Genomic DNA, 56,325 nt, shown 5'->3' with positions numbered 1-56,325 from the left:
TCGGCTTGCGGATAGTTGGTGGCAAGGCTGTGCACCTCGTCATGGCCGGACTGATAGGCGCGTTGCTGGCCCACAACCGGCAAGTCCCAGTCGCGGCCTGTCTCGAACATCTTTTTCTCTTTCCACTGGCCGTCTTCCCAATAGTAGACGACGCCGGTGAATTCGCGGAAATTGATCTCGGGATCGAAATTCGTGGCGAAATACTTGCCGTGCGATCCGGCGTTGATGTCCACGATGTCGATGGATTTGACCTCGTCCATCATGTCGATGGCAAAGCGGGCATAGGCGTTCACAACCCCCGGATCGAAGCCAGCACCAAGGATGGCGGTGACGCCCTTCTCGGCGCACAGATCGCGCTTTTTCCACTCGTAATTGGCATACCACGGCGGGGTTTCGCAAATCTTGTCGGGATCTTCGTGAATGGCCGTGTCGATATAGGCCGCGCCGGTTTCGATACAGGCATCCAGAACGGTCATGTTGATAAAGGCCGAGCCGACGTTGATGACGATTTGCGCACCGGTCTTTTTGATGAGCGCGGCCACGGCGGCACTGTCCATCGCGTCAACCTGATGGGCTTCAAGAACGCCCTCCTGTTTCATCGCGGCCTTTTCACGGACCGACTCAAGGATCGCTTCGCATTTGGAAAGCGTCCGGCTGGCGATGTGAATATCTCCCAGCACATCGTTGTTCTGGGCGCATTTATGCGCGACGACCTGAGCGACGCCGCCAGCGCCGATGATGAGTACGTTCTGTTTCAACAGTCGAGACCCCCTTATCGTTTTCGGGTGGTGGGTTTGAGCGGGCCTATCCCAGCGCCGCAGCGAAATCCTCGTAACCGAAGTCACGGACCAGTTTGACTGTGCCATCCAGGTCGCGCACGGCGATTCCCGGCATTTTGACTCCGTTAAACCAGTTCTTTTTAACCATTGTGTAACCGGCGGCATCGTCGATGGAGATACGGTCGCCGATTGCCAGCGGTTTGTCGAATTTTGCATCGCCGAAAATATCGCCCGCCAGACAGGTCTTGCCCGCGATCTGATATTCATGCGTGCCGTTTTGCGGCAGTTTGGCGGTTTCGCGATAGATCAGCAGGTCGAGCATATGCGCTTCGATAGAGCTATCGACGATTGCGATTTTCTTGCCGTTGTCGATGAGGTCGAGCACCGAGACTTCCAGCGTGGTGGAGCGCGTGATCGCGGCCTCGCCGGGCTCCAGATAGACCTGCACGCCCATCGCGTCGGAGAAGGCCTTGAGCCGGTCGGCCAGTTGGTCGAGCGGATAGCCCGCGCCGGTGAAATGGATGCCGCCGCCCAGAGAGACCCAGTCGAGCGTTTTCAGGAACGCCCCGAATTCGGTTTCGATGCGGCTCAGTTGCGCCGAGAACAAATCGAAATCGTCATTCTCGCAATTATAGTGGATCATCACGCCGTTGATGCGTCCTTGCGCCATCTCCAGCCGCGCCATGTCCCATTCGCCCAGACGCGAAAAAGGGCGGGCCGGATCGGCCAGATCGAAGCCGGAAGTCGAGAACTGCGGGTTGAGGCGCAACCCCGTGGCGATGCCTTGGGTCTTTGCGCCGAAGCGGTCAAGCTGGCCCAGCGAGTTGAAGATGATCTTGTCGGCGTATTTCACCGCATCATCGATCTCGTGATCGGCCCAGCCGACCGAATAGCCGTGGGTCTCGCCGCCGAATTTCTCCGCACCGAGGCGCAATTCATAGAGCGAGGAGGAGGTGGTGCCGTCCATATAGTCGCGCATGAAATCGAACACGGGCCATGTGGAGAAACATTTGAGCGCCAACAGGGCCTTCGCGCCGGACTGTTCGCGCAGGCGGGCGATTTTTTCCATATTCGGAAGCAGGCGTGCCTTGTCGATCAGGTAGTAAGGCGTCTGGATCATCTCATTCCCCCGAGGGTCAAAAGGAACGGCAATAGAGCGCTGCACTTAGGGCGTTTCAGGGGGTGGGGCAAGACAAAAGCACGGCGGGCCATGCTCTTTGTATATACATTGCCTTGTGTTTGTCCCCGCCTTTAGCCCTGTGTTTCGGGGTCAGGCGCGATGTGCGCCGTCTGCCAGAGATTTGACATAGGCGGCGATCTCTTCGACCGATTTTCCCGACGCGATCTCGCTCACAATGGCGGAGCCGACCACGGTGCCATCGGCCACGGCGGCGATTTCCTGAGCTTTTTCGGGGGTGCGCACACCAAAGCCCACGATCACGGGCAGGTCCGTCTTGGCCTTGATCCGTGCCACTTCGGGGGCGACATCGGCACCGGAGGCGGCAGCGGCCCCTGTCGTGCCTGTGACCGAGACGTAATAGACAAAGCCGGAGGTGTTTTGCAGCACGGTCGGCAGGCGTTTGTCATCGGTCGTGGGTGTGGCCAGACGGATGAAGTTCAACCCCGCCTTTTGCGCCGGAATACACAGTTCGTCATCTTCTTCGGGCGGCAGGTCCACGACGATCAACCCGTCGATGCCGGCCTTGATCGCGTCGGTCAGGAATTTGTCCACACCATGCGAATAGATCGGGTTGTAATAGCCCATCAGCACAATCGGGGTTGTGGTGTCGGTCTCGCGGAAGGCAGCGGCCAGCGCGAGGGTCTTGTCGAGCGTCATCCCCTGATCGAGCGCGCGTTGTCCTGCAAGCTGGATGGTCTGGCCGTCAGCCATCGGGTCGGTGAAGGGCAGGCCCAGTTCGATGATGTCCACGCCCGCGTCCGGCAATGCCTTGACGATTTCGAGCGATTTGGCCTCGTCGGGATCACCGGCCATGACATAGGCGACGAAGGCTTTTTTGCCAGCGGCGGTCAACTCGGCGAATTTGGCGTCGATACGGGTCATGGGGTGGCTCCCTTGCTGTTTGCGCAACGGGTTTGGCCGATCTTTCGTGCAAGTGCAATGGGGAAGGCTTGCGCGAGACCCCTTTGCGCCTTAGACACGCGGGGAATTTCAGACAAAGGAGGCCGCAATGGGCTTCAAAATGGGCATCGTCGGTCTGCCGAACGTGGGCAAGTCGACGCTTTTTAATGCGCTGACCAAAACCGCTGCTGCGCAGGCGGCAAACTTTCCTTTCTGCACCATCGAACCCAACGTGGGCGATGTGGCCGTGCCGGACCCGCGGCTGGACAAGCTGGCGGCGATCTCCGGATCGAAACAGACCATCCCGACGCGCATGTCTTTCGTGGACATTGCGGGTCTTGTGAAAGGGGCATCCAAGGGCGAAGGTCTGGGCAACCAGTTCCTTGCCAACATCCGCGAATGTGACGCCATCGCCCATGTGGTGCGGTGTTTCGAGGACGGGGATGTGACCCATGTCGAAGGTCGTGTCGATCCGGTGGACGATGCGCAGGTGATCGAGATGGAACTGATGTTCGCCGATCTGGAGAGCATTGCCAAACGCCGCGCCAACCTCGTGCGCAAGCTCAAGGGCAACGACAAGGAAGCCAAGCTTCAGGACGATCTTCTGGCGCGGGCGCAAGAGGCGCTGGAAAACGACCGGCCGGCGCGCAGCGTCGAGGTGTCCGAGGACGAGCGCAAGCAGTGGAACATGCTGCAACTCCTGACGCAAAAGCCGATCCTCTATGTCTGCAACGTCGAGGAAGAGAACGCCGCCAAGGGCAACGCCTATTCCGAGGCGGTCGCGAAAATGGCCGCAGAGCAGGGCGCGGGCACCGTGGTGATCTCCGCCAAGATCGAGGAAGAGATTTCCCAACTCGACAGCGACGAGGCCGAGATGTTCCTCGAAGAGCTTGGTCTGCACGAGGCCGGTCTCGACCGTCTGATCCGCGCCGGCTACGAGCTTTTGCAGCTTGAAACCTATTTCACCGTCGGCCCGAAAGAGGCCCGCGCATGGACCATCACCAAAGGCACCGCCGCCCCGCAGGCCGCAGGCGTCATCCACGGCGATTTCGAACGCGGGTTCATCCGTGCCGAAACCATCGCCTATGACGATTTCATCGCCTGCAACGGCGAAACCGGCGCGAAAGACGCGGGTAAGATGCGTGCGGAAGGCAAAAGCTACATCGTGCAAGACGGCGACGTGATGCACTTTTTGTTTAATACTTGAGCGTGGCTTGAGCGGAATTCTGAAAAAGGCGGTCTTCGGGCCGCCTTTTGTTTTACAAGCGATCGAACACCGACCCCATACGCGGGGCAAACAGGCGTTCATAGGTTTTGAGTAGAGCGGAATCGGTCATGCTCGCCACATAGTCGCACACTATGCGCAGATCCCCCGCAGACGCGGTGAAACGATCCTGATGCTCGCGCGGTAAAAGCCGTTCGGGATCGGAACACAGTGCCTCGAAGACCGAGACCACCATTTGCTGCCCTTTGAATTCAAGCTGCTGCACCGTGGGGCTTTTGATGACCACTTTGAACACCAGCTTCTTCAGCGCGCGCAGCATGGGACGACGGGAGTTCGGCAGACTGGCCCGATAACGCAGAAGCGGTTCGTCGAATTGTGGCATTTCTGTATATTCGACAGAGGTGATGAAATAATTCACAAAGCGCGAGATGAAGCGTTTGCGGGTGTTACGGTCGCCAAACAGACCGTCGAGCATTTGCCCGTAAACGTCATTGTCGAACTGCTTCGGATATTTTTCCTTGAGCATGGAGAGGAAGTCGCCGCAGTCCTCTTCCGGAGCGTTTTTTATGAAATCCTCGCGGGTCAGAAGCGAGAGCGCAATGGCATCCTCAAGGTCATGCACACCGTAGGCAATGTCATCGGCCAGATCCATGATGCTGCAATCAAAGGATTTATGCAGCGATTTGCGATGCTCTCCCTGTTCCAGATCCGAGGTCTCGCAAAAGCGGCTGCGGTCATCGGCTGACAGAGGAGCAAGCACCCAGTCCACCACGTCCTGCTCACTGTCGAGATAGCATTTCGGCGGGGTAGAGGCGGCGGTGTCAATCAGGTTAAGCGTTGCGGGGCTGTCGCTCAGTTTCGGTCTGAGCGCGGAGTTTTGCGCCCGCGCATAGGGCACGGGGTATTTTAATAGGCCCAAGAGACTGCGCCGCGTGAGATTGGCACCTGAAGATTTGGAAAAGCTCTCCAGTCGCGACAGGATGCGCAGGCTTTGCCCGTTGCCTTCGAAACCGCCAGCCCCGTGCATGCAATAGTTCAAGGCGACCTCGCCGCCATGACCAAAGGGCGGATGGCCGAGATCGTGGGAGCAACCGATGGCCTGTATCATCGAACGGTCCGGCAAATGGGCGGTGGCGGGATGGTCGGGGAAACTTTGTGCCAGTTGCCGGGCCAGTCCCCCTGCAATCTGTGCAACTTCCAGCGAGTGCGTGAGCCGTGTGCGGTAAAAGTCGCTGTCGCCGAGGTTCAGAATCTGGGTCTTGCCTTGCAACCGGCGGAAGGAGGCGGAATGGATCACACGGGCATAATCGACATCGCCTGCGCCGCGCGCGTCTTCCGAGTGCCCTTGCCATGGTTCCCTGCGTTCCAGCCACATATATCCGCGTCTCCCGTCTGTTCCGTGCGCAGTTTATGGGGCGGGGCGGGCGAAGGCCAGACACGGTTTCACATCAGCTTGCGCATCACCTTGAGGGCGCGTTTGCGCCAGCCTTTGAAGGGCGGTTCGGCGATGGACATTCCGTTGTGTTTCGCCTGCCGCACCACGGGTTTGAGGTGGGAGAAGGTCTCGAACCCGTAGCGCCCGTGGTAGACGCCTTGTCCCGAGGGGCCGACCCCGCCAAAGGGCAGCGTGGCAAAGCCGACGTGGATGGCGGTGTCGTTCACCGTCACCCCGCCGGAGCGCGTGTTCTCAAGCCAGAATTCCTGTTCCTCCCTGTCTTCGGCAAAGACATAGAGGGCCAGCGGGTGATCGCGCTTGGTGACGAAATCGAGCGCCTCTTGCGGGTCGTCATAGGGCAGGATGGGCAGGATCGGCCCGAAGATTTCCTCCTGCATCAGCGCAAGGTCGTGAGGCGGGTCGAGCACCACGGTGGGGGCGAATTTGCGGGCATCCCCCAAGGCCTCGTCAAGGCGGAAGAGGGTCACGCCACGGGCTTCGGCCTCTTTCACCATCGCCTCAAGGCGCGCGTGGTGGCGCTCGGAAATGATCGCGGCGTAGTCGGGGCTTTCGGGGCCTTGCGCAAAGTAATGCATGAAAGCCCCCATGATCGCATCGGCCATGAGCAACATCTTTTTGCGCGGGACCAGAACGTAATCGGGCGCGACACAGACCTGTCCCGCATTCATCGCCTTGCCCCATGCGATCCGGCGGCCTGCGCGGTCGAGATCGGCGCTGGGCATGATGATGGCGGGGGATTTGCCGCCCAGCTCCAGAGTCACAGGGGTGAGGTTGCGCGCGGCGGCCTCGGCCACTTTGCGCCCGACGGCGGTGGAGCCGGTGAAAAACAGATGATCGAAGGGCAGCGCGGAAAAGGCGCGGGCGACCTCCGGCCCGCCGGTGACAGTGGCGACCTCATCGGGGGAGAAGGCGCCTGAGAGCATGTCTTTGAGCAGCGCCGAGCAGCGCGGGGTCAGTTCCGAGGGTTTCAGCATCACACGGTTGCCCGCCGCCAGCGCCGCCACCATAGGCGAGAGCGCAAGTTGGACGGGGAAGTTCCACGGCGAGATGATGCCCACGACGCCGAGAGGCTGGGGCCGGATTTCGGCGCGGGCGGGTTTGTAGATCAGCGGCACGGGCGCACGCCGGACGCGCATCCAGCGTTTGAGATGGCGTTTGGCGTGACGGATTTCGCCCAGCACCAGATCAATGTCGTAAAGGCGGCTTTCCAGCGCGGGGCGATAGGTGAAATCTTCGGAAATGGCGGCGACCAGCGCGGGTTCGGCTTTGACAAGCGCCTCTTGCAGCCGCGTTAGCCGGTCCAGCCGCACCTCCAGCGGCACAACCGGCGCGGCGCGCTGCGCGGACTGTTGCTGCGCGAAGAGATCGCTCAGGTTGGCGTCTGTGATGTCCCCAGCGATGTTGCCTGTGATGGAGCCTGCGATGGTCCCCATGTTGTTGCCCGTATCGGTGCCCATGTGGTTCTCCTGATCCTTTTTCGGCATTGAGCCAGAAAAATCGGGCAAGAGAAAGGCATGTCTTGGGAGGCTCTGCGGTCAGAGCCGCGCGAGACTGGGCACTCAGTGGGCGAAGATGCGGCGCAAACTGGCCCGCAGCCCGTTTTGCGACGGTTCCCAAAGGCAGGCCAATACAAAGGCAAACGGTCTGATCTCGGTCATGGTGCGGGTCTCGCGGACTGGTTGTGGTCGGCTATGCTTTAGGAGGGCAATGTTTCAGACGCGTGACAGAGTTGCGAAACGCTTGTGACGGCGGAATGGGCGGGTTTGCAAGGCCATAGGGCTGCGGCGCGGGGAGGCGGCGTGTAAACACAACAAATTGAAACAGTTTTCAAATGTGCTCTGGATCGTCGCAAACCCTTCCATTAACACATTGACCAACGAAAGCTGTGCAAAGGTTCAAGGTATGAAAATCGCGGTTGCTGGGATCGGTTACGTCGGGATGTCGAATGCGGTTTTGCTGGCGCAGAACCACGAGGTCATGGCGGTGGACATTTCCGAGGAGCGCGTGGCCTTGGTCAATGCGCGGAAGTCTCCGATTGTGGATGCCGAGCTTGAGGAGTTTCTGGCGCATAAGGAGTTGAACCTCACGGCGACGACAGATGCGGCGGCAGCCTATCAGGGCGCGGATTTCGTGATCGTGGCGACGCCGACGAATTACGATGCCCAGACCAACTATTTCGACACGTCCAGCGTGGAGCAGGTGATCCTCAAGGTGCTTGAGGTCAATGACTCCGCGACCATCGTGGTGAAATCGACCATCCCTGTGGGCTTCGTCAACCGTATTCGCGACGAGTTCGACACGGATCAGGTGATCTTCAGCCCCGAGTTCCTCCGCGAGGGGCGTGCGCTTTACGACAACCTCCACCCCAGCCGGATCATCGTCGGAGAGCGTTCCGAGCGGGCGCGTGTCTTTGCCGATCTGCTGCTCGAAGGGGCGGTGGAGAAGGACGCGCCGGTGCTGTTCACCGATGCGGACGAGGCCGAGGCGGTCAAGCTCTTTGCCAACACCTATCTCGCCATGCGCGTGGCGTTTTTCAACGAATTGGACAGCTATGCGATGGCCGGCGGGATGGACACGCGCCAGATCATCGACGGCATCGGTTTGGACCCGCGGATTGGCGATCACTACAACAATCCGTCCTTCGGCTACGGCGGGTATTGCCTGCCGAAAGACACCAAGCAGTTGCTGGCGAACTATTCCGAAGTGCCGCAAAACCTCATTCGCGCCATCGTGGATGCCAACCGCACCCGCAAGGATTTTCTCTCCGACCAGATCATCGCGAAAGGCCCCAAAGTGGTCGGCGTCTATCGTCTGGTGATGAAGGCGGGCTCCGACAACTTCCGCCAGTCTTCGATCCAGGGCATCATGAAACGCGTGAAGGCCAAGGGCATCGAGGTGATCGTCTATGAACCGGTGATGACGGAGCCGGATTTCTTCGGCTCGCGGGTGGTCAATGATCTCGACGCGTTCAAGGCCGAGGTCGATGTGATCGTCGCCAACCGTGTGACAGATGATATCTCGGACGTGCCGGAGAAGATCTTCACCCGCGACCTGTTCCACGCTGATTGAGGAAAAGACCCATGCCCACAGCTCTTGTCACCGGTGCCGCCGGATTTATCGGCTCTTTCGTTTGCCGCAAACTGCTCGAAGAGGGCTGGCGCGTCATCGGGCTGGATTGCATGTCCGACTATTACGACGTGGCGCTCAAAGCGCGGCGCGAGGACACGCTTCTGGCCTATGAGAATTACCGCTCGGTGCATGACAAGGTCGAAACACCCGGTCTGTTGATGTCGCTGTTCGAAGAGGAAAAGCCCGACGCCGTGATCCACCTCGCAGCCCAAGCAGGGGTGCGCTACTCCATCGAGAACCCGCGCTCCTATCTTGAGAGCAATATCGTCGGCACGTTTGAATTGCTCGAAGCGGCGCGGGCCTATCCGCCCAAACACATGCTGCTGGCTTCGACCTCCTCGGCTTATGGCTCGAATACGGACATGCCCTATCAGGAGACGGTCAAGGCCGATCACCAGATGTCGTTTTACGCGGCGACCAAGAAATCGACCGAGAACATGGCGCACAGCTATGCCCATCTCTTTGATCTTCCGATCACCATGTTCCGCTTCTTCACGGTCTACGGGCCGTGGGGGCGGCCGGATATGGCGCTGTTCAAGTTCACCAAGGCGATCCTCGAAGACAAGCCCATCGACGTGTATAATTACGGCGATATGAAACGCGACTTCACCTATGTCGAAGACCTCGTTCATGCGATCCGACTGTTGATCGACGCGGTGCCTGTGCGGCCCGAAAACGGAGAGGTGGAGGAGGGCGACAGCCTGTCCCCCGTGGCCCCCTACCGCGTGGTGAACATCGGCAACAATGATGCTGTGCAACTGGTTGATTTTATCGAAGCGATTGAAAACGCCACCGGCAAAAAGGCCGAGCGCAACCTGATGCCGATGCAAGCCGGTGATGTGCCTGCAACATGGGCCGATGCGTCCTTGCTCAAACGTCTCACAGGTTATGCACCGCAAACGGCTGTGCCCGAAGGCGTGGCCAATTTCGTGCGCTGGTATCGGCAGTATTACAACGCTTGAGGTTTGGAGCTCTCGCAGGGTTTCTGCGGCCTCCGACATGCTCTTTTTAAGGGGGGCATGTCGGGGGCCGTTTTCTTGTGGGATGTCTCTTAAAGCGAAACGCTCACAACGCTTTAGATAAACAGCGGCACGAAGGCGATCATCAGATAGACGAAGAGCAGCACCGCGAGATAGGGCAGGACCGCACGGGTGATCTTCTCAATGGGGAGTCTTGCTGTGGTCGAGGCGACAAAGAGGTTGATCGCCACCGGCGGCGTGACCATCCCGATGGCCAGACCGACCACGATGATGATGCCGAAATGCACCGTGCCAATGCCAAGCTGTGCTGCCAGCGGCAGGAGCATCGGTGTCAGGATGATGAGTGCGGAGGCGGTCTCCAGAAAGACGCCCGCCACAAGGATCACCGCCATCACCAGAAGCAGCAGTACATAGGTGTTGGACGAGAGCGACAGTGCGGCGCTGGCGATCTGGTTCGGCACCTGCCAGCTCGACAAGGTCCAGCTCAGAACCGATGAGGCCGCGATCACGAACATGATGACAGAGGTGGTCACGCCTGCGCGGATGATGATCCGGTAAAGCTGTCTCAGCGTCAGGTCGCGATAGATGAACAGGGAGACGAGGATGGCGTAATCCACCGCAATCACCGCCGCTTCGGAGGGGGTGAAAATGCCGGAGAAAATGCCGCCGAGAATGATGAGCGGTGCCATCAGCCCCCAACTGGCCGACAGAAAGGTGCGGCCAATGGTTTTGAGGCTCAGGGCCGTGCCACGCGGGTAGGCGCGGCGGTGACCTTGCAACAGGGCGACAAAGATCAGGCCGACGCCCATCGCAATGCCGGGGATAAAGCCGTTGAGGAACAGGTCGCGCACCGATTCCTGTGCAATCACCGCATAGATGATCATGGGCACGGAGGGCGGGATCACCACGCCGATGGTGCCCGAGGCGGCAATCAGCGAGGCGGCGGAGGCGGGGTCATAGCCCTTGCGCTTGAGTTCGGGCACAAGGCTTGCGCCCACGGCGGCGGTGGTCGCGGCGCCCGAACCGGAGATCGCGGCAAAGAACATGCCCGCCAGCACCGAGACGATGGACAGCCCGCCTTTGATAAAGCCGAACATACTGTCGGCGAAGGCCACGAGACGTTTGGAAATCTCGCCCTGCGCCATGACATCACCGGCCAGAACGAACATCGGCACGGCGACAAGCGCAAAGGAATTGATGCCTGAGAACATCTGTTGCGGCACGACCATCAGCGGCACGCCGGACAGGTTGAGCGCGCTCATGGTGGCCGCCCCGATCACAATGGCGACGGGAATGCCCATGAGCAAAAAGAGCACGAAAAGACCGGCGAGAACGAGACTCATGAGGGATCTCCGTGCAATTCCTGCTCCAGATCGTTGTCGATCTCCACATGGGTTTCACGGAGCGGTTTACCCGCCAGAAGGCGGATCAGGTCGATCACGGAGAGGCCCGCCATCAACAGTGCGGACAGCGGCATGACGGCATAGACATAGGTCATGCTCAGGCGGAGCGAGGGGGATTTCTGGAAACTCTGCATGTTCATGTATTGCCAGCCGATCTTGGCCAGCGTCACAAGAAACGCGATGGCAACAAGGGTTGCCACGCCGGAGACGATCCGGCCCAACACGGGCGGCAGGCTGTCACGCAACACCGTGACTGCGATATGCCGCCCCTGTTGATAGGCCAGCGCAGCCCCCAGAAAGGTGATCCAGATCAACAGGAAGCGTGCAACTTCCTCTGTCCAGCTCACGGAGGTGAAGAGCACCCGCGACACGATCTGTAGCGTAATCACTGCCGTCAGACCCGCCATGCCCGCGAAAACCACGGGTTTGAGCAGTGCCCCCACCTTTCTGTCAAGCCACGCCAGCCAGCTCAGCATCTTATTTCAATGCCTCTTGGATACGCGGCAGATAGTCACCGAATTTCTCGCCATATTTTTCGTAGACCGGTTGAACGGCGTTGGAGAATGTGGAGAGGTCTGCATCTTCGATCACGTTCATGCCTGCGGCTTTTAGCTCTTCGAGCTGTTCGCCTTCTTGCGCGGCATTGAGGGCGCGTTCATATTCGGCGGCCTCTTGTGCAGCGTCGGCAATGATCTCTTGAGCCTCTTCGGAAAGCTGGTTCCATTTCGGCATGCCCATCACGAAGATCGCCGGTGCATAGCTGTGGCGCGTCATGGTCATGTTGGTCTGGGTTTCGTTCAGCTTGAAGGAATAGACCACGCCGACCGGATTTTCCTGACCGTCGATGGTGCCCTGCTGCATGCCGGTGAGGGCTTCGGTCCATGCCATCGGCACGGCGTCGGCACCCAGTTCGCGGAAGGTGTCGATATAGACGGGGTTTTCCATCACGCGGACGCGCAGACCGTCGAGATCGTCGGGCGTGGCCACGGGGCGTTTGGAGTTGGTGAGATTGCGGAAGCCGCGCTCTGCATAGGCGAGACCTTTGAGGTTGACCTCTTCGAGGCGACCCAGAAGCTCCTGACCGATTTCACCGTCGAGAACGCTATAGGCCGCTTCGGGGGAGGGGAAGAGGAACGGCATTTCGAAAACGGCCATATCTTCGAGGAAGTTCGAAACCGGACCGTTGGTGATCACGCCCATATCCACGGTGCCGATCTGCATACCTTCAAGTAGGGTGCGCTCGTCGCCCAATGTGGCGTTCGGGAAAATCTCGACTGTGATGGCACCGTCGGAGCGTTCCGCGACCAGTTCCTGAAACTTCACGGCGGCGGCGTGGAAACCGTCCTGTTCGTTCACAACATGGGCGAGGCGCAGATTGACCGGATCAATTTCCGCAGCCAGAGACAGCGCGCTTGCACTCAGGGTTGCAGCTGCCAGCGCAGTTGCTTTCAAAAAGGTGTTCATAAACGTCCTCCCAGACAGTTTAGACAAGGACGCCCAAAGATGCGCCCGTTTCAATAAACAATCCCAAGACCCCCCGTCTGGCCTTACATAGCTGCGGGAAAGCTCTCGGGATTGCAGATTTATTGCGCATATGGCTGAAAATATGATGAAGATGCAAGCCGTCAGCCGGAAACCTGCGCCCCGCATACCGCCTGTGTGCTTTTCGCACAGGGGTTTGTGGCGGGGCAGGGCGTTGGCTTGCGGACGTGTGGGGCGTGAGGGCGTGTTAGTGGGGTGTGAGCCGTCGGGTGGGGTGGTTTCTTCCGACAGCTGCACGCGTGTTTAACGATTAGTTAACCTTTACGGATCATATATCCGGCATGGCCTCACGCATCAAAGATAACCTCTTGAATAAAATACTGAGATTCTCCTACGCCGATCATCACCTGATCTGGCTGCCCCAGCAAAAGCTCGGGTATTTCCGTATCCCGAAGGCGGCCAATTCCTCCATCCGGTTCCAGTTGGCGAAAACCTTTCAGCTGACCGGCAAAAAGGGGCTGCGGCCAAATCAGGACAAGTTTTGGGCCCAGCAGGACGAAATGCAGGCGGTGAATCTTACCCATGAGGAGTTCTTCGAGCGCACGGATCGCGATGATGCGTGGCTCTTCACCTTTGTCCGCCATCCGGTCACGCGGCTCTATTCCTGTTGGAACAACAAGATCATCGAGAACACGACGCTCGCACGCGCGTTCAAGAAGATGGGTGTCGAGCTTGGCATGGATTTTCCGAGTTTCGTGCAAAAGGTCTATGACGCGCCGGATGAAAAGGCCGATATTCATGTGCGCTCACAGGCGTCGATCCTGACCCGTGAGGGGCGGCTCCTCCCGCATTTTGTCGGACGTGTGGAATGTATGGAGGCCGACTGGGACCATGTGCGCTTTGAAACCTCCATTCGCGGCGTGGGGCTTGGCCCGCTGCGCCATGTCAACGCGCGACAGAAGGATGGCTTTGATCCTACGGAGATCATTCCGGCCCCGACGCTCAAGCTCATCAGGGAGCGTTTCGAGCAGGATTTCAAACTGTTCTACCCGCGTGAGTTGACGAAAAATGTATGAAACAGGGCGTGGATCGGGGGCGCAGCAGACATGAAACCTCTTCCACAGAAAAACACCGCAGGCGTCCCTTACGCCTTCGACCCCATGAAACCCGATACAGCAGTTTTGAGGCAGTTTTAGAATGGTATTTACTCTTGCAGACGTGACGATTGTTCTGCCGGCATTCAATGCCGAAACAACCCTTGGAGATACACTTAAATCTCTTGAGCCCTCTATGGCCGAAGGGATGTCACTCATTCTGGTCGATGATGCGTCGACGGACCAGACGCCACAGATCATGACGCAATTCGCGGACCGTTGGAAAACGGTGCGCTTTATGCCGATGGAGAAAAATGTCGGGGCAGGGGTAGCACGCAACATTGCGATGGATGCCGTAAACACCCCTTTGATGACATTTATTGATGGTGATGACTGGGTCGGGGAGAGTTATTACAAAAACCTCGTCAGACGGTTTTCAGATTTCCCTGATCTGGATTTTGTCCGCTCACATTTTATCGAGTGTTATGGGACGCAGCGAGGGGTGAGACGAGCGGCTTTTCCGTTTTGTGATGTGCCGTTTGATCCCAAACTGGGTATTTTACCTGATGAGAGGACGACACTTGTCAAGCCCATGTGTGGCCGGGCATGTATTCGACAGAATTTCTAAACCGTCATGCGATGCGGTTTTTGCCTCTGCAGACGGCTGAGGAGCGAAAACTTGTCTGGGAACGGCAGATGTTGGCAAAGAAGTGCCTCGTCGCTGAAGAGAACCAGATATTTTACCGCAGAGGTATTAGTAGCAGCCTGACGCATATCGGAGATGAGCGGCAACTTGATATTCTCGCGGCTCTTAAAGAGCTTCTTGCGTTCGTTATGAGTAGCGATCATCCGGAGTTTCTTCAGAAAGCCGTTCGTCAATCACTGGCTATGATTTGCTTCCATCTGGATCGTTTCGACAGGCTTTTGCCCCATGTGCAATCTCTAATGCGTAAGGGGGGACGGGAAGTTTTGTTGCTCATACCTCCGGCAGACCGCGATGAGGGGTTTCATCGTATTGACGCGAGAAGACGGACAATGCTGGAGGATTTGCTCAAATGATTTTATGCCAGATTTCGACTCTTTTTGATCTTCATGTGTTGCTCGGTTCTCTGCGGGCGAATGGGCATTTGGATGTCATGCCCAAGACATTGCTGGTCAGCGCGCATTCCGTTTCTCCGGAAGTGCCTGGCGGACTGTATGAAACGGTTCAAAAGTTTCCGGACCTCGACAAGTATTTTTCAAATGTCGTGAGCCTGAACAAAATCATTGCGCCGGTCCATCCACAGAAATGGGAGGTGGATGGGAACGAGCCGAAACGGCTTTCAGCGGGCAGTCTTCTTTTGGCGGCTCTGGGGTTGGAAACTGTTGAGCAACTATATGTCGAATCCATACAAACGCCGCCGGCCAACACGCTTGTTCAACTGCTTCCCGCAGCGAGGATAAATGTTTTCTCTGACGGGCTTATGTCATTCAGTCCGACACGGAATGCATTGCCTATGCAAGTATTGAGCCGTGTGGACCGTCTTTTCTACCCCGACCTCCTGCCCGGTGTGACGCCGCCATTGCTCAGAGAAGCCGGAGTCGAATTGCATCCTCTGGGGATGGAGGGGCTTCGGGGAACCTTCGAGGCTATGGATGCGGACGGGGCGCAGGACGGGAGTGCTGACCTTCAGGGGTTGCCCTTGTTCCTCGGTCAATACCTCTCCGCGCTCGACCTTATGAGTGCCGAAGAGGAAATCGCCCTTTATGCTGACGGTTTGGTGGCCTGTGCCGAGCGTGCGGGGGCCAAACGTGTGGCCTTCAAACCGCATCCAAGTTTCTCGGAGGGGATGCTGCACCAGTTAGTTCAGGCTCCAGCGCTTTCCGGGCTCGACGTGACCGTGATCACTTCGTCGCACTCCCTCGAAACGCTCTTGCTGCAAAGCCGGCCTGCCTTTGTGGCGTCGGTCTTTTCAACGGGGATGGCGATGGCTCATGCCATGTTCGGGATCGAGGCCTATCACTTCCGAACCGAAGCGTTTTTTGACCGGTTGCAGCCTTGGGAGAATAGCAACCGTGTGCCTGTGATGCTGTCCGCCTTGATGTATCCCGACCTGGAGGGGCGCGAGACGCATTATCCTCTGCGCGCCGAAGAGGTGCAGGTGAAAGTGGACCTTATGGCGGCTTCGATGCAACCCAAGACGCTGGTGCCGGACAACAGTGCCCTGCTCAAGCTGCTGGGCCATCCGATGACCCGTGAGGACAGGTTCGAGCGCACGGCGCGGCGAAAGCTCTTTGGTTATACGCCGAAGAATTCTCTGTCGATGGAGCAGGCGGCGCTAGCCGGTAAATCCTGGGAGGAGACCAGAGGTGCGCCGGAGCGTCTTCGGGCGATTGATCGGGCGCGTCTGGCGCTCAAGGCCAAAGACTATGACATGGCTTTCGAGATCAGTCTGGAAGCCTATCAAAAGACCCCCACGTCGTCTTTGCATGTCGAGATTCTGGAAAAGGCTGCGGCGCATCTGTCCGAACTGAACAAGATCATTGCCAAGCGCGCGCGGCAGGATCTTGAGGCGCTCAAACAGGCGGCTGAGGATACTCCACAAGAGACCGTCCTTGCCTCCGCTGACAGGAGGCGAGAGGTCAAAAACGCGTTTCTCAGACGTCTGCGGCGCACCTAGAGACAAGGGGATCGGCAGAGGGGGCGCCTATTTGTAAAGCGCCTCCTGACCGAATTTGCGCAGGAGCAACACCCCGAAAAACAACGGAATTGTGCCGCAGAGGAACACATAGGTTAACGAAATGTAGTGAGGAGAATAGATCGAATAGAACATCCCCGCGCGGGCATAGCCTGTGATGTGCAGGACCGGATTGAACCAGAGGATGTTCTGGGCAAATTCCGGCAGGTCTTCGTAGATGAAAAACACGCCGGAGATCAGCATGAGCGGCCGCGTGGCAATTCCCCAAAGGGTTGACCACAAAGGATAGCGGAATGTCAGGAAACAGTTCAACGTCCCGACGCCCACCCCCAGCCAGATCGTGGCGGCGAAGGCGGTGAACAGGGTTTGGTAGTCTATGATTTCCCGCACATTGTCATAGCTGTGAATGCCGACAAGAACGACCGCCGCGACCATGCTTTGTGTGAGAACGGCCAGCAGGAAACGCGAGGTGACAACATCAATGAAGGTGACACGGGGATAGCTCATCAACGCACGGTTGAAGGAAATCGCATTGCCCACATTGCCGCTGATCCGTTGGAACATCCGCAAGGGCAGGATTGCAGAGGCGTAAAACCAGAGAAACGAGGTGCCGAGAGACGGACTACGCAACATCAGGGAGAAACCGATGGCAAACAGCACAATCATCGCCAGAGGTTCGAGAATGGCCCAGATATACCCTCCGGGGGTGCGGCCATAGGTGGTCGACATTTCACGCAATATTAACGCTGATATTGTACGAAATGTCCTGAAACGCAGATTGGGAGAGGACGGTTCCGGTGCCGGCTGGATTGCTTCAAATGTTTGAATTTCTTGCGACATACCCGCATCCTGATCGTTATTTTCTGTCTCGGTCCAAACACGGCGGCATTCGGAACAAGACTAGGCTTAGAGTATAAAAGTGAACAAGAATTTACCCCAAGACAAGAGCCCTGTTTCGCAGCAGGATGTCGAGGTCGCCGCACAGCAACCGGCGAAGCCCGCGATGAAAAAGCGGAAGAAACAGGAGGCGGCGCGCAAAAGGGCGGCGGTTCCGCAAAAGCCCCCCGTGCCCCGCGCGCGCCTGAAATCCCGTCACCGTGCGCTGCTCATGAGCTTCCTTGTGGTTGTGGTTCTGCCAATTTTGGCTATGGCGTGGTATTTGTGGACGCAGGCGCAGGATCAATATGTCTCGCGCGTCGGGTTTACCGTGCGGCGTGAGGAAAGTGCTTCAGCGGTCGATATCTTCGGCGGGCTGGCTAATCTGTCCAGTTCGAGCTCGTCGGACAGCGATATTCTGTATGAATTCATCCAGTCTCAGGAGATGGTGCAGGCGGTCAACGCATCGCTCGACCTGAACGCGCTCTATTCGCGGTTTTACGAAAAAGACGCCGTTTTTTCCCTCCGGCCTGATGCGAATATCGAGGCGTTGCTGCAATATTGGCAGCGGATGGTGAAAGTGTCCTACACATCGGGCACGGGGCTGATCAAAATCGAGGTCCGCGCCTTTACGCCGGAGGATGCGCAGGCCATTGCGGAGGAGGTCTATCGCCAAAGCACACAGATGATAAACGCCCTCTCTGCGATTGCCCGTGAAGATGCGCTCAAATATGCGCGTCTCGAACTCGAAGAGGCGATGGAGCAACTCAAACAGGCGCAGCAGGCCATCACGGCCTTTCGGTCGAAGAACCAGATTCTCAACCCGAACGCCGATATCCAGATCCAGATGGGTCTTTTGACGTCGTTGCAGGAAAAGCTGGGCGACGAGATGATCGCCCATGACATGTTGCTGAACAACACAAGCGAGGATGACCTGCGGGTGGTGGAGGCCAAGCGGCGCATTGCGGCGATTTCCGAACGCATACGGCAGGAACGTGCCAAGTTCGGGGTCGGCGGGGCGATGGCGGCTGGGGCATCGCCGGATGACGAGGACTATGCGACATTGCTGGAGAATTTCGAAAGCCTGACGGTGGATCGGGAATTTGCCGAAAAGAAATATACCTCCGCCCTGTCGAATTTCGACTCTGCTCAGGCCGAAGCCCAGCGGCAAAGCCGGTATCTGGCGGCTTTCGTGCGCCCGACCCTTGCCGAAGCCGCAGAATATCCGCGCCGGTTCATCCTTTTGGGGATTGCCTCGCTGTTTCTGGTGATGGGGTGGAGCACCGCCACGCTGATTTTCTATTCCCTGCGCGACCGTCGTTGAACCGCTATGATCGAGTTACGCAACCTCTCGAAGAGCTTTCGCTCCGGACGCGGGAGAAAACATATCGCCCGCAACCTCAGCATCGTGTTTCCGACCGGCTGTTCGGTGGCGCTTCTGGGGCGCAACGGCTCCGGAAAGTCGACCTTGCTGCAAATGATTGCGGGAAATATGCGTCCCGATTCAGGTCAGATCATTTCGAAAGGACAGGTATCCTTTCCCGTCGGGTTTTCCGGCAGTTTTCACAGAGATCTGACCGGTGCGCAGAACACCCGATTTATCGCGCGAATCTACGGGGTCGATACGGATGAGCTTTTGCGCTTCGTCGAGGATTTCGCGGGGCTTGGCGGGCATTTCAACATGCCTGTGCGCTTGTATTCCTCCGGTATGCGCTCGCGCCTTGCTTTCGGGATTTCGATGGGGATCAAGTTTGACACTTATCTGGTGGATGAAATTACTGCGGTGGGCGATCAGGCGTTTCGTGAAAAGAGTTCTGCCATGTTCAAGGACAGGATGCGCAACAGCAATGCGATTGTCGTCACACATTCCATGAAGGATGTTCGTCGCCTGTGTAACGCCGGAGCGGTTCTGGAAAACGGCCGCTTGCGATATTTCGACGATGTGGAGGAGGCGATAGATTTCCACCTTGGCAATATGAGGACATGACGGCAGGGCGAGGGGCGGGAGGTGCGTCCGATGCCTTGAGAGTTTGAACGGATCACAATTTGAGCGCGGATATCATGCACGAGTTATCAGAAACGCCACAGACGCCGGTTGACCTTCCGAAGGCGCAACAACCGGTCCTGCTGGTATTCAGCGACGATTCCACCTTGTTTTTCGCGCGGTTGATGCGTGACCTGCTGAAATCTGCCGCGCCGGATTGTCCGGTCGCGTTCTGTCTGTATTCCGACGAAAACACCCTGTCCGAGCGCCAGATCTCAACCTTGCTGCCGGAGGGACCGGATCTGGTTCTGGACAGGAAAGGTCTTTATGCCGTGTTCGCAAACCGCAACATTCGGGCTGTCGTGACTTCCCGCGTCTATGCGCCTTTGCGCAATGCGCTCAAGGATATGGACACGGCCGGACAAGGTCGGCTGAGAGCGGGGCGGCCTTGTTTGATCAGCTTTCTGGGTGGGCTTGATTTCTTTCCCGAGCGCGGGCTGCGGCATCGTTTGGTCTCCGATGCGGTGTTCGTGTTCCCGCGCCCTGACATCGCGCTTTTCAAGGAGATCCGGCGTCAAAGTGGTGAGGCGGGGTTCTGGCAGTATGTGGGGTTCGGTCATCCGGCGGCGCTCGCGCCGAAGGCCCCGCTCGCTGATCTGCACAGCCGCAAGGACATCTACTTTTTCGCGCAGGCGATTTCCCCCAAGTCGCGGGCGGGGCGCAGGCATATTCTGGATGCGCTGATCGCCATTGCCGAGCGCAATCCGGAGCGGGACGTGTATATCAAGCTGCGCCACCTTCCCGGTGAGAACGCACAGCATCTCCATGTGGAAAAATATGATTATCCGTCGCTGTTAAAGAAATATTCAGATGTTCCGCCCAATCTGAAACTGACCGCCTGTGTAATGCAGGAGGCGCTGGAGAAGGCTGCGATTGCCATCACTTGCACCTCGACCGCGGCTCTGGATGCGATGTCGGAGGGCGTGCCGACGATGATCTATCTCGATTACGTCGACAATTTCCTCGACCCTCTCAACGGGCCGATGCGGAAGGTTTTCAACACCAGCGGGGCGATTGTGACGTTGGAAGAATTGCTGTGTCTCAAGCCCCGTCCGGTCAATCCCGCGTGGGTTGCGGATATGTTTGCCGAGCGTTCTTTAGGTGCGGATGTGCTCAAGGCGATAGAGGAGTTTGAGGGCAGAGAGGGCCTGTATGGTGCTTAGTGTAACACGCTGCGTGATACAGGGGCCGGCGTGGTCTCGGGCGATAGGAGTTGAGGGGGGCGGCGAGAGGATTTAGCTGGCGGACTCCGCGTGGGCTTTCGCCGCTTTGAGCCGTGCCAGATGGGCCGCGAGTTGGGTCGGGCCGGGCGCGGTGGAACTGGCCATGAGCGTCAGTTGCCACATCAATTCTATAATATCGCGGCGAAGCGTCAGGGTTTTGAGCTGTGCGCGGTGATGTTGGACGGCTTCTTCATGCAGCGCGTCGAAGGCTTCGAGATCCGCGCGTGCCTCTCTCGCGGCTTTGCGCATCTCCGTGATCCGCGTATCTTCGACAAGGTTGAAATTCCGCTCGGCCCAGTAGCCCGCCCCCACAGGTTTTTCCATGTGATTGGGCAACCCGCGTCGGGCTTTGAGGATGAATTCCTCGATCGAGCGCACGGAGTAATGGTTGAGCCATGCGCGTTCGCCTTTGGAACTCAGGCCGAAGAGATTGATCCGCGATTGCTGCGTGGCGAAATCTTCGGCCAGAGCGCGACCGGAGGCGGAGACCCAGCGGGCCTCTTTGCCTTTCGGGCGATGCACTCCCAGCCCCTTGAACGCCGCAGGTCGGTGCAACGTCTTGAAAAAATGCGCCAGCGGCAGCGCGATGTCTTCGGGGGCGGCCATGATGAACCGTTCGGTCACGGGGCGGTCCTGCCATGTGCCAATTCCGCTATTGCCAAAGAGATGCCAGCGCAAAGGCATGGCGTCCGCCGTGTCGGGCAAAAGCGCACCCAACGGTTCCTTCAGAACCAGATATTCGTCGACATCGAAGAACAGCGCCAGATCGGCCCCTTTATAGAGCGGATGTTTGGAGAGCAGTTTCATCGCCTGCCACTGCACGGCTTTTTCGCCATCGGGGACAAAGGGCAGATGCGTGACGATTCCTGCGGCGTCGAGCGCGTCGAGCATCCGGTCCGTGCCATCGGTGCAGTCATGCGAGGCAATGAGAAAATGTGCAAATCCGGCCGCACGGTGATGGGCAATCCAGTCAAGGAGCCACGGCCCCTCGTCGCGGATACATGTGATCGCGAGTGTCTTCAAACCCGGCTCATCCTCATATCACACCAAGCGCCTGCGCGTTTGATTTCTTTGGATAATGGGTTTCACACAGGGGGATGTGAGTCAAGTTTCGCGCTTTGGTCGCCTTGCCGGAGAGGGGCGCTGACGTGGCGTCATTTGTAGCGCAATCGCTCTGCCATGCGAGTCAGGATGGAGGGGGCGACGGCAATCAGGATCACGATGCGGACCAGATGGTGCACAGAGATATAGGCCACTTCGGCATGCATGGCCAAAGCCACAAGGGACATTTCCGTGAGCCCGCCGGGAGCATAGGCGAGCAGCACTTGTTCGACCGTTTGGCCGAAAGGTTTGTGCAGCAATACCGCAAAGCCCAGAGACAGGCTCATAGTGATCAGGGTGCCGCCAAGGCTCAGTGCGAGGGTCTCCGCAACGAGGCGGGGCTTCGCGCCACGGAAGCGACAACCCATCGTGGAGCCCAGCACGACCTGTGCCACGATGACCAGAAACCCCGGCGGAGAGGAGGCGGTCAGGCCGGATATATGTACCGCCCCTGAAAGCAGCATCGGCCCCAAAAGCCCCGGAGCGGGCAGTTTCAGCTTTCCGCCAAGCCATGTGCCCAAGACTGCGCAGGCCAGCAGGATCAGCGCGCTGGGCACGGTCAGGCCCGGGGCATCGTCATGAAGCGGCACGCCTTGGACCTCATAACCCAGCACCACGCGAAACCACACGGCGATGATCGAGATGGTCACCACGATGCGCCCCGCGTGTGCCAGAATGATCCGCTTTTCATCGCCGCCCAGCGCGCCGCCGATCACCGTCATTTCGTTGATGCCGCCGGGCATGGCGGAGAAGAAGGCCGTCACAGGATCAAGCCGACCGACCTTGATGAAATAGGGCACGACGAGGGCCGCCGCGAGGACGAGGTAGAGCGCCAGCCCCGCCAGAGAGAGGCCCCATTGGCCGAGGTGCTGGAATGTTTCGGTGTTGAAGCTGGAGCCGAGCATCACGCCGATCACGGGAATGACGATGGGGCGCAACCGTCCGGAGGTCTCAAGCGGCGTGCCTGCCATCACGAAAGCAAACACCGCCAGCATGGAGCCCAGCATCCACGGCAGCGGAAGGCCGGCCAGATAGAACCCCGTGCCGCCTGCTGCCCCGACACAGAGTGTCAGCAGAATGCGCAAGGCGCGTTTGGGGGCGGGCGGTGTCAGCACGTCGATGTCCTCGAAAAAGGGCAAAATGTCGCGTCAACATACTGTCATCGGGCCACAGGGCAAGATCGCGCGGTGGCGTTTTGCGCACAAGACTTGGGCGTTGCATGGGTTTTTGCACATCCGGCGTGGGAAATCCGGCGTGTCACAAAAGTTTTTCCATGTCGTCACACAAGCGTTTCAGAGCCTGTGCCTTATCCCGTCAAACAACGAGGGGACAGATATGCTCGACGTCAAGAGCCTGACAAAGCGGTTCGGCTCCAATGCCGCAGTAGACAATGTCAGTTTCACCATCGACCGCCCGATGATGATCGGCATTATTGGCCGGTCCGGCGCCGGTAAATCCACCTTTTTGCGGATCATGAACCGGCTGACGGATGCCTCCGATGGGGAGCTGTGTTTTGAAGGCCGCAATGTCCTGACGCTCACAGGTAAGGACAAGCGCGACTGGCAGTCCGACTGCGCCATGATCTTCCAGCAGTTCAATCTGGTGCCGCGTATGGATGTGGTGTCGAATGTGCTGCATGGCACTTTGGGGCGGCACTCTACCTTGACGACCATGTTCAACCTCTACCCCGAGGCTGAAATCCACAAGGCCATCGACATTCTGGACCGTCTCGGCATTGCCGAACATGCGGCGAAGCGTGCCGAGGCGCTTTCGGGTGGCCAGCAACAGCGTGTCGCCATCGCGCGCGCCCTGATGCAGGACCCGAAGGTGATCCTTGCGGACGAGCCGATTGCCTCTCTTGATCCGATGAATGCGCAAACTGTCATGGAGGCGCTGCGGCGTATTCATGACGAGGACGGGCGCATGGTCATCGCCAACCTGCACACGCTCGATACTGCGCGGCGCTATTGTGACCGCATCATCGGGATGCGCGACGGGCGCGTGGTCTTTGACGGCACGCCGGAGCAACTGACCACCGGCGTGGCCCGCGACATTTACGGCGCAGGCGCGGATTTTTCCGAGGCCGCCACCTCCACCGAGATACGCGATCACGACGCGGTTGTTACCGAAGAAATTCGGGCCGCCGAAGTCGCGCTTTAACCCTCTTTCATCCCCCCGCAACCGAACATTTCGCGGGTTTCAACACGGAGACTTACGATGAAGAAACTGCTTGCTGCTGCTTTGACCACCACCGCGCTTGTCGGTGCTGCTCAGGCGCAAGAGATCAAAGAATTCAACATCGGCATTCTGGGCGGCGAAAACGCGCAGGACCGTCTGAACGCCTATGAATGTCTTGGCGGCTACGTTGAAGAGGCGCTGGGCGTTCCGGTGAAGATGTTTGCACCGGCCGACTATAACGGTGTGATGCAGGGCCTTCTGGGCGGTTCCATCGACATGGCATGGCTCGGGTCGTCCGCCTATGCGGGTGTCTACATCCAGAACCCCGAGGCGGTTGAACCGGTGCTCATCAAAGTGAACCTCGACGGCACCATCGGCTATCACTCCATCGGCTTTGCCCGCAAGGACAGCGGCATTACGAGCCTCGACGATATGGAAGGCAAGGTCTTCGGTTTCGGCGATCCGAACTCCACCTCCGGCTACCTGATCCCCTCCATCGAGATCCCGCAGTATAAAGGCGGTATCACTATGGAACCGGGCGACTATTTTGGCGATGTGACCTTTGTGGGTGGCCATGAGCAAACCATCGTGGCGGTGAACAATGGCGACATTGACGCCGGTGTGACTTGGGCTGATGGTCAGGGTGAATGGGAAGACGGGTATAACAATGGCGCCCTGCGCAAAGCCGTGGACGCGGGTCTTGTGGACATGAACGACCTTGTGGAAATCTGGCGCTCCAAGCCGATCCCCGAAGGCCCGATTGTTTTGCGCACGGCTCTGCCTGATGACGTGAAGACGACCATGACGGCGCTCATGGACGGTCTTTACGAGACTGATGCGGAATGTGCTTATGGTGTGACTGCAGGCGAAAGTCTGGGTTTCCGTCCGGTGACTCACGAGATGTATGAATCCATCGTCGCGGCGCGTCTGTCGAAAGCCAACTGATTTCGATTTGATACCGGCCCTCGCGCTTTCCTGCGCGGGGGTTTTTCTTCGCAAGGACCACCCACATGACCGATATGAACGCCACGTCGCTGGACGTGACCCGTGACCATTATCTTGCGCTCACGCGCCAGCGTCGGCTCTATGGCGGGCTCATGTTGCTGGTCTTTGTCCTGCTTCTGGCCTCGGGATTTGGCATCGCCAACGAACGCAACGCGGGCGGGTTTCTGCCCGGCCTGCCGCAAATCTTCGACTTTCCCGCCGAGGTGGTGCAGGAGGCATGGGAGAAACGCGCCAATATGCCCGACCATCTGGCCAATGCGTTTCCGGCCCTGATCGAGACCATCAACATCGCCGCCATCGCCACGCTGACGGGCGGGTTTGGTGCGGTTGTCCTGTCGCTTCTGTCCACGCGGGGGCTGGCCCCCTGGCCGCGTCTCATTCCGGTCTTTCGCCGGATCATGGACCTGATGCGCGCGATCCCCGAGATCGTGACCGCTCTGGTTCTGATCTACGTTCTGGGTGGCGGGCCCGTTCCGGCCGCCATTGCCATCGCCCTGCATACCATCGGTGCGCTGGGCAAGCTGTTCTCCGAGGTCAATGAAAATGCCGATTTGAAGCCGCTCGAAGGGTTGGCTTCGGTCGGGGCTACATGGTTCCAGCGCATGGTCCTCGCGCTATTGCCACAGGTCGCGCCGAACTGGTTTTCCTATGCGCTTTTGCGTTTCGAGATCAACATCCGCGCCTCCGCAATCCTCGGTTTCGTCGGCGCAGGCGGCATCGGTTACGAGCTGAAAAACGCAATCTCATGGGGGCAGGGCAAGTTCGACGAAGCCGCTGCGGTCTTTATCCTGTTGTTCCTGAGTATTGTGTTCTTTGACCAACTGTCCTCGGTTGTGCGCAATCACCTCACACATGGTTCCAAGAAGGGAGTGTCCCAATGACCCTCGCCGCCGACAGCCACACCGACCTGCGCGACCAAGCGGTCAAGCTCATTGCCCGCAAGCGCCTGTTCTCCTTCGCCCTGCCTGCGGTGATCCTCGCCTATTGCACCTATATCTTCTTTGCCTTTGACATTTTGGGCCTCGCCGAGCGGGCACGCTGGGACAATGCCTCCAAGATGATCTCGGATGCCTACAGTTATAAAACCGTGGTGGAGCGCAACAACCGGCGCGGGGGCATTGCGGTCTCTGTCGAAGGGGAGCGCAAAGGTACCTACGACGCGACGAATTATCCCGAATGGGTCGAGGTGGGCGATGACACGGCCACCATTGCGCTGGAACAGGGCGGCTCCATCGTGATCGACGGCGACCTCGTGCGCTTTGATGTGCCGGGCTTCGGTCTGATCGCGGCGACGCAGACCCGCACCGACGGGGTGACGCTGAACCTCGACACGAATGACCTGCCCGACTGGATCAACTGGTCGAGCGCGCGCGTGTCCATCACCACAGATGTGGCGCGGCTGACGCTCACCAAAACGCGCACCGAGGTCTTCGTCTATGACTATGGCTGGGAACTGTTCTGGTTCACGCTCGACAGCCCTTATTACGATCAAAGCTTTGCCGAGATCTTCTTTGGCCCGCGCATTGATCCGACGCGATCCAATCCGGTCGGCGCGTGGCAAGACTTCTGGAACAACGGCATGTGGCGTCACGGCGATACCGCTTGGGCCCTGTTCGAAACGGTCCTGATGGCCTTCCTTGGCACATTCGGCGCGGCGATGATCGCCCTGCCTCTGGCCTTTCTCGCGGCACGCAACTTTGCGCCCTTGCTCGTGGTGCGGATGGCGGCGCGGCGGGTGTTCGATTTCCTGCGCGGTGTGGACGGGTTGATCTGGACCATCCTTCTGTCCCGCGCCTTCGGCCCCGGTCCGATGACCGGCGCGCTGGCGATCCTGCTCACGGACACCGGCTCTTTCGGCAAGCTCTTCTCCGAGGCGCTGGAAAATGTCGACAACAAACAGATCGAAGGCATCCAGTCCACCGGTGCCAAGCCCCTGCAACGCTACCGCTTTGGCGTGATCCCGCAAATCGTGCCCGTGCTTCTGTCACAGGTGCTCTATTTCCTCGAATCCAACACCCGCTCCGCCACCATCATCGGCGCGATCACGGGCGGGGGTATCGGGCTTTTGCTGACCCAGGCCATGAACACCCACAAGGATTGGGAAGAAGTCACCTATTATATCGTGCTTGTGGTGCTTCTCGTGATGGCGATGGACAGCTTCTCCGGCTGGCTGCGGCGCAAGTTGATCAAGGGGGATTGAGTATTTTGGGCACAAAGGAAACGGCAATTGTGTCCGCGTCTCCTTTGTGCTCGAAATACTCCCGCCGGAGGCGGTCCGGAATTGCAAACAGGTGAACCATGCCGAAACTGAGTGCCACGGACCCGTTGATCCATGAGGGCGCAGAGATCGCGTCCGCGACTTTCGGGCGCTATTGCGAAGTGGGCAAGGGCGCGCGGGTGCTGAACTCGGAGTTTCTCGATTACGCCTATTGCGACCAATATGCCGATATCGCCAACACCACTGTGGGGAAGTTTGCCAATATCGCGGCCTTCACGCGGATCGGGCCGACGGATCACCCGTATCGGAACGCCTCCCTGCATCACTTTCTTTATCGTTCCTCCTATTACTGGGAGGATGCCGAGGATGACCCCGCCTTTTTCGAACAGCGCACGGCGCGGCGCACGGTGATCGGGCATGACACATGGATCGGACATGGTGCGGTGATCAAGCCGGAGGTCACAATCGGCAATGGGGCGATTGTTGCTGCAGGGGCGGTGGTGACCAAGGATGTGCCCGCTTACATGATCGTTTCCGGTGTGCCTGCGCAGCCCATGCGTCCGCGCTTCGGGGAGGGGATCGGGGCACGTATGGAGGCGTTGGCGTGGTGGGATTGGGATCACGCGCGGCTCAGGGAGGCGCTTGCAGATTTTCGCGCCCTTGAGGCAGAAGCCTTTCTCGACAAATACGAGTGATTCTCACTCCGCCGCGAGAGACATCCGGTGATCGGCCTGTGCCAGTCTTTGTCCGGCCTGCCCGCTCATATAGGCGATGCGACCGCCGGCGACGGTGGCTTCAATCTCGCGGGTGGTCTGGTTGATGATCACGAAATCCGCACGTTTATCCCGCTCCAGACAGCCCCGATCCGACAGTTTCATGATGCGGGCGGGGGTGGTCGAGATCATCGCCCATGCTGTCGGCAGATTGCAGACGCCCTTGTCGACAAGCGTCCATGCGGCGGCACTCAGGGCGGGGTAGTGGTAGTCGGAGACCAGCGCATCGCAGAGCCCGCGTTCGATCAGTTTCTGCGCGGAAATATTGCCTGATTGCGACCCGCCACGCGCCACATTCGGAGCGCCCATCAGGACCGGATCATCCATCGCCTTGGCGGCGGCGGCGGCTTTTTCGGAGATCGGAAACTCGGCCACGCGCGCGCCCAGAATACGGAACTCCTCGCGGGTTTCCGCGTCCGGATCATCATGGCTGCCATAGGTGACGCCCAGCGTGTCGAAGGCGGCGGACAGGGCGCAGAGATGGCGCGGGACCTCATGTTTGCGGTCTTTGGCGTCACGCAGAAGCTTGATGAATTCTTCCGGTGTGCGCCCGCCACGCTTGGCCCATGCTGCAAATTCCAGCGGGTCTTTCTTGGCGATCTCGATGGCTTCCGGCAGGTGGTTGTTGAAGATCACATAGTCGACGCCAAAGCGCCGGATCGCCGCCACAAGCCGGTCGCGGCTGTCGATCATATGGGTTTCGCAGCGGATTTGCAGGCGAATGTCGATCGGCGCATGGGCTTCAAAGGCCTGCATCTCGGCGAGCAGTTCCTCGGCATAATCGGGTCCACGCAACCCGCCTTCCCAACTCCAGCATTGCGCAAACCATGCGGTCGTCACCCCATGCGCGGCGGCGTCACGGGCGGCGGAGGCGAGACCGGAACGGATCGGAAAGGGCGCGCGCGGGCGAGGGGCGATATGGCGTTCGAAAGCGTCGCCATGCAGGTCGATGATACCGGGCAGGATCAGATAGCCGGAGAGGTCCACCGACGGAAAGCGGCCACGGGTGATATAGCCGTCCTCAATGCTGAGGGTCTGCGGGCGGAGTGTGTTCTCCGTAAGGACGGAGGCACCGGTGAAGCTGAGCGGCGGAAGGAGGGCCATCTGGATACCTGCGCAAAATCTGTGGCGTATTGCCTGTGTCAGATGTTCTACCCAGACATTGTATCGTCCGCGTGACGTTTGACTTTTTTCACAGGCGGATTTCAGTCATCCGGTGTAACCGTCAGCGTGACCCGCTCTCCCGCAAACCATGTCATCCCGCGCTCAATCGGCACGCCGTCAACAGTGGTGTTGAGACTCACCGTGCGCAACAGAGGATCGCCCTCGCGCAGGCCGAGGTGGAGCGCCTGTGTCGCCGTGGCGCGTTCGGCGCTTACGCGGGTCTCTGATCGCAGGTAGTCTTCGATGCCGATGGATTTGAGCGCGTTGGTGACAGAGCTGATCTCGGTGAAGGCGTCTTTGAGGCCCGTGGTGCGGCTTTCCGGAAAGATCGAAATGAAATGTGCGACGGGGGCGTCTCCGGAGAGGGAAAGTCCTTCATAGACCAAAACGGGGGCGCCTTCGGCCAGTTGCAGCGCCTCTGCTTCGGCCTTGTCGCAGGGGCGGGTTTCGATCCGGAGCACTTTCTTGTGCGGCAACCGACCTGTGGCGCGGATGTTCTGGTGAAAACGCACACGTTTGCCCAGTGGATAGTCCACGGGAGCCGATTGGACAAAGACGCCCGCGCCACGGCGGGAGCGGGTGATGCCGCGTTCTGTCAGGTCGGAGAGCGCATGGCGCACTGTGTGACGATTGACCCCAAACCGTGCGGAAAGCTCGGCCTCGGTCGGCAGTTTGTCACCGGGCCGGTAGTGGCCCTTGGCGATTTCTTCGGAGAGCGTTTCCGCGATGGATTTCCAGACGGGTGTGCGAGGCATGGGGCGGCGTCACCAAAGTTTCATGAATTATTCCTTGCCGAGTCGTTGTGGATCGGCCATGATTTGTCTAGTTGTATAGGAGTTTAGACAACTCCGCAAGCTGTCTAGATGAGAAAGATGAAGCGCATGGGAAAACCGGATAGCCCGCTGTCCCCAGATCAAGAGGCCCGCAAGGCGTGGATGGGGCTTTTGGCCAAATCCGACGCGGCACAGTTGGCCGGGTTGATTGGCCGATTGGAAAACCTGCCAGAGTTCGAATGGTTGCGCCGTCCCGAGGTGGGGGGCGTTATGGTGCGCGGTCGCATGGGCGGCACGGGCGCGCCGTTCAACCTTGGCGAGATGACCGTCACGCGCTGCGCTTTGCGGTTGGAGAGCGGGGAGGTCGGACACGGTTATGTGCAAGGGCGTGACAAGCGGCAGGCAGAGCAGGCCGCGTTGATGGATGCACTGATGCAAGGCCCGCGTGCCGCTGAGTTGCAAGAGACGGTGCTCGCCCCGCTGGAGGCGGCACAGACAGACGTGCGCGAGACCCGCGCGGCGAAAGCTGCCGCGACGAAGGTGGATTTCTTCACCATGGTGAGAGGGGAAGACTGATGCCGGAAAAACATATGAACGAACAAAGTCTGATCGGTGCCTTTGAGGCCCCGCCACAAGATGCCGCGCGGGCCTTTCGGGCCGCATTGGAGGCACTGGCGCGTCCCGGTTCGATCCATGAGATCACAGGCGGCAAAGCGCCCGCGCCAATGTCCGAGGCGGCGGCAACGCTGCTTCTGACGCTGTGCGATCCGGAGACGCCGCTTTACCTGAGCGGCGCGCATGACACGGCAGAAATCCGCGACTGGATCGCGTTCCAGATCGGTGCGCCGATTGTCGCGCCTGCCGAGGCCATGTTCGCGCTGGGCACATGGGAGGCCTTGCTGCCGGTGACGGAGTTCCCGATTGGCACGGCGGAATATCCCGACCGCTCCACCACGCTGATTGTCGAAACGGATGCGCTCCACCAACACGGTGCGCAGCTCACGGGGCCGGGGATCAAGACGGTCGCCAGCCTGTCCCTGCCTGCGCTGGACCCGTTCCGGATGAACGCCGCGCTCTTTCCGCTCGGGCTTGATTTCTACTTCACCTCCGGCACGCAGATCGCCGGTCTGCCGCGCAGCACGCAGGTGTCTGACATGATGGAGACCAACTGATGTATGTGGCGGTAAAAGGTGGCGAGCGTGCCATCGACAATGCACATGCGTGGCTGGCCGAGGAGCGGCGCGGGGATCCCGAGGTTGCGGAACTCGACGTGGCACAAATCCGTGAGCAGCTTGCGCTGGCGGTCAATCGGGTGATGACAGAGGGCTCGCTTTATGATCCCGATCTGGCCGCGCTTGCGATCAAACAATCGCGGGGCGATCTGATCGAGGCGATTTTCCTGATCCGCGCCTATCGCACGACCCTGCCACGGATCGGACATTCGCGTCCGGTGGAGACCGGCGTGATGGCCTGTGACCGGCGCGTGTCTGCGACGTTCAAGGATGTTCCCGGCGGGCAGGTGCTTGGCGCGACCTTCGACTACACGCACCGTTTGCTGGATTTCAAACTGATGGCGGAAGGGGAGGTGCCCGAGGCGGCCAAGGCCGACCCGCGACAGGAACCGACGCCGCATGTCACGAGCTTTCTCAACAAAGAGGGGCTGATCCAGAGCGAAGCGCAGGGTGAGGTTTCGGGCGAGCAAACCCCGCCGGATCTGACCCGCGAGCCGCTGGAACTGCCCGCAAACCGTGCGCTGCGGCTTCAGGCGCTCACGCGGGGCGACGAGGGGTTTATCCTCTCGATGGCCTATTCGACCCAGCGCGGCTATGGCAACAGCCATGCCTTTGTGGGCGAGTTGCGCATCGGACGGGTCGCGGTGGAGATGGACATTCCCGAACTGGGATTTGCCATCGAGATCGGCGAGGTCGAACTGACCGAATGCGAGACGGTGAACAAATTCGCAGGCTCGAAGGTGGAGCCGCCACAATTCACGCGGGGCTACGGGCTGACCTTTGGCCAGACGGAGCGCAAGGCGATTTCCATGGCCTTGGTGGACCGCTCGCTGCGCAGCAAGGAGCTGGGTGTCGAAGTGTCGAACTCGCCCGCGCATGACGAGGAATTTGTCCTCTATCACTGCGACAACATTCAGGCGACCGGATTTCTCGAACATATCAAACTGCCGCATTATGTGGATTTCCAGTCGGAGATGGAACTGGTCCGCAAGATGCGGGCGGAGATCGCCGCCGGACAGGCGCAGGACAGTGCGCAGGAGGCGGCACAATGAGCGACTATAATTTCGCCTATCTCGATGAACAGACCAAACGGATGATCCGCCGTGCGATCCTCAAAGGCATCGCCGTGCCGGGCTATCAGGTGCCGTTTGCCTCGCGTGAAATGCCCATGCCCTACGGGTGGGGGACCGGCGGCGTACAGGTGTCTGCCGCCTGCCTGATGCCGGAGGATACGCTCAAGGTCATTGACCAAGGGGCCGACGACACCACGAACGCCGTGTCGATCCGCAAGTTTTTCGAGAAGACCGCTGGCATTGCTGTGACGGAGAAAACCCGCGCCGCCACGGTGATCCAGACCCGCCACCGCATCCCCGAGGAGCCGCTCGCGGAGGGGCAGATCCTTGTCTATCAGGTGCCGATCCCGGAGCCACTGCGCTTTCTGGAGCCGCGCGAGACCGAGACGCGCAAGATGCATGCGCTTGAGGAATACGGGTTGATGCATGTGAAACTTTATGAGGACATCGCCAAACACGGCCATATCGCCACCTCATATGCCTATCCGGTGAAGGTCGAGGGGCGCTATGTGATGGACCCGTCGCCCATCCCGAAATTCGACAATCCGAAGATGGACATGGCGGCGATCCAGCTTTTTGGTGCGGGGCGTGAACAGCGCATCTATGCGGTGCCGCCCTATACCAAAGTTGTCTCGCTGGATTTCGAAGACCACCCGTTCGACCCGTCGAAAGCCGAGCATCCTTGCGATCTGTGCGGGGCGGAACATACCTATCTGGACGAGGTGATCGTCGATGACGATGGCGGGCGGATGTTTGTCTGTTCCGACACGGATTATTGCGCCGAGCGGCAGGCTTTGGGCCATCGCGGGCGTCTCTCTCCCCCTGAAACGCTTGCCGAGGAGGCCGCGCAATGACCCCGCTTCTTTCTGTCAAAGATGTGCGCAAAACCTATGGCGGGCGGATCGGGTGCACCGATGTGTCCTTTGATCTCTACCCCGGCGAGGTCATGGGGATCGTGGGCGAATCCGGCTCCGGCAAGTCGACTCTTTTGAATTGCATGGCCGGACATCTGCCGCCTGATGGCGGGCAGGTTCTGTTCGACACCCGCACGCGCGGCATGGTCGATACGCTGACCATGTCCGAGCCGGAGCGCCGGATGTTGTCGCGCACGGATTGGGCCTTTGTCCACCAGCACGCCCGCGACGGGCTGCGCATGGGGGTCTCTGCGGGGGGCAATGTGGGCGAACGCCTCATGGCGGTCGGCGCGCGGCATTACGGGCAGATCCGCGAACAGGCGGTGGACTGGCTTGGTCGTGTCGAGATTGATGAGGACAGGATGGACGATCCGCCCTCGGCCTTTTCCGGCGGGATGCAGCAGCGGCTGCAAATCGCACGCAACCTCGTCACGGGGCCGCGGCTTGTCTTTATGGACGAGCCGACCGGCGGGCTGGATGTCTCGGTGCAGGCGCGTCTGCTCGATCTTTTGCGTGGTTTGGTGCGTGAAATGGGCCTGTCCGCGATTATCGTGACCCATGACCTTGCCGTGGTGCGGCTTTTGGCGGATCGTCTGATGGTAATGAAATCCGGCCATGTTGTCGAAACAGGCCTCACGGATCAGGTGCTTGATGACCCGCAACATGCCTATACCCAGCTTCTTGTCTCTTCTGTCTTGCAGGTCTGAGACATGATTTTCGCCTATCGTCCCAGCGAAACCGGTCTTGAGCGCGTGCCCGGCGGCGGTGATCCGAGTGATGAACTCAGAGCCGCGTTGTGGGTCGATCTGCTCAGCCCGCAACCGGCGCAGGTCGCGGCGGTCGAGGCGCTTGGTATTTCCGTGCCGACGCTTGCGGACATGCAGGAGATCGAAGTCTCGAACCGGCTTTACCGCGACGGCAATACCGAGGTTCTGACCATCGTCTTGCCGGGATTGGACAAGCACAAAGAGCCGACGTTCGGCCCCGTCGCCTTTCTGATCACGCCGGAGCGCCTGTTCACCGTGCGCTACCACACGCCGCGCCCGTTCGAGACCTTTGCCGCCCATGCCGGACAGTCGAGCGCGGGCTATTCGGGACGCAGGCGGGTGTTCTTGGGTCTCATCGAGGAAATCGTCGCCCGCATTGCCGACCTTCTGGAAGGGGTGGGCGAGGCGCTGGACCAGCAATCACATGTCGCTTTTCGCGATCCCGAACCGCGTGGCGACGAACTGGCCGATACCTTGCGTGCGCTGGGGCGGCAAAGCGAACAGGTGGCCAAGTATCGCCACGCGCTTCTGACTGTTGAGCGGGCGCTGTCGAGTTTCGGTCTCGGACTTGAGAGCGACAAGGAAAAGGGGCTGCGCGAGGTTCTCAAGGCGCAGGTCAAGGATTGTCAGGCGCTTGCGGTGCATGGCGATTTCCTGTCCAGCCGGATCGCGCAACTGACCGATGTGACGCTCGGCCTCATCAATCTCGAACAAAGTGTGGCGAGCCGTATCCTCTCGGTCGTGGCGGTTCTGTTCCTGCCGCCGACGCTGGTGGCTTCGGTCTATGGCATGAACTTTCCGTTCATTCCGGGGCTCGACCACCCCTATGGCTATCTGATTGCGACCGTCCTGATGATCGGTTCGGCGCTTGGCACTTATCTTCTCTCGAAATGGAAAAAATGGCTGTAATCCGATGATCAAGATCGACAACGTTTCCAAATCCTTCACGCTGCACAATCAGGGCGCGGCAGTCATTCCGGTCATGGACGGGGCCACATTCGAGGTCGGTGCCGGAGAATGTGTGGCGCTCACGGGCAATTCCGGCGCGGGCAAATCGACGCTGATGCGGATGATCTATGGCAATTATCTCTCGGCATCCGGTCACATCTGGACCGGGGACACGGATGTGGCTAATGCCGAACCGCGTGAGATCATCGCCTTGCGGCGGGCCACCTTGGGCTATGTCTCGCAATTTTTGCGGGTTGTGCCGCGCGTGCCGACATTGGAGGTCGTCGCCGAACCGCTTTTGAGCGTCGGTGTGGCGAAAGACGTGGCCTTTGCGCGCGCCCGCGATCTGTTAAGTCGTCTCAACATCCCCGAAACGCTCTGGGGCCTGTCGCCCACGACATTCTCCGGCGGAGAACAGCAGCGCGTCAACATTGCCCGCGGTTTTGCTCATGACTATCCGGCGATGCTTCTGGACGAGCCGACCGCTTCATTGGACGCCACCAACCGCGAAACGGTGTTGAGCCTGATCGAAGAGGCCAAGACGCGCGGCGCGGCGATCATCGGGATTTTCCACGATGCCCCCGCCCGCGACCGCGTGGCGGATCGGGAGATCAACGTCTCTGCCTTCACACCGGCCAAGGTGGCTTGAGCGATGGTGGGGCGTCTTTATGCGGTGGTCGGGCCTTCGGGCGCCGGCAAAGATACGTTGATCGAAGCGGCGATAGAGCGGCGGCGGGATATTGCGGTGGCGAGACGGGTTATCACCCGTCCGACCGAAGCCGGTGGTGAAGAGTTCGAGGGCGTCACGGTCGAAGAGTTCGACCGGCGTCTGGAGGCCGGAGAGTTTGCGCTGCACTGGGAAGCGCATGGTCTCAAATATGGTGTGCCCATCTCGATCGAGACCGCGCTGAACGAAGGGCGCGATGTGTTGTTCAACGGCTCGCGCGCGATCCTGCCGGAAGCCTATGCGCTTTATCCGAACATGGGTGTGATCCTGATTGCCGCCTCGCCGGAGGTGCTGGCAACACGGCTTGCGGCGCGGGGGCGGGAGAGCCGCGAGGAAATCGAAAAGCGACTGGCGCGGGCCGAATATGACATCGCGCCGGGCTTGCCCGTGCGGCGTGTGGAAAATGACGGGGCATTGGAGGCGGCGGTGGGGGCCTTTCTCGCCGCGCTTCAGCCGGAGAGGGTGTAGCGGTGCAACAGGTGGAACCGCCCGTCTTCGGCCTCGCCAAAAAGGCACAATTCGCGGATGTCGAAAGGCACGGGCAAGAGCGGCGTGAGAACGGGGTTGAGCGCGGCTTTGACCGCTTCGGCTTCGGTCTCTGCGAGCTTGCCAGTGAGCGTGAGGTGGAAACGGAATTCCTCCATCACATAGGGGTAGCCCCATTGCCGCAACAGCGCGTCCTGCCGCTCTGTCAGCCCCGCTGCGCGGCGTCGCGCCATATCGGCGTCTGTGAGTGGTGCGCGATGTGGGTCGAGCGCGGTGACGATCTCTCCGGCAAGGGACTCCAGCGCCGCGAGATTGCCCGTGGGCGTGAGCGCCAGAAAGCTGCCGATCCGTGTCAGCGTCAGCCCGTCGAGGGTGACAGGGGCATGGCGGGCGGCGAATGTTTCCAGATCGGCCTCCAGAGCCGCGCGGGTGCCGGTCAGGCGAAACGGCGGCTTCAACGTGCCGTGAAACCCGTATTTGCGTGGCGTGGCGGTGATGTCGCGCACAGGGCGGGGCAGACCGTCAATGTCGGGATGCGTCCGTTCAACACCTGCGGCGGCGTCCCAGCCCAGCCATTGCGCGCAAAACGTGCCGAATTCTCCCGGCGGCGGGGCGTAATAGACCGCATATCTTTTAAATTCTTCCATGCTGCTGCTCTTAGCGCTCCTGTGTCACATGCGTGTGACAATTCTCGGGCAGAGCGGGCCTTCTGACAAGGACAAGACGATGACAGATTTTACACTGACCAATGCCCGGATCGTTCTGGAGACGGAGGTGCTGACTGGAACGCTGCGCGTGGAAGGCGGCATCATCAAGGATGTGAGCACGGGCGGCACGGCGGTGGCCGGTGCGGTGGATGTGGAGGGCGATCTGGTGATCCCCGGCCTCATCGAGTTGCACACGGACAATCTCGAACGCCACATCGAGCCGCGCCCGAAGGTGGACTGGCCGCATCAAGCCGCGATTCTTGCCCATGATGCGGAACTGGCCTCTGTGGGCATCACCACCGTGTTCGACGCCATGCGTGCGGGGTCCATCCACCGCCAGAAAGGCGATGCAGGCTATCACAAATATGCCCGCAGCCTGTCGCACGAGTTGATGCATCTGCGCGATCTTGGCGCTTTGAAAATCAGCCATTTTCTGCATCTGCGGGCCGAGGTGTGTTCGGAAACGCTGGAAGAGGAATTGGCCGAGTTCGGGCCGGAGGATCGTGTGGGGCTGGTGTCGCTCATGGATCACACGCCGGGCCAGCGGCAGTTCCGTGACCTGTCCAAGCTCAAGGACTATGTGCAGAAGAAACGTGGCATGACAGATGCCGAGTTCGACGACCATGTGAACCACCTCTACGAGTTGCGCGACACATTTGGCGCACGTCACGAAGCCGTCGCCGTGGCGGAGGCAAAGCGTTTGGGTGCGGTTCTGGCCTCCCATGACGACACCACCGCCGAGCATGTCGAAGTATCGCGCCGGCACGGGGTGCGTGTGGCGGAGTTCCCGACGACCGTTGAGGCGGCGCAGGCCTGTAAGCTGCACGGCATTGCGGCCATGATGGGGGCCCCGAACCTAATTCGCGGCGGCTCGCACTCCGGCAATGTCGCGGCGCATGATCTGGCTGAACGCGGGCTTTTGGACATTGTGTCTTCGGATTATGTGCCGTCGGCGCTGATGTCATCGGCGATTCTGCTGGCGGATTTGTGGGATGATCTGCCCCGCGCGATTGCCACGGTGAGCGCCAATCCGGCGAAGGCGGTGGGGCTGTCTGACCGTGGCCGGATCGCACCGGAGCTTCATGCCGATCTGGTGCGGATCGCCCGCATCGAAGGCACGCCGGTGGTGCGCGGTGTCTGGTCTCACGGGCGTCAGGTGGGCTGAGGCTTAAAGTTTCTGTATATTCAGGCCACCTCGCCATTGGGCAAGGTGGCCATCGGACCGGATGCGATCACATCGGCATGTTGATCCTTGAGTCTCTGAACAGCTTAGTCCTTCAAGGCGTTTTCAACCGCCAGTTCGGCCATTTTCAAAATCGCCTCGCGGCTGCTGGCTGCGGCAATGAACAACCCGTTGTGGCAGAATTTCGCACCTTTGACGCCCGAAGCGACCTCCAGTTCCGCGCCGCTCAGACCGGCCCATGCCGCCGGAAGGTCGGCGCGCTGCTCGAAGCCTTCGTCATATTTGCGGATGCCGCCAATGGTCCAGTCGCCACCGCGCGGGGTGATGACGAAGAGCAGGTGATCGGCTTGGGCTTTCGTGACGGCGGGGCGGAAGGGCATACCCATCGGCAGTTCAAGGATCGCACTGTCTCCTGCTTTCTCGATGACGTCCATCACCATCGCCTCGGCGCGTAGTTTGGCCGCGCTGCGGTTGACACGTGCTTCGACAAAGCTGCGGGCTATGGCGACCGCGCCGTGGAACGCTTTTGTGTCGCGGTCTTCGCCTGTGTCGTCGAACACGGGTTTCAGGGTTTCGATCAATCCGGGCAAGGCAAGGGAAGAAAAGACACCGGCTTCCGAGAGGCTTGTCGCGCCATTGTCGACCAGATCGACCGGCAGGACAAAGGACGCGTCGAAAGAGCCGTGGACCATGGCGAGGTGGTCTTCGGGAATGTCGAAGCTGCGCAGATAGTCCAGCCCGAAATGTTTCCAGATCAGCCCGAAGGAACTGTAAGGCTCGCCGGACTCGCGCAGAGGCGCGCCACGTTGGTGATGGTCGAAAATCCGCACTTCGGGATCATAGGCCCCGCCGACATCATAGATGACGCGGTCGGCCTGCGGTGTGATCCACTCAGCGCTGCGGCTGCGGATGACTTGGGCCTTCGGGAAAAGGCGGCTCAGAATGACGGTGGAGAGGACTTCATCGGCGTGAAATCCGCCCGAATGTGTGACGAGGAACTCGGGGGCTGAAACGGTCATAGGCGGATATGCTCTGTGTCAATGAAAGGGAAACGCGCAGCCCCTCTACCGTCTTTTGGCCTCAGCGTGAAGGGCGTGCAGCGTTTCATTTGCCGCCATGTGCGAGAGTGTGCCTCTCAGAGGTCGGGATGCGCGGCGCTGGCTTGCGGCAAAATCCACGGGCCACCGGTGGGCGGGGCCGTGTTGGTCCGCACGGTGCAGCCATAGCTGGCGGAGAGGGCGGCATCGGTGAGCACCTCTTCGGGCGTGCCGTCCGCGCGCAACTGCCCCTCGCTCAACAAGGTCACACGATCCGCGAACATGGCGGTCAGGTTCAGGTCGTGCATCACGGCAATCACCCCGCCGCCCCGCTGCGCATAGTCGCGGGCGATCTCCATCACAGTGAGCTGATGCCCGATGTCCAGCGCAGACACCGGTTCGTCGAGGATGAGCCAGCGCGGATGCCCGTCCAGCACAGGTTCCCAGATTTGCACCAGAACACGGGCCAGTTGCACCCTCTGCCGTTCCCCGCCGGAGAGTTCCTGCGCCATGCGGCCTTCGAACCCCTCCAGCCCGACCCTTGCGAGCGCGGCTTGGGGCAGGTGGTCCAGCCCGTCCGCGCGTCCTGTGGACAGCCCTGCGGTCAGGCCCAGCCGCACCAGTTCCAGCACGGTGAAGGGAAAGGCGATATTGCCCGACTGCGGAAGCACCGCGCGGCGTTGCGCGAGGTCGAGCGCGGAGAGGTGATGCAGCGGCACACCGTCGAGACTCACATCTCCGGTGAAATCCTGTTCGCCGGTCATGGCCCGCAAGAGTGTCGTTTTGCCCGACCCGTTCGGGCCGACAATGGCCGTCACTTCGCCTGCGCGGGCGGAGAAATTGACGCGGTCCAGCACTTTGCGCGTGCCGAATTGCACGGTGATCTCGGAGGCCACAAGCATATCAGTTCTCCAGCAAGGCGCGGTTTTTCAGCAGGATCCAGAGGAAGAACGGCCCGCCCAGACAGGCGGTGACGATGCCGATGGGCAGTTCGGCCGGGGCCACGGCCAGACGGCTGACCATATCCGCGAGCAACAGCATGATTGCGCCCAGAAGGGCCGCGTTGGGCAAGAGGTTGCGATGTTCGGGGCCTTGGATCAGCCGCAAAAGATGCGGCACCACGATGCCGATAAATCCGATCCCGCCGGTGATGGCGACTGATGCGCCGACAGAGCCCGCGACAGACAGGATCGCGATGCGCTTCATCTTTTGCGTGTCGATCCCCATGTGGGAGGCGACCGCCTCGCCAAGCGCCAGAGCATCAAGTGAGCGCGCCAGAAAGGGGGCCGTGACAAGGGCCAGCGCGATGATCGGCCCTGCGGTCAGAAGCTTTGCCCAAGTCGCACCGGCTACCGATCCCATGCCCCAGAAGGTCAGGTCGCGCAGCTGGTCGTCCGTGGCTTTGTAGACGATGAAACCGGTGAGTGCGCCGGTGAGCGCCCCCAGCGCAATCCCTGCCAGAAGCATGGTTGCAACAGAGGTGCGCCCGCCGCGCGTGGCGATTTTGTAGAGCACAATTGTGGAAACCCAACCGCCAGAGAAGGCCGCCAGAGGGATGAGATAGGCCCCCACGAGGTTTTGCAGCGCCAGCGGCAAAAGCCCGCCCAGAACGATGGCGGCCACGGCTCCGAATCCCGCGCCAGCCGAGACGCCGACAAGGCCCGGATCGGCTAGAGGATTGCGGAACAGCCCCTGCATCACCGCGCCCGCCACGGCGAGCGCCGCGCCGACCAATGCGCCTGTGAGCACGCGCGGCATACGGATGTCCCAGACCACAGTCATATCCACGCGGCTGACCTCGCCAATGCCGAACTTGGCAAGCAGTGCGCCGATGACATCGGTTTCACCTGCAGCCCCCCAGCCGAGCCCCATGAGCATGGTCAGCCCCAGCACGATGATCAGCGCCATGCGCAAGGCACGGGCTTTGGCGCGGCGGTCTCCGGCAACCGGGCGGGGCTGTGCGAACGGGCGGGTGTCGGCGATGGTCATGGTTTACCCTTTTTTTGCGGTAGCGGTCCGGAGTGCGTCATGCAACGCGCGGGCAAATTCGGCCGTGCGCGGCCCAAAGCCCAGAGCTGCCGGATCAATGCGGACAAGTGCGCCGTTTTCACCCGCAGGGGTTTGCGAAATGGCGGGCAGGGACAGGATGTCGTCCTGACCGTGATCCATCTCCGGCGTTCCGGTGCGGGTCATCATCAGGATCACATCCGGCGCGGCGGCGATGATCGCCTCGTCGCTCATGATCTTGTAGCCCTGATAGGCCTCCGCCATGACATTTTCGGCCCCTGACAGGGCGATGATCCCATCGGCTCCTGTGCCCGATCCGGCGACATTGAGGCGGCCCCCCTGATTGGACAGGATGAACAGCACACGCGGCGGAGTGTCGGCGGCGTCAATGGCGGCGTGGAGGTCTTCGAACTGTGCTTGGACCTTTGCGGCCAGCGCATCGGATTTGTCACGGACGCCCAGAGCCTCGCCCACCGTGTGGATCGCGGCAATTACGGAGGCTTCGGAAAACCCGTCTTTCACAGGGACCAAGGGAATGGCGGCGGCGCGAAGCTGGTCGAGCACCTCGGGCGGGCCAGCCGTGTCGCGGGTGACGATCAGATCGGGGCCGACCGAGAGCACACCCTCGGCGGAGAGTTGGCGCATGTAGCCGACATCTGGCAGGGCCTCGACCGCTTCGGGATAGGTCGATGTGGTGTCACGGGCCACAAGCCGGTCCTCTTCGCCTAAGGCATAGATGATCTCGGTCACAGGTCCACCGATGGAGACGATGGCGCGGGCCTCGGGATAGCTCTCGGCCGTTGCCACCAGAGGGGCGGACAGCAGTAGAGCGGCACTCAAAAGCAGATGTTTCATGCGTCCTCCGGAAGGTTGGCGAGAATGTCATGCCATTGGGCCAGATCATCCGTGTCGTCCGCGCGCTGCCCGAAACACTGGAAGATCAACCCGCCCTCGGCATCGAAAGCCTCCAGCGAGACGGCGGGGCCGCGTTTCGTCGGTTTGTCGACGACATAAACCTCGGCAATATGATCGCCGCGCAGATGCAGGTTGAAGCGCGGATCGAGGACGTTGAGCCACGGGCCCATAGGTTTGATCGTGTCGAGCGTGCCCCAGTGGATCTGGATATGGCCGCGATTACCGACAAAGAGGATCACCTTTTGCTGCGCCTCGGAGGTTTTGTGGAGAAAGCCCTCCACCGCAGAGGGCGCGATTTTGCGCACGAAAGGCGCTCCCGCGAGACGATAGGCGCCCAGACGGTTCATGCCGAGTTTCGAGGCCAACCGGTTGAACTGATGCGTGTCGGTCAGACCCTTCCAGCCTTCCACAAGATCATCGCGTTTCTCCGCATTGATCTTGGCCCCTTCAACCGGCGGGCGTGGCGCGACGGTGATTTCGGGGCTTTGGGTCTCAAGCTGCAACACATCGACGAGCGGTTGCCATGCGTCATGGTTGGATGTGTCGCGCAGGAATATCTTTTGCAAGGCATCGCCGGACTGGTCGAAGAATTGCAAGGTGCGGCGTAGCCCCTTGGGTGTTTCATTTTCGATAGCAAAGCCGAAGGCCCAGAATTTCGGGAAAATCCGCGTGTCGATCTCTTTGCCGAGAACCATCGCGGCGTGGGGGCCGGATTTGTAGTCCTCGAAGGTGCCGACACGTTCATGCACACAAGAGGCATTCCGCGTCAGCGACATGACCTCGCCCAAGGCGGTCAGGCGCGGCATGACCTCGTCAGGGTGGTGCGCGATGCGGGTGACGGTCATGCCGTCCTGCGTGTCCCCGACATGGGCGGCGACAAGTTCGGCTTCGGAGATGCCGAGACTGTCGGCGAGGTCACGGTCGCGTTTGTCTGTATTGTCTGCCTTGGCGCGGCGGATGTCTTCGGAAGAAAGGGGTTTATTCATAGCGTGGGCCTCACGGGATAGAGTGATGGCGCGCGGGACACGAAGGAAACCCCGCGCGCTGGCTCGGGTCAAAAGACCTTGGCAACTGGTTGGGGGAGGGTGCGGTGGACACAGCGCGGTTTCCCCTGAAACAAATGTCGGAACATAAGGCTGGCAGCCAGGGCGGCGCTTGCAAGTCGCGTTTGGACTATAATGCCTTAGTCATTCTGTCAAGTTTCTATGCGTGCCGTTTTAAAGTATGATTTTGCTTTTCTGTTGCGGCGGCTTCGGCGCGGTTCAACGCATGGTTTCCGTCCGGTTTGATCGCCGTTATAAACGCAGGCATCCTGTGATCCAGTGCCGACAAAGGAGGCTTCCCATGAGCACCGCCACACCCGCAACGCGGTTTCTGGACCGGCACAAGATTTCCTATGATGTGTTCGAATATCCCTATGGCGCGGGAGATGGACCGATTGGTTTGCAAGCTGCCGAGGCGATTGGCTGGTCGCCGGAGCGGGTGTTCAAGACCTTGATGGTCGAACTCGATGGCAAGCCGGCCTGCGCGGTGATCCCGTCCGACCGGAGCCTGTCGATGAAGAAACTGGCCAAGGCACTCAAAGGAAAATCCGCCACGATGATGGAGCCCGCCAAGGCCGAGCGTTTGACGGGGTTTCATACCGGAGGGATCAGCCCCTTTGGTCAGAAGAAAGCAGTGCCGGTGCTGTTTGACGACACGGTTCTGACGGTCGAGCATCCGGTGATTATCAATGGCGGCAAGCGCGGGCTGATGGTCTGTCTCGACCCCGTGCCTGCTGTTTCCGCACTTCGGGCACAAGTGGCGGCGATTTCGATTCTGTGAGCCCTCGGGAGGGATGGTCTTGTCTGGCTGCGGCTTTCGGGCGACACAACCGCATGTTGAAAAGGCGCGTCCTGTCCAGAAAAGCGTTAACAGCGCGAATCGCCTGTGCTAACGTCGCTGTAATAAAAAGAATTTAGGCAGGCATATAGGCAATGAAGACGGGCTTTTCAGGCACGTTTGTCATCGCGTGGACGCAAGGGGAGCTTGACGGGCTGACCTTTGCGCCGCTTTCGGCGTTGACCGTTGGCGCGACGTGGCGTTGGACGGGGGAGGCTGTATGTATCGACGGTGCACGCGATGTCTACGTTTTGGAGAATGCAATCGGGCTGGCTGAGCTACATCAGCGGGCCGCGCAATCCGTGCGCCGGATGATCGGTGCGGCTTTGGGCGACGCTCCCGCCTATCAGGACGGTGAGACTCGCGCGCGTCTTTTCAATGGCGGGTTCGATGTGACGGACGGCCTCAAGCGCTATGAAATCTCTTTGATCGATATGCCGGACCTTGGAGCACCCTTGCTGATGTTCCTTGGCGAGATGCCCCCTGCGGAGACCGACCTCTGGGTGGTCTCTGTCCATGTGGACGCGGAGGCGGATACGCGGGAGGCACAGCCTGGCGGGGTGATTTGTTTCACGCCGGGAACCAGAATTCTGACGCCGGAAGGGCCGCGTCCCGTCGAGGCTTTGCGCGAAGGCGACAGGGTGCAAACCAAGGATAACGGGGTGCAGAGGCTGCGCTGGATCGGCCAGCGGCACATTTCGGGTGCGCGTCTTTATGTCATGCCGCAACTGCGTCCGATCCTTTTTCGGGCAGATGCTCTGGGCATGGGTGAGCCGGATGAAGATCTGATTGTTTCGCCCCAGCACCGGATGGTGCTGCGTGGGCAGGCGGCGCGTGACCTGTTCAATGCCGACGAAGTGCTGGTCTGCGCCAAGGACTTGGTGAATGACCGCTCGATTATCGTCGAGCGCCAGATCAGGGAGCTGGATTATATCCATCTGTTGTTTGACGCCCATCAGGTGATTTTCGCAAACGGGCTGGAGACGGAGAGCTTCCACCCCGGATTTGCCGATCTGGACGAGGTGTCGCCGCGCCAGCGTGAGGCTCTGCTGGCGCGTTTCCCCTATCTTGCCACACATACCGAAGATTACGGTCCTGCCGCACGGCGCACGCTCACAGCGGCGGAAACGGCGATCCTGTTGCATAAGGTGGCATGAGGGGCTGGGCGCGGCTTCGAAAAGATCGGCGGGTGGCTTGACACCCTTCGGATCGCCTGTATAAGCCCGCCATCCGGTGTGCAGCGATGTGCGCTGGGTATTCATTGGTGTTGGTGGCCCTCGCAAGAGGAACCCTGTCAACCCGGGGAGCGGCTCAGACCGTCCGGGGAGAGGACAACGCCCTTCGAAATTTTTAGAAGGAGACCAGCCGTGACCAAACGCACGTCTGCCAAGTACAAAATCGACCGCCGTATGGGCGAAAACATCTGGGGCCGTCCGAAGTCCCCGGTCAACCGTCGCGAATATGGCCCCGGCCAGCACGGTCAGCGCCGCAAGGGCAAACTGTCCGACTTCGGCCTGCAACTGCGCGCCAAGCAAAAACTCAAAGGCCACTACGGTGACCTGACCGAGAAACAATTCCGTCGCATCTTTGCCGACGCCGAGCGTCAAAAAGGCGATACCGGTGAAAACCTCATCGGTCTGCTCGAGTCCCGTCTCGACGCCGTTGTTTACCGTGCGAAATTCGTGGCAACTGTCTTTGCTGCCCGTCAGTTCGTGAACCACGGCCATGTGCTCGTGAACGGCAAACGTGTGAACATCCCCTCCTACCGTGTGAAAGAGGGTGACGTGATCGAAGTGCGCGACAAATCCAAACAGCTCGCTGTTGTGCTTGAAGCAACGCAACTGCCCGAGCGTGACGTTCCGGATTACATCGACGTTGATCACTCCAAAATGGTTGCAACCTTCGTGCGCAAGCCGGGCCTCTCCGATGTGCCTTACGCTGTGCAGATGGAACCGAACCTCGTCATCGAATTCTACGCTCAGAACTAAGTCTGGGCCGAAAATCGAAGATTTAGGAAAGGCTGCCCTTTGGGGCGGCCTTTTTTCATGGGCGAGGGGGCTGAAACCGACGCCCTAAAGCAACATCTGCACATGCGGTGTTCATCTGTCTGGCAATGTCTCTCTTGCGGCGCTAAGAGAGGCGGAGAATTCTATGCGAGTGTGGACTAATGACCCGTTTGATCGAACCGCAACCCGGCATCCTTGACATCTCTCTGTATCAGGGGGGCGCCAGCCATGTGCAGGGCGTCGACAATGTGATCAAGCTGTCGTCGAACGAAAACCCGTTCGGTGCGCCTGAAAGCGCAAAGACAGCCTTTGCCAAGGCGGCACATAATCTGCATCGCTATCCGAACACGGATCACGCCAGCCTGCGCAAAGCAATTGCCGAAGTGCACGGGCTGGATGCCGAGCGTATCATCTGCGGTGTGGGCTCTGACGAGATCATCACTTTTCTATGTCAGGCCTATGCGGGCGTGGGCGATGAGGTGATTTACACCGAACACGGGTTCTCCATGTATAAAATTTCCGCCAGCGCGGCAGGGGCACAGCCGGTCTGTGTGCCGGAGCATGAGCGTGTGGTGGATGTGGATGCCATTCTGGCGGCCTGCACCGAGCGCACCAAGCTGGTGTTCATCGCGAATCCGGCCAACCCGACCGGCACGATGATCGGCCAGCGTGACATTGCACATCTGGCCGCGAATATGCCGACGCAGACGATTCTTGTGCTGGACGGGGCCTATGCCGAATTTGTCGAGGGGTTCGATGGCGGCGCGGCTTTGGTCGAGGCGCGGGACAATGTGGTGATGACGCGGACATTCTCGAAAATCTACGGTCTGGGCGGGGTCCGTGTCGGTTGGGGCTATGGTCCGAAAGACATCATCGACGTGCTGAACCGAGTCCGTGGGCCGTTCAACCTGTCGGAGCCGCAACTGGCCGCCGCCGAAGCCGCCGTGAAAGATCGCGACTGGGTAGAAAAATGCCGCGAAGACAACACGCGGCTGCGGGCATGGCTGGCCGAAGCACTGATGGAGCTGGGCGTGCCTTCGGATACGTCTTGTGCAAACTTTATTCTGGCGCGGTTTCAGGATCAGGCCGAAGCCGAAGCCTGTGACGAATTCCTCAAACAAAACGGCATCATCGTGCGTCGCGTGGCGGGCTATGGCCTGCCGAATTGTCTGCGCATCACGGTGGGGGACGAAGCCTCCTGTCGTCGGGTTGCCCATGTGATCGGTCAGTTCCGCGGAGAGCAGGCCGGTGTATGAAGCTGTGTCCAAGGTGATGTATAACCGCGTGGCCCTGATCGGTTTGGGGCTAATCGCGGGGTCCATGTCCTTGGCCATGCGGCGTGCGGGCGTGGCGGGAGAGATCACGGGTTATGCCCGCTCACAGGCCACCCGGGACACGGCGCGCGAAATCAATCTTGTGGATCGGGTCTGCGACACGGCTGTCGAGGCGGTGAAAGATGCGGATCTGGTTGTGCTGGCCGTGCCTGTGGGTGCGATGGGGCCGGTGATGGCAGAGATCGAAGCCACGCTCAAACCGGGGGCGATTGTCACGGATGTGGGCTCGGTGAAGAAATCCGTGCTCGACGCCGTGCTGCCGCATATTCCCGAAGGCGTCCAGTTTATTGGCACACACCCGATGGCAGGGACCGAACATTCCGGCCCGCGCGCGGGGTTTGCCGAGCTGTTTGAGAACCGCTGGTGCCTGATTGTGCCTTCCGAGACGGCGGATGAGGCCGAGATCGAAAAGCTCGAATCCTTCTGGTCCGCTCTGGGTGCAAATACCGAGCGCATGACACCTGAGCATCATGACACGGTTTGCGCCGTGGTGTCCCATGTGCCGCATTTGATCGCCTATACGATGGTGGGGGTCGCCGATGACCTGAGACGTGTCACGGATCAGGAAGTCATCAAATTCTCTGCCGCCGGTTTTCGTGATTTCACCCGCATTGCGGCCTCCGACCCGACCATGTGGCGCGATGTGTTTCTGACCAACAAAGACGCGGCGCTGGAAATTCTCGGACGGTTCACCGAAGAGTTGTTTGCCCTACAACGCGCCATTCGCACGGGCGACGGCGATCACCTTCATGACTATTTCACCCGCACCCGCGCCATCCGTCGCGGCATTATCGAAGCGGGGCAGGACACCGATGCGCCTGATTTCGGACGGGCGAAAAAGGGCGAGTAAGACCGTTCGGACCTCTGTTCCTGCGCACTAGGCGCTCACCGGATCATGATGCGCGGGGCAGGACCCAGAGGGATAAATCCCAGCGAGATCATCCCGTCTTTCAACGTCAGTTCCGCATCAATCGTATCCTTGCGACCGGACAGCCCCGCCAGCATTTCACCGGCGCGCAGGGTGAGATTGCTGATGTTCTCAGGGATCGCGCCCACCGAAATCGCCAGTTCGATCATCTCGCGCCAGTTCTCCGCCTTGATTGCCAGCTTGCCGATCGGATAGCCCCGCGCGTCGATGTCGAAAGCACCGGCCAGTTTCAGGTCAAGCTCTCCCCAATGGGCCGAGAGCGTGGTGAGATCGATATGGGTGGGTTGCGGGCGCGGCCCTTCGAGTGCGTGAATGTTCCACGGCCCGTCGAATGTGGCCTGCATGTCCAGATCAAGCGCTTCGAACCGGTCCGAGAGAAGACCCTCGGGGTCCAGCCCGTCGATCAGCCCGCCGGTGGGGGCGAAGCCCTCGACATGGAGCGCAATGTCATGGGTGAGCGGATCGTCTGCCTGACGCTGGGTGGTGATCTCGCCGCTTTCAAGCGTGAACCCCCATGTCGCCGTGGAGGCAACGCGCATGCCTTGCAAGCTGAGCGCGGCATGATCGAGCGTGAGGCTGGGGCCGGGGTCGACGAAAAGCTGCGCCTCGGCCAAGTCCTGTGTGATGTCGAGGCGTTGATAGGGGGAGGCCAGCGTGACCTCGGGGGCCATGCGCAGGGTGAAACGTGTCGGGCGGTGGCTCTGGCTGAGAATCTCGATGCGCGGCGTCGAAAGCGCCACACCCGTGCGCGGATCGGCCAGCTGCGGCTCAAGAATCTCCGTGTCGAAACGGGTCGGGAAACCGCCGGTCTTGATGTCGGCCACCTCGGCCTGCCAGCCTTCGGAGGCGCGGCTGTCGATCCATGCGGCGATGGCGCTTTCCGTGCCTTTCGCACCGATCATCCAGTAACCGCTGTAAATCACCACGGCGGCCAGAAGGAGCCAGAACAGTTTGCGCATCTTCACCTCTTGTAAGTGGATCGGGCTTTTCATTCCTGCCCGCCCCGTATTTAAAACCTTTGGTGACGAACTTGAGATACAAGTCGATTTTGAAAGGCCTGCGACATCGTTATGTTGTGCTGCACTTCAGGAAAGCCTGTGACACAGGTGTTCGGGAAGTGCTTTCACACCCGTATTAACCGCGGGCGGAGGGGCTGGAAAGACGGCAATGAGGAAAAGACGATGACAGGCGATCACGCGTTGGTCAGGGACGGTTTCTGGGTCTTTGGCTATGGCTCCCTGATATGGAATCCGGGGTTCGAATTTACCGAGCGCCGCCCAGCGACACTTTCAGGCTATGCGCGGAGCTTTTGCATGTGGTCGATCCATCATCGCGGCACGCCGGAGGCGCCGGGGCTGGTGCTGGCGCTGGACGAGGACGAGAGCGCCCAATGTCACGGGCTGGCCTTTCGTGTCGGGCCGGAAGTGGCGGCGGGCACTCTGGATTATCTGCGGGAACGCGAACTGGTCTCCTCGGCCTATCTCGAACGCGAAGTGGTCTTGCGGTTAGAGGACGGGCGTGACCAAAGTGCACTGGCCTATGTCGTCGATCCGGACCATGTGCAATATACGGGGTCTTTGAGCCTTGAGCGGCAGGCCGAGGTGATCGCTTCTGCGACAGGCGGGCGGGGGCCGAATTGCGACTATCTTTTCTCCACCGCGCGGCATCTGGCCCAGATCGGCATGGAAGATCCGGAGCTGACCGAGCTCTCTGATATGGTGCGCCATCGCTTAAATGCCTGATACACGAAATCGCGTGTTGGCATTGGGGGCCTCTTGCCCCTATCGTGGCGGTAACAGGAACTGACAGGTCAGGACAGGGTCAATGGACCAACCCGATCGCGAGGCCGAGCTTAAATTCTTCTCTCAACCCGTGCGGCAGATCACTATGATGATCATTGTCCTCGGGCTGGTCTCTTTCGGCTTTTACATCGCTTTGCCGCGCGTCGGTCCGGTGTTTCTTGCCAATCCCTATCTCAACGGCTTTATCGCCGTCGTGTTCATCATCGGCATTCTCGCCTGTTTCCTTCAGGTGGTGCAACTTGTCGCGTCGGTCAACTGGATCGAACGGTTCACGGGGCAGCGCCCGAATGTGCCGGGCAAGGCCGCACCGCGCCTCTTGGCCCCGTTGGCGGCCCTCCTGCGCGACCGCAATGCGCGGACCCAGATTTCGTCATCTTCGGCACGCTCCATTCTGGATTCTGTGGCCACGCGGATCGACGAAGCCCGCGATATCACGCGCTATATTGCCAACCTTCTGATTTTCCTTGGCCTTCTCGGGACGTTCTACGGGCTGGCCACTACGGTTCCGGCGCTGGTCGAAACCATCCGCTCCCTGTCTCCGTCAGAAGGGGAGGGCGCAAGTGATGTGCTGGGCCAGCTTATGAGCGGGCTGGAGAACCAGTTGGGCGGGATGGGCACGGCCTTTGCCTCCTCGCTTCTGGGTCTCGCGGGCTCGCTCGTCGTCGGTATGCTGGAACTTTTCGCCTCCCATGGGCAGAACCGCTTTTTCCGCGAGCTTGAAGAATGGCTTTCGACCATCACGCGCCTTGGTGTGGCGGGCGATGGCGACGGGGATGATCTGTCGGGGGCCGTGGCGGTGCTGGACCACATGGGCCGCCAGATGGACGAGCTTCAGGGGCTTTTCGCCCGTTCCGAGGCTGGACGCATGGAAACCGGTGCGCGGCTTGAACGGCTTGCCTCCTCCATTGATACGATGGTCACGCGGGCGGATCGGGAAAACAACACGGTGCAGGTGTTGACCCGTGTGGCGGAGGGGCAGGAACGGCTTCTGGCGGCATTGCAAGCCCGCGATCCAGCCGAAAGCGATGCGCTGGATGCGGAATCCCGTATGCGGCTGCGCTCCATTGACGTGCAGCTTTTGCGCATTCTCGAAGAACTCTCCGCCGGACGACAGGAGAGCCTTGCCGAACTGCGGGCCGAGATTGCCGGTCTGACCCGAACGCTGCGCGACTTGGGTGCGCAGGACCAGCAGGGAGATTGACACATGGCCGTTCTGCGCCGTGCCTCCCATCGCATGTCCGGTTCAATCTGGCCGGGATTTGTGGATGCCATGACGGCGCTCTTGCTGGTGCTGATGTTCGTGCTGACGATCTTCATGGTCGTGCAATCCATGCTGCGTGACCAGATTTCGGGACAGGAACACGAGCTGGACGCGCTGAGTGCGGAATTGAATGTTCTGGCCGATGCGCTGGGGCTGGAACAGCAAAAGAACCTCGGCCTCGAAACTCAGATCGGTGCGCTCAATGCCACCCTGTCCGAGTTGCGTGCCACGGCGGAAGCGCAGAGCGAGACCATCGCCGGTCTGGAAGCGGAGAATACAACGCTCACCGGACGGATTGCGTCTTTTGAGCAACAGGTTGCCAGCCTGATCGCGGAGCGTGATGCCGCCTTGACCGAAGGTGCGCAGTTGGCTGCACAGATCGACGATCTGGAAGCGGCCAAGGCGCAGTTGATCACCGAACAGGAAGCCGCCCAACTCGCGCTGGCTAAAGCCCGCGACGAGATTGACGCTGCCACAGAAGAGGCTCGTCTGGCCGCCGCGCGGCGTGAGGCATTGGAGGCTTTGGTGACGCAGTTGCGCACGGAATCCGAAGACCGCCAGACCGCCTTGGACGCCGCACAGGCAGAGCTGTCGCAGGCGGAGCAGGGCCGGCTGGCCGATGCGGCAGCGTTGCAGGCGCTCAAGGAGCGTTTTGCCAATGCTGATGAAGAACTGACCGCGATGAGCCTCGCTCTGGAAGAAGCACGCAAGGAGGCGGAAGAGACGCTGACGCTTCTGGCCGCGGCTCGCACCGCCCGCGACGAGATGCAGACGCAACTGGATCAGGACATTTCGGAACGCGAAAAACAGGCCGCGCTTTTGGCGACGGCACAGGCGGCTCTGGCCGAGGAAGAGGTCAAGTCTGCCGAGGGTGAACGCAAGCTCGCTTTGTTGAATGCGCAGGTCGAACAGATGCGCAATCAGCTTTCGGCGCTGCAATCGACGCTGGATGTGCGCACGGCGCGGGATGCGGAAAATCAGGTGCAGATTGACAGCCTGACCCAGAGGTTGAACACCGCCTTGGCACAGGTTGCCGCCGAAGAACGCGCCCGTGCGGTGTTGGAAGAGGCGGAGCGCAAGCGGCTGGAGGAAGAGGCCAAGACGCTGCAGAATTACCGGTCCGAATTTTTTGGCCGTATGCGTGAGATTCTCGGCAATCGCGAAGGCGTCCGGATTGTGGGCGACCGTTTCGTGTTCAGTTCCGAAGTGCTGTTCGAGCCCGCCTCTGCGGACCTCAATGATGAGGGCAAGGCGCAGATTGCGCGTGTGGCCGCGATCCTGTCGGAGGTGTCGTCAGAGATACCGCCGGAGATCGACTGGGTCATACGCGTTGACGGGCACACGGACAAAACGCCTTTGTCCGGCAGCGGTGCCTATCGCGACAACTGGGAGCTGTCACAGGCGCGGGCGCTGTCCGTGGTGCGCTATATGTCTGAAGTGTTGGGCTTCGATCCGTCGCGGCTGGTCGCGGCAGGGTTCGGGGAATATCAGCCGGTGGCAGAGGGCGACAGTCCCGAAGCATTGGCGCAGAACCGCCGGATCGAGTTGAAGCTGACGGAGAAATAGCGGTCCGTTTGGCCTTCAGGGTGTGATCTGAAACCGTTCCTCGCGCTGGTCGATCAGCGTGTCATCGCGGATCATTTGCACCGTGGCGCTATAGCCGCCCACAGGCCATGAGCCGGGATTGCGCTTGCCCACGGCGCGGAACTGGCGCGCTTGGGTCTTGTCGAGGGTGCTGTCCTGACTGACGACCTCGCCTTCCGGCCCGAAAATAGACAGGCGCAGAATGTCGCCCGCGCGACCACCATAAGAGAACCCGTAGACCACAAGCGCAGGGCTGTCGGAGGTCAGAACTGTGGCCGCAGCGGTTCCGGCTTTGACGGCGTCATAGTCGGGCACTTCTGTCGCGACACCGACGTCGATCAGCCCGCCGGCGTGATAGATCATGTCGCGGTTCCAGAGGGTGCCGCTGAGGATCGCTTCGGTGCCGCAGGCCACGGTGCCGGAGGGGTTGAACGGGTCCACGACCTTGCCGTTGTGGCGCACCGAAAGGTGCACATGGGGGAACTGGCTCATGCCGGACAGGCCGACCTGTCCCAGCACGGTTTTCGCGGAGACACGGTCGCCTTTCTTGACCGCGACAGAGCCTTTTCGCATGTGGCAATATTGCGTAACCCAGCCGTCGCCATGATCGACGACAACCCCGTTGCCGCATTCCTTGCCCGTCACATCCGGCGCGTCTTCGCTGCCATAGGGAATGTCCTCCATGCCATCGCGGGTGCCCAACACCGTGCCGGGCGCGGAGGCAAAGACATCAACGCCGCTCCAGAGGTCGGTCATCGCAGGGAGGGCGAAATCCGTGCCCTTGTGCCCGTCATAGGACAGGGTGCCACAGGTGAAATCGGCCGCGCCGGGACCGGGGTCCGTGTCGACATAGCTCTGGATATAACAGGTTTCGCCCAAGATGCAGTCCAGCGGTGGTGACAAGACAGGATCACGCGCCAGCGCAGGCGTGGCCAAAAACGCGGCGATCAGGGCGAGGGTTGGAAAGGTCTTGGTCATGTCATGCAAGCTGGCGTTGATAAAAAGCCCCGTCAAGATGACAGGGCTTTTTGCAGTGCTTTTCTTTTACTCTGCGGTGAGCAGAGGCGGCTTTTTCGAGCGCCCGATGCGCGGGGCATTCGGCTCCTCGATCCGCAGGTCGATCTCGCCATCCTTGACGCCGATTTTCACCACGCCGCCTTTTGCGAGCTTGCCAAAGAGCAACTCTTCCGCGAGCGGCTTTTTGATATATTCCTGAATGACACGACCCAGAGGACGTGCACCCATCTTGTCGTCATAGCCCTTATCCGCGAGCCATTCGGCAGCAGGGCGGGTCAGTTCGATATGCACATTGCGGTCCATCAACTGGGCCTCAAGCTGCAGCACGAATTTCTCGACCACTTGCAGAATGACCTCTTTCGGCAGCGGTCCAAAGGAGACCACCGCATCCAGACGGTTGCGGAATTCGGGCGTAAAGGTGCGCTCGATCGCGGCGGTGTCTTCGCCTTCGCGACGATCGCGGCCAAAACCGATGGCCTCTTTCGCCTGTTCGGAAGCACCGGCGTTGGAGGTCATGATCAGGATCACGTTGCGGAAATCGACCGTGCGACCGTTGTGATCCGTGAGCTTGCCGTTGTCCATCACCTGCAACAGGATGTTGTAGACATCGGGGTGCGCCTTTTCCATTTCGTCGAGCAGAAGCACACAATGCGGATGCTGGTCCACGCCATCGGTCAGAAGGCCGCCCTGGTCAAAGCCGACATAGCCCGGAGGCGCGCCGATCAAGCGGGAGACCGCGTGTTTCTCCATATATTCCGACATATCAAAGCGCAAAAGCTCAACACCCAGCGAGTCGGCAAGCTGTTTGGCCACTTCGGTCTTGCCGACGCCGGTCGGACCCGCGAAGAGGTAGTTGCCGATGGGTTTTTCCGGTTCGCGCAGTCCCGCACGCGCTAGTTTGATGGCGGAGCTGAGGGTTTCGATGGCCTTGTCCTGACCAAAGACCACGCGTTTGAGCGTGCTTTCGAGGTCCTTGAGCACTTCCGCATCGTCCTTGGAAACGTTTTTCGGCGGGATGCGGGCGATTTTCGCCACGACCGCTTCGATATCCTTCGGAGAGATCGTTTTGCGACGTTTGCTTTCGGCCACAAGATGCTGCGCGGCACCGGCCTCGTCGATCACGTCGATGGCCTTGTCGGGCAGTTTGCGGTCATGGATATAGCGTGCGGACAGTTCCACAGCGGTTTTGATCGCATCTGCCGTGTAGCGGATGTCGTGATGCTCTTCGAAATAGGGTTTGAGGCCCTGAAGGATTTTCACTGCATCATCAACCGAAGGCTCGCTCACGTCGATTTTCTGGAACCGACGCGACAGGGCGCGGTCTTTTTCGAAATGCTGGCGGAATTCCTTATAAGTGGTGGACCCCATGCAACGTAGCTTGCCGCCCTGAAGCGCGGGTTTGAGCAGGTTGGAGGCATCCATCGCCCCGCCAGAGGTCGCGCCCGCACCGATCACGGTGTGGATCTCGTCGATGAACAAGACGGCATCAGGATGCTCTTCGAGTTCCTTGACCACGGCTTTCAGCCGTTCTTCGAAGTCGCCACGATAGCGGGTGCCGGCCAGAAGTGCGCCCATGTCCAGCGAATAGATCGTGGATTTGGACAGCACGTCCGGCGTTTCGCCGTCGACGATTTTCTTGGCGAGACCTTCGGCAATTGCGGTTTTGCCCACGCCCGGGTCGCCCACCAGAAGGGGGTTGTTCTTGCGGCGGCGGCAGAGCACCTGAATGCAGCGCTCGACCTCATGGGCGCGGCCGATCAGCGGATCGACATCCCCTTCGGCAGCCTTTTTGTTCAGATCGACACAGTATTTGGCCAGCGCGGATTCCTTGTCCTCTCCAGAGGGCTGCGCCTGTTGCGTCTGGGACTCGTCCTGATGTTCGTCGGAGCCGGTGATCGGACGCTGTTCGCCAAAAGCGGGATCTTTGGCCACGCCATGCGCAATGAAATTCACCGCGTCATAGCGGGTCATATCCTGTTCTTGCAGGAAGTAGGCGGCATTGGATTCGCGTTCGGCAAAGATCGCGACCAGCACGTTGGCACCGGTGACCTCGGTCCGGCCGGAAGACTGGACATGGATTGCGGCGCGCTGGATCACGCGCTGGAACGAGGCGGTGGGCACGGCCTCGGACCCTTCGACATCGGTGACGAGCGTCGAAAGATCGTCCTCGATATAGTCCAGAAGGGTTTTTCGCAATTCCTCAAGCTCGACATTGCAGGCCTGCATCACGCGGGCCGCGTCGGGCTCGTCGATCAGGGCCAGCAAAAGGTGTTCCAGGGTTGCAAGTTCATGGCGACGGGCATTCGCCAGCGCCAAAGCTGCATGAATGGCTTGCTCAAGGGTGTTCGAAAATGACGGCACGTTGTGGGTGCTCCTTCGCATTCGGGGTCTCTTAAGGGGGCGCATTTAGGGCCCGGCCCCCTTACCGTGGCCTCATACTCTTAAAGTTCGATTGAAACGCGCGCGCTTCAAGGAAAAAAGTCGTTAACAGTGGTAAATTTTTGTGATGCGCCAAGTTTTGTGCGGTATGGGCAGCAAATTTTCCACTTTTGTCCTCTTTCATGTAAGTTGACTTGACAGGAAAACAAGGGCGTTCCTGCGGGGTCAGAACGAGTCCTTGCGGGCACGGATTTCCGTGAAAACCTCCACGTCGGAGGCATCGGTCATGCCCAGAGCCTCTTTCACCTCGGGCAGATTCGCACGCAGGAACGGGTTGGTTGCGCGCTCCAGTGAGAGCAGGGAAGGGACCGTGGGTTCGTCATTCTGCCGCGCGATTTCAATGGCCTGTGCTCTGGCCTGAAGCGCTGTGTTCTCCGGCTCGATGGTGCGGGCAAAGCGGGCGTTCGAGGCGGTGT

General features: G+C 60.0%; 55 protein-coding genes (2 of these 55 cut by a window edge). 32 read left to right on the top strand and 23 right to left on the bottom strand.

Going from position 1 to position 56,325, the window contains the following annotated elements; genetic code table 11:
* The 3 genes from BM152_RS07975 to trpA all read right to left on the bottom strand — a co-directional run.
* Positions 1-758 carry the 5' portion of a saccharopine dehydrogenase family protein gene (locus BM152_RS07975; RefSeq protein ID WP_066607021.1) on the bottom strand. Its footprint begins 487 nt before the window's first position, so the window shows 758 of its 1,245 coding nt (coding positions 1-758); it begins with the start codon at positions 756-758; the stop codon falls past the left edge of the window.
* 46 nt (positions 759-804) lie between these two features.
* Positions 805-1,899, bottom strand: coding sequence for a carboxynorspermidine decarboxylase (locus BM152_RS07970; protein ID WP_066607022.1), 1,095 nt, complete (start codon positions 1,897-1,899; stop codon positions 805-807).
* A gap of 150 nt (positions 1,900-2,049) precedes the next feature.
* Positions 2,050-2,841 carry a tryptophan synthase subunit alpha gene (trpA, locus tag BM152_RS07965; RefSeq protein WP_066607023.1) on the bottom strand — a complete coding sequence of 264 codons (792 nt, stop codon included), beginning with the start codon at positions 2,839-2,841 and terminating at the stop codon, positions 2,050-2,052.
* Positions 2,842-2,968: 127 nt separating this feature from the next.
* Between trpA and ychF the strand changes: the two genes are divergently transcribed.
* Positions 2,969-4,066 carry a redox-regulated ATPase YchF gene (gene ychF / locus BM152_RS07960; RefSeq protein ID WP_066607024.1) on the top strand — a complete coding sequence of 366 codons (1,098 nt, stop codon included), beginning with the start codon at positions 2,969-2,971 and terminating at the stop codon, positions 4,064-4,066.
* Between the two features lie 52 nt (positions 4,067-4,118).
* Here the strand turns inward: ychF and BM152_RS07955 are convergent, their stop codons facing one another.
* On the bottom strand, positions 4,119-5,459 hold the full coding sequence (locus BM152_RS07955) for an anti-phage deoxyguanosine triphosphatase (RefSeq protein ID WP_066607027.1): 1,341 nt from the start codon (positions 5,457-5,459) through the stop codon (positions 4,119-4,121).
* Between the two features lie 68 nt (positions 5,460-5,527).
* Positions 5,528-6,997 (bottom strand): coniferyl aldehyde dehydrogenase, encoded by a 1,470-nt coding sequence (locus BM152_RS07950; protein WP_231730567.1) that lies wholly within the window; start codon positions 6,995-6,997, stop codon positions 5,528-5,530.
* A gap of 445 nt (positions 6,998-7,442) precedes the next feature.
* Here BM152_RS07950 and BM152_RS07945 point away from each other — a divergent pair, with 445 nt between their 5' ends.
* Together BM152_RS07945 and BM152_RS07940 are read left to right on the top strand one after the other, a co-directional pair.
* Complete coding sequence (locus BM152_RS07945) at positions 7,443-8,609, top strand: nucleotide sugar dehydrogenase (protein WP_074914097.1); 1,167 nt, start codon at positions 7,443-7,445, stop codon at positions 8,607-8,609.
* A gap of 11 nt (positions 8,610-8,620) precedes the next feature.
* Positions 8,621-9,631: a GDP-mannose 4,6-dehydratase gene (locus BM152_RS07940; protein WP_066607071.1), complete on the top strand. Its 1,011-nt coding sequence runs from the start codon at positions 8,621-8,623 to the stop codon at positions 9,629-9,631.
* Between the two features lie 113 nt (positions 9,632-9,744).
* Here the strand turns inward: BM152_RS07940 and BM152_RS07935 are convergent, their stop codons facing one another.
* Genes BM152_RS07935 through BM152_RS07925 form a run of 3 tightly spaced genes read right to left on the bottom strand, consistent with a single transcriptional unit; the run spans position 9,745 to position 12,516 of the window.
* Positions 9,745-10,992, bottom strand: coding sequence for a TRAP transporter large permease (locus BM152_RS07935; protein ID WP_066607074.1), 1,248 nt, complete (start codon positions 10,990-10,992; stop codon positions 9,745-9,747).
* Positions 10,989-11,528 (bottom strand): TRAP transporter small permease, encoded by a 540-nt coding sequence (locus BM152_RS07930; RefSeq protein ID WP_066607076.1) that lies wholly within the window; start codon positions 11,526-11,528, stop codon positions 10,989-10,991. The genes BM152_RS07935 and BM152_RS07930 overlap by 4 nt, the downstream gene beginning before the upstream one ends.
* Position 11,529: 1 nt before the next feature.
* Positions 11,530-12,516, bottom strand: coding sequence for a TRAP transporter substrate-binding protein (locus tag BM152_RS07925; protein ID WP_066607078.1), 987 nt, complete (start codon positions 12,514-12,516; stop codon positions 11,530-11,532).
* Positions 12,517-12,902: 386 nt separating this feature from the next.
* On the opposite strand from BM152_RS07925, the gene BM152_RS07920 reads away from it, so the two are divergent.
* The 4 genes from BM152_RS07920 to BM152_RS07905 all read left to right on the top strand — a co-directional run bounded on the left by BM152_RS07920 (position 12,903) and on the right by BM152_RS07905 (position 16,288).
* Complete coding sequence (locus tag BM152_RS07920; protein ID WP_158527954.1) at positions 12,903-13,610, top strand: sulfotransferase family 2 domain-containing protein; 708 nt, start codon at positions 12,903-12,905, stop codon at positions 13,608-13,610.
* Positions 13,611-13,731: 121 nt separating this feature from the next.
* Positions 13,732-14,256, top strand: coding sequence for a glycosyltransferase family 2 protein (locus tag BM152_RS07915; RefSeq protein ID WP_066607080.1), 525 nt, complete (start codon positions 13,732-13,734; stop codon positions 14,254-14,256).
* Positions 14,235-14,687, top strand: a complete 453-nt coding sequence (locus BM152_RS07910; RefSeq protein ID WP_139222485.1) for a hypothetical protein — start codon at positions 14,235-14,237, stop codon at positions 14,685-14,687. The genes BM152_RS07915 and BM152_RS07910 overlap by 22 nt, the downstream gene beginning before the upstream one ends.
* Positions 14,684-16,288: a polysialyltransferase family glycosyltransferase gene (locus BM152_RS07905; RefSeq protein WP_066607085.1), complete on the top strand. Its 1,605-nt coding sequence runs from the start codon at positions 14,684-14,686 to the stop codon at positions 16,286-16,288. The genes BM152_RS07910 and BM152_RS07905 overlap by 4 nt, the downstream gene beginning before the upstream one ends.
* A gap of 27 nt (positions 16,289-16,315) precedes the next feature.
* Here BM152_RS07905 and BM152_RS07900 read toward each other — a convergent pair whose 3' ends face one another.
* Positions 16,316-17,146 carry an ABC transporter permease gene (locus BM152_RS07900; protein ID WP_066607089.1) on the bottom strand — a complete coding sequence of 277 codons (831 nt, stop codon included), beginning with the start codon at positions 17,144-17,146 and terminating at the stop codon, positions 16,316-16,318.
* 79 nt (positions 17,147-17,225) lie between these two features.
* Between BM152_RS07900 and BM152_RS07895 the strand changes: the two genes are divergently transcribed.
* The 3 genes from BM152_RS07895 (at position 17,226) to BM152_RS07885 (ending at position 20,389) form a co-directional block, all read left to right on the top strand.
* Positions 17,226-18,506: a KpsE/RkpR family capsule polysaccharide export protein gene (locus BM152_RS07895; protein ID WP_231730571.1), complete on the top strand. Its 1,281-nt coding sequence runs from the start codon at positions 17,226-17,228 to the stop codon at positions 18,504-18,506.
* Between the two features lie 6 nt (positions 18,507-18,512).
* Positions 18,513-19,169 (top strand): ABC transporter ATP-binding protein, encoded by a 657-nt coding sequence (locus BM152_RS07890; protein WP_066607091.1) that lies wholly within the window; start codon positions 18,513-18,515, stop codon positions 19,167-19,169.
* Between the two features lie 74 nt (positions 19,170-19,243).
* Positions 19,244-20,389 (top strand): DUF6716 putative glycosyltransferase, encoded by a 1,146-nt coding sequence (locus tag BM152_RS07885; RefSeq protein WP_066607358.1) that lies wholly within the window; start codon positions 19,244-19,246, stop codon positions 20,387-20,389.
* Positions 20,390-20,461: 72 nt separating this feature from the next.
* Here BM152_RS07885 and BM152_RS07880 read toward each other — a convergent pair whose 3' ends face one another.
* Both BM152_RS07880 and BM152_RS07875 read right to left on the bottom strand, forming a co-directional pair.
* Positions 20,462-21,472, bottom strand: coding sequence for a glycosyltransferase family 2 protein (locus BM152_RS07880; RefSeq protein ID WP_066607092.1), 1,011 nt, complete (start codon positions 21,470-21,472; stop codon positions 20,462-20,464).
* Positions 21,473-21,603: 131 nt separating this feature from the next.
* Positions 21,604-22,665, bottom strand: a complete 1,062-nt coding sequence (locus BM152_RS07875) for an AbrB family transcriptional regulator (RefSeq protein WP_231730572.1) — start codon at positions 22,663-22,665, stop codon at positions 21,604-21,606.
* A gap of 220 nt (positions 22,666-22,885) precedes the next feature.
* Here BM152_RS07875 and phnC point away from each other — a divergent pair, with 220 nt between their 5' ends.
* From phnC to BM152_RS07850, 5 genes are all read left to right on the top strand, one after another.
* On the top strand, positions 22,886-23,710 hold the full coding sequence (phnC, locus tag BM152_RS07870; protein ID WP_066607364.1) for a phosphonate ABC transporter ATP-binding protein: 825 nt from the start codon (positions 22,886-22,888) through the stop codon (positions 23,708-23,710).
* A 57-nt stretch (positions 23,711-23,767) separates the two neighbouring features.
* Positions 23,768-24,673, top strand: coding sequence for a phosphonate ABC transporter substrate-binding protein (gene phnD / locus BM152_RS07865; protein WP_066607095.1), 906 nt, complete (start codon positions 23,768-23,770; stop codon positions 24,671-24,673).
* 65 nt (positions 24,674-24,738) lie between these two features.
* Positions 24,739-25,614: a phosphonate ABC transporter, permease protein PhnE gene (phnE, locus tag BM152_RS07860; protein WP_066607096.1), complete on the top strand. Its 876-nt coding sequence runs from the start codon at positions 24,739-24,741 to the stop codon at positions 25,612-25,614.
* On the top strand, positions 25,611-26,933 hold the full coding sequence (gene phnE, locus BM152_RS07855; protein WP_066607097.1) for a phosphonate ABC transporter, permease protein PhnE: 1,323 nt from the start codon (positions 25,611-25,613) through the stop codon (positions 26,931-26,933). Before phnE (BM152_RS07860) ends, phnE (BM152_RS07855) begins: the two co-directional genes overlap by 4 nt.
* Before the next feature lie 98 nt (positions 26,934-27,031).
* On the top strand, positions 27,032-27,646 hold the full coding sequence (locus BM152_RS07850; protein ID WP_066607098.1) for an LbetaH domain-containing protein: 615 nt from the start codon (positions 27,032-27,034) through the stop codon (positions 27,644-27,646).
* A 3-nt stretch (positions 27,647-27,649) separates the two neighbouring features.
* On the opposite strand, the gene BM152_RS07845 is transcribed toward BM152_RS07850, so the two are convergent.
* The gene (locus BM152_RS07845) at positions 27,650-28,828 is read right to left on the bottom strand and encodes an alpha-D-ribose 1-methylphosphonate 5-triphosphate diphosphatase (RefSeq protein ID WP_066607101.1); all 1,179 of its coding nucleotides are present in this window, start codon (positions 28,826-28,828) and stop codon (positions 27,650-27,652) included.
* 101 nt (positions 28,829-28,929) lie between these two features.
* A complete protein-coding gene (gene phnF / locus BM152_RS07840; RefSeq protein WP_066607106.1) occupies positions 28,930-29,643 on the bottom strand; it encodes a phosphonate metabolism transcriptional regulator PhnF in 714 nt (237 codons plus the stop codon).
* A gap of 126 nt (positions 29,644-29,769) precedes the next feature.
* Between phnF and phnG the strand changes: the two genes are divergently transcribed.
* Genes phnG through phnN form a run of 8 tightly spaced genes read left to right on the top strand, consistent with a single transcriptional unit; the run spans position 29,770 to position 35,790 of the window.
* The gene (phnG, locus tag BM152_RS07835; protein ID WP_066607107.1) at positions 29,770-30,237 is read left to right on the top strand and encodes a phosphonate C-P lyase system protein PhnG; all 468 of its coding nucleotides are present in this window, start codon (positions 29,770-29,772) and stop codon (positions 30,235-30,237) included.
* 14 nt (positions 30,238-30,251) lie between these two features.
* A complete protein-coding gene (gene phnH / locus BM152_RS07830; protein ID WP_066607376.1) occupies positions 30,252-30,833 on the top strand; it encodes a phosphonate C-P lyase system protein PhnH in 582 nt (193 codons plus the stop codon).
* The gene (locus BM152_RS07825; RefSeq protein ID WP_066607110.1) at positions 30,833-31,945 is read left to right on the top strand and encodes a carbon-phosphorus lyase complex subunit; all 1,113 of its coding nucleotides are present in this window, start codon (positions 30,833-30,835) and stop codon (positions 31,943-31,945) included. Before phnH ends, BM152_RS07825 begins: the two co-directional genes overlap by 1 nt.
* Positions 31,942-32,820, top strand: a complete 879-nt coding sequence (locus BM152_RS07820) for an alpha-D-ribose 1-methylphosphonate 5-phosphate C-P-lyase PhnJ (RefSeq protein ID WP_066607112.1) — start codon at positions 31,942-31,944, stop codon at positions 32,818-32,820. Before BM152_RS07825 ends, BM152_RS07820 begins: the two co-directional genes overlap by 4 nt.
* Complete coding sequence (gene phnK, locus BM152_RS07815) at positions 32,817-33,587, top strand: phosphonate C-P lyase system protein PhnK (protein ID WP_066607117.1); 771 nt, start codon at positions 32,817-32,819, stop codon at positions 33,585-33,587. Before BM152_RS07820 ends, phnK begins: the two co-directional genes overlap by 4 nt.
* Before the next feature lie 3 nt (positions 33,588-33,590).
* Entirely contained in the window at positions 33,591-34,556 is a 966-nt protein-coding gene (locus BM152_RS07810; RefSeq protein ID WP_066607119.1) for a CorA family divalent cation transporter, read from the top strand.
* A gap of 4 nt (positions 34,557-34,560) precedes the next feature.
* Positions 34,561-35,244 carry a phosphonate C-P lyase system protein PhnL gene (phnL, locus tag BM152_RS07805; RefSeq protein WP_066607123.1) on the top strand — a complete coding sequence of 228 codons (684 nt, stop codon included), beginning with the start codon at positions 34,561-34,563 and terminating at the stop codon, positions 35,242-35,244.
* Between the two features lie 3 nt (positions 35,245-35,247).
* A complete protein-coding gene (phnN, locus tag BM152_RS07800) occupies positions 35,248-35,790 on the top strand; it encodes a phosphonate metabolism protein/1,5-bisphosphokinase (PRPP-forming) PhnN (protein ID WP_066607127.1) in 543 nt (180 codons plus the stop codon).
* Here phnN and BM152_RS07795 read toward each other — a convergent pair.
* Positions 35,772-36,455, bottom strand: a complete 684-nt coding sequence (locus BM152_RS07795) for a DUF1045 domain-containing protein (protein WP_066607128.1) — start codon at positions 36,453-36,455, stop codon at positions 35,772-35,774. The two genes, phnN and BM152_RS07795, sit on opposite strands and share 19 nt — an antisense overlap.
* 79 nt (positions 36,456-36,534) lie before the next feature.
* Here BM152_RS07795 and BM152_RS07790 point away from each other — a divergent pair, with 79 nt between their 5' ends.
* A complete protein-coding gene (locus BM152_RS07790) occupies positions 36,535-37,680 on the top strand; it encodes an alpha-D-ribose 1-methylphosphonate 5-triphosphate diphosphatase (protein ID WP_066607379.1) in 1,146 nt (381 codons plus the stop codon).
* A 104-nt stretch (positions 37,681-37,784) separates the two neighbouring features.
* On the opposite strand, the gene BM152_RS07785 is transcribed toward BM152_RS07790, so the two are convergent.
* The 5 genes from BM152_RS07785 to BM152_RS07765 all read right to left on the bottom strand — a co-directional run bounded on the left by BM152_RS07785 (position 37,785) and on the right by BM152_RS07765 (position 42,643).
* Positions 37,785-38,717, bottom strand: coding sequence for an MYG1 family protein (locus BM152_RS07785; RefSeq protein WP_066607130.1), 933 nt, complete (start codon positions 38,715-38,717; stop codon positions 37,785-37,787).
* Positions 38,718-38,833: 116 nt separating this feature from the next.
* Complete coding sequence (locus BM152_RS07780) at positions 38,834-39,637, bottom strand: heme ABC transporter ATP-binding protein (protein ID WP_066607132.1); 804 nt, start codon at positions 39,635-39,637, stop codon at positions 38,834-38,836.
* A gap of 1 nt (position 39,638) precedes the next feature.
* Entirely contained in the window at positions 39,639-40,724 is a 1,086-nt protein-coding gene (locus BM152_RS07775; protein ID WP_066607134.1) for a FecCD family ABC transporter permease, read from the bottom strand.
* A gap of 3 nt (positions 40,725-40,727) precedes the next feature.
* Complete coding sequence (locus BM152_RS07770) at positions 40,728-41,597, bottom strand: heme/hemin ABC transporter substrate-binding protein (protein ID WP_066607137.1); 870 nt, start codon at positions 41,595-41,597, stop codon at positions 40,728-40,730.
* Positions 41,594-42,643, bottom strand: a complete 1,050-nt coding sequence (locus BM152_RS07765) for a hemin-degrading factor (RefSeq protein WP_066607141.1) — start codon at positions 42,641-42,643, stop codon at positions 41,594-41,596. Before BM152_RS07765 ends, BM152_RS07770 begins: the two co-directional genes overlap by 4 nt.
* A 358-nt stretch (positions 42,644-43,001) precedes the next feature.
* Here BM152_RS07765 and ybaK point away from each other — a divergent pair, with 358 nt between their 5' ends.
* The 5 genes from ybaK (at position 43,002) to BM152_RS07740 (ending at position 47,728) form a co-directional block, all read left to right on the top strand.
* Positions 43,002-43,481, top strand: a complete 480-nt coding sequence (gene ybaK / locus BM152_RS07760; RefSeq protein WP_066607145.1) for a Cys-tRNA(Pro) deacylase — start codon at positions 43,002-43,004, stop codon at positions 43,479-43,481.
* A gap of 152 nt (positions 43,482-43,633) precedes the next feature.
* A complete protein-coding gene (locus BM152_RS07755; RefSeq protein ID WP_066607146.1) occupies positions 43,634-44,695 on the top strand; it encodes a Hint domain-containing protein in 1,062 nt (353 codons plus the stop codon).
* Between the two features lie 210 nt (positions 44,696-44,905).
* Positions 44,906-45,526 carry a 30S ribosomal protein S4 gene (gene rpsD / locus BM152_RS07750; RefSeq protein WP_066607150.1) on the top strand — a complete coding sequence of 207 codons (621 nt, stop codon included), beginning with the start codon at positions 44,906-44,908 and terminating at the stop codon, positions 45,524-45,526.
* 179 nt (positions 45,527-45,705) lie between these two features.
* Positions 45,706-46,800, top strand: coding sequence for a histidinol-phosphate transaminase (hisC, locus tag BM152_RS07745; RefSeq protein WP_066607154.1), 1,095 nt, complete (start codon positions 45,706-45,708; stop codon positions 46,798-46,800).
* A 16-nt stretch (positions 46,801-46,816) separates the two neighbouring features.
* Entirely contained in the window at positions 46,817-47,728 is a 912-nt protein-coding gene (locus BM152_RS07740) for a prephenate/arogenate dehydrogenase family protein (RefSeq protein WP_414835859.1), read from the top strand.
* Positions 47,729-47,763: 35 nt separating this feature from the next.
* On the opposite strand, the gene BM152_RS07735 is transcribed toward BM152_RS07740, so the two are convergent.
* Positions 47,764-48,798 (bottom strand): DUF2125 domain-containing protein, encoded by a 1,035-nt coding sequence (locus BM152_RS07735; RefSeq protein WP_082715435.1) that lies wholly within the window; start codon positions 48,796-48,798, stop codon positions 47,764-47,766.
* A gap of 189 nt (positions 48,799-48,987) precedes the next feature.
* Here BM152_RS07735 and BM152_RS07730 point away from each other — a divergent pair, with 189 nt between their 5' ends.
* From BM152_RS07730 to BM152_RS07720, 3 genes are all read left to right on the top strand, one after another.
* On the top strand, positions 48,988-49,548 hold the full coding sequence (locus BM152_RS07730; RefSeq protein WP_066607161.1) for a gamma-glutamylcyclotransferase: 561 nt from the start codon (positions 48,988-48,990) through the stop codon (positions 49,546-49,548).
* Positions 49,549-49,630: 82 nt separating this feature from the next.
* Positions 49,631-50,809 carry a biopolymer transporter ExbB gene (locus BM152_RS07725; protein WP_066607165.1) on the top strand — a complete coding sequence of 393 codons (1,179 nt, stop codon included), beginning with the start codon at positions 49,631-49,633 and terminating at the stop codon, positions 50,807-50,809.
* 3 nt (positions 50,810-50,812) lie between these two features.
* On the top strand, positions 50,813-52,435 hold the full coding sequence (locus tag BM152_RS07720; RefSeq protein ID WP_066607168.1) for a peptidoglycan -binding protein: 1,623 nt from the start codon (positions 50,813-50,815) through the stop codon (positions 52,433-52,435).
* A 15-nt stretch (positions 52,436-52,450) separates the two neighbouring features.
* Here BM152_RS07720 and BM152_RS07715 read toward each other — a convergent pair whose 3' ends face one another.
* The 3 genes from BM152_RS07715 to gloB all read right to left on the bottom strand — a co-directional run.
* Positions 52,451-53,467: a M23 family metallopeptidase gene (locus BM152_RS07715; protein ID WP_331711576.1), complete on the bottom strand. Its 1,017-nt coding sequence runs from the start codon at positions 53,465-53,467 to the stop codon at positions 52,451-52,453.
* 30 nt (positions 53,468-53,497) lie between these two features.
* Positions 53,498-55,831, bottom strand: coding sequence for an ATP-dependent Clp protease ATP-binding subunit ClpA (gene clpA, locus BM152_RS07710; RefSeq protein WP_066607170.1), 2,334 nt, complete (start codon positions 55,829-55,831; stop codon positions 53,498-53,500).
* A gap of 243 nt (positions 55,832-56,074) precedes the next feature.
* On the bottom strand, positions 56,075-56,325 hold the 3' end of the coding sequence (gloB, locus tag BM152_RS07705; protein ID WP_066607173.1) for a hydroxyacylglutathione hydrolase. Its footprint extends 514 nt past the window's final position; the window shows 251 of its 765 coding nt (coding positions 515-765); its start codon lies beyond the right edge, outside the window; its stop codon occupies positions 56,075-56,077.

It is taken from the genome of Celeribacter halophilus (genome assembly GCF_900114135.1).
GTDB classification, from domain to species: Bacteria; Pseudomonadota; Alphaproteobacteria; order Rhodobacterales; family Rhodobacteraceae; genus Celeribacter; species Celeribacter halophilus.
Note: the sequence above shows the minus strand (reverse complement) of the source record. Positions and strands in the feature narration are given on the sequence as shown.

What these genes read in the sequence shown, in the direction of transcription:
- BM152_RS07910 (WP_139222485.1), top strand. Translation starts at nt 14,235, where the DNA reads ATGTATTCGACAGAATTTCTAAACCGTCATGCGATGCGGTTTTTGCCT.
- BM152_RS07845 (WP_066607101.1), bottom strand. Translation starts at nt 28,828, where the DNA reads ATGGCCCTCCTTCCGCCGCTCAGCTTCACCGGTGCCTCCGTCCTTACG.
- phnH (WP_066607376.1), top strand. Translation starts at nt 30,252, where the DNA reads ATGAACGAACAAAGTCTGATCGGTGCCTTTGAGGCCCCGCCACAAGAT.
- phnF (WP_066607106.1), bottom strand. Translation starts at nt 29,643, where the DNA reads ATGCCTCGCACACCCGTCTGGAAATCCATCGCGGAAACGCTCTCCGAA.
- BM152_RS07970 (WP_066607022.1), bottom strand. Translation starts at nt 1,899, where the DNA reads ATGATCCAGACGCCTTACTACCTGATCGACAAGGCACGCCTGCTTCCG.
- BM152_RS07925 (WP_066607078.1), bottom strand. Translation starts at nt 12,516, where the DNA reads ATGAACACCTTTTTGAAAGCAACTGCGCTGGCAGCTGCAACCCTGAGT.
- BM152_RS07795 (WP_066607128.1), bottom strand. Translation starts at nt 36,455, where the DNA reads ATGGAAGAATTTAAAAGATATGCGGTCTATTACGCCCCGCCGCCGGGA.
- BM152_RS07820 (WP_066607112.1), top strand. Translation starts at nt 31,942, where the DNA reads ATGAGCGACTATAATTTCGCCTATCTCGATGAACAGACCAAACGGATG.
- ybaK (WP_066607145.1), top strand. Translation starts at nt 43,002, where the DNA reads ATGAGCACCGCCACACCCGCAACGCGGTTTCTGGACCGGCACAAGATT.
- BM152_RS07945 (WP_074914097.1), top strand. Translation starts at nt 7,443, where the DNA reads ATGAAAATCGCGGTTGCTGGGATCGGTTACGTCGGGATGTCGAATGCG.
- BM152_RS07775 (WP_066607134.1), bottom strand. Translation starts at nt 40,724, where the DNA reads ATGACCATCGCCGACACCCGCCCGTTCGCACAGCCCCGCCCGGTTGCC.
- BM152_RS07755 (WP_066607146.1), top strand. Translation starts at nt 43,634, where the DNA reads ATGAAGACGGGCTTTTCAGGCACGTTTGTCATCGCGTGGACGCAAGGG.
- BM152_RS07770 (WP_066607137.1), bottom strand. Translation starts at nt 41,597, where the DNA reads ATGAAACATCTGCTTTTGAGTGCCGCTCTACTGCTGTCCGCCCCTCTG.
- BM152_RS07780 (WP_066607132.1), bottom strand. Translation starts at nt 39,637, where the DNA reads ATGCTTGTGGCCTCCGAGATCACCGTGCAATTCGGCACGCGCAAAGTG.
- BM152_RS07950 (WP_231730567.1), bottom strand. Translation starts at nt 6,997, where the DNA reads ATGGGCACCGATACGGGCAACAACATGGGGACCATCGCAGGCTCCATC.
- BM152_RS07765 (WP_066607141.1), bottom strand. Translation starts at nt 42,643, where the DNA reads ATGAATAAACCCCTTTCTTCCGAAGACATCCGCCGCGCCAAGGCAGAC.
- BM152_RS07890 (WP_066607091.1), top strand. Translation starts at nt 18,513, where the DNA reads ATGATCGAGTTACGCAACCTCTCGAAGAGCTTTCGCTCCGGACGCGGG.
- BM152_RS07790 (WP_066607379.1), top strand. Translation starts at nt 36,535, where the DNA reads ATGACAGATTTTACACTGACCAATGCCCGGATCGTTCTGGAGACGGAG.
- phnC (WP_066607364.1), top strand. Translation starts at nt 22,886, where the DNA reads ATGCTCGACGTCAAGAGCCTGACAAAGCGGTTCGGCTCCAATGCCGCA.
- BM152_RS07810 (WP_066607119.1), top strand. Translation starts at nt 33,591, where the DNA reads ATGATTTTCGCCTATCGTCCCAGCGAAACCGGTCTTGAGCGCGTGCCC.
- hisC (WP_066607154.1), top strand. Translation starts at nt 45,706, where the DNA reads ATGACCCGTTTGATCGAACCGCAACCCGGCATCCTTGACATCTCTCTG.
- BM152_RS07720 (WP_066607168.1), top strand. Translation starts at nt 50,813, where the DNA reads ATGGCCGTTCTGCGCCGTGCCTCCCATCGCATGTCCGGTTCAATCTGG.
- trpA (WP_066607023.1), bottom strand. Translation starts at nt 2,841, where the DNA reads ATGACCCGTATCGACGCCAAATTCGCCGAGTTGACCGCCGCTGGCAAA.
- phnN (WP_066607127.1), top strand. Translation starts at nt 35,248, where the DNA reads ATGGTGGGGCGTCTTTATGCGGTGGTCGGGCCTTCGGGCGCCGGCAAA.
- BM152_RS07785 (WP_066607130.1), bottom strand. Translation starts at nt 38,717, where the DNA reads ATGACCGTTTCAGCCCCCGAGTTCCTCGTCACACATTCGGGCGGATTT.
- ychF (WP_066607024.1), top strand. Translation starts at nt 2,969, where the DNA reads ATGGGCTTCAAAATGGGCATCGTCGGTCTGCCGAACGTGGGCAAGTCG.
- BM152_RS07825 (WP_066607110.1), top strand. Translation starts at nt 30,833, where the DNA reads ATGTATGTGGCGGTAAAAGGTGGCGAGCGTGCCATCGACAATGCACAT.
- BM152_RS07905 (WP_066607085.1), top strand. Translation starts at nt 14,684, where the DNA reads ATGATTTTATGCCAGATTTCGACTCTTTTTGATCTTCATGTGTTGCTC.
- BM152_RS07740 (WP_414835859.1), top strand. Translation starts at nt 46,817, where the DNA reads ATGTATAACCGCGTGGCCCTGATCGGTTTGGGGCTAATCGCGGGGTCC.
- BM152_RS07850 (WP_066607098.1), top strand. Translation starts at nt 27,032, where the DNA reads ATGCCGAAACTGAGTGCCACGGACCCGTTGATCCATGAGGGCGCAGAG.
- BM152_RS07915 (WP_066607080.1), top strand. Translation starts at nt 13,732, where the DNA reads ATGGTATTTACTCTTGCAGACGTGACGATTGTTCTGCCGGCATTCAAT.
- phnE (WP_066607097.1), top strand. Translation starts at nt 25,611, where the DNA reads ATGACCCTCGCCGCCGACAGCCACACCGACCTGCGCGACCAAGCGGTC.
- BM152_RS07930 (WP_066607076.1), bottom strand. Translation starts at nt 11,528, where the DNA reads ATGCTGAGCTGGCTGGCGTGGCTTGACAGAAAGGTGGGGGCACTGCTC.
- BM152_RS07935 (WP_066607074.1), bottom strand. Translation starts at nt 10,992, where the DNA reads ATGAGTCTCGTTCTCGCCGGTCTTTTCGTGCTCTTTTTGCTCATGGGC.
- BM152_RS07725 (WP_066607165.1), top strand. Translation starts at nt 49,631, where the DNA reads ATGGACCAACCCGATCGCGAGGCCGAGCTTAAATTCTTCTCTCAACCC.
- phnK (WP_066607117.1), top strand. Translation starts at nt 32,817, where the DNA reads ATGACCCCGCTTCTTTCTGTCAAAGATGTGCGCAAAACCTATGGCGGG.
- BM152_RS07955 (WP_066607027.1), bottom strand. Translation starts at nt 5,459, where the DNA reads ATGTGGCTGGAACGCAGGGAACCATGGCAAGGGCACTCGGAAGACGCG.
- BM152_RS07735 (WP_082715435.1), bottom strand. Translation starts at nt 48,798, where the DNA reads ATGAAAAGCCCGATCCACTTACAAGAGGTGAAGATGCGCAAACTGTTC.
- phnE (WP_066607096.1), top strand. Translation starts at nt 24,739, where the DNA reads ATGACCGATATGAACGCCACGTCGCTGGACGTGACCCGTGACCATTAT.
- BM152_RS07885 (WP_066607358.1), top strand. Translation starts at nt 19,244, where the DNA reads ATGCACGAGTTATCAGAAACGCCACAGACGCCGGTTGACCTTCCGAAG.
- phnL (WP_066607123.1), top strand. Translation starts at nt 34,561, where the DNA reads ATGATCAAGATCGACAACGTTTCCAAATCCTTCACGCTGCACAATCAG.
- BM152_RS07900 (WP_066607089.1), bottom strand. Translation starts at nt 17,146, where the DNA reads ATGTCGCAAGAAATTCAAACATTTGAAGCAATCCAGCCGGCACCGGAA.
- BM152_RS07730 (WP_066607161.1), top strand. Translation starts at nt 48,988, where the DNA reads ATGACAGGCGATCACGCGTTGGTCAGGGACGGTTTCTGGGTCTTTGGC.
- BM152_RS07940 (WP_066607071.1), top strand. Translation starts at nt 8,621, where the DNA reads ATGCCCACAGCTCTTGTCACCGGTGCCGCCGGATTTATCGGCTCTTTC.
- phnG (WP_066607107.1), top strand. Translation starts at nt 29,770, where the DNA reads ATGGGAAAACCGGATAGCCCGCTGTCCCCAGATCAAGAGGCCCGCAAG.
- phnD (WP_066607095.1), top strand. Translation starts at nt 23,768, where the DNA reads ATGAAGAAACTGCTTGCTGCTGCTTTGACCACCACCGCGCTTGTCGGT.